This window comes from Vibrio mytili, assembly GCF_000830505.1.
Classification (GTDB): Bacteria; Pseudomonadota; Gammaproteobacteria; order Enterobacterales; family Vibrionaceae; genus Vibrio; species Vibrio mytili.
In genome coordinates this window covers 57,672-106,670 of record NZ_JXOK01000050.1, presented here as the reverse complement: position 1 = coordinate 106,670, position 48,999 = coordinate 57,672, and the positions used below count along the sequence as shown (strand labels likewise).

Here is a 48,999-nt window from a genome sequence, read left to right as displayed (position 1 = left end):
ACGCACCCTGATTTCTTTAGAAAAATTTTTGGATTTTTTCGAAAATAATTCGTTTTGAGGACAAATTGCACTGAAGTAAGTAAAAACACAAAAAAACGTTAATTTTTGCTAAAGCTTGTTTTCAATCTGTCGATACAAGCTGTTTTTTCCCTAATTTTGCAGCGGTAGTGGCAATAGGAATGATAGTGAAATTAACCTAACAAAGATAAAACAAGATTTGGGCTTTGTTTTGCTTGAGCTAAAATAGAGGTGCTGACTTGCTGCAAAATCTGCTGTTTCACCATTTGCGTGGTTTCTTTGGCGTAGTCGGTATCTTGGATACGGCTGTTTGAAGCCGCTAAATTTTCGTGGATATTATCGAGATTATTGATCGCGTGATTAAAACGGTTTTGATACGCACCTAACTCTGCACGACTGCTGTCTACGTACTTCATTGCCGTATCTAATACTGCAACCGCACGCTGAGCGCCACCAACGCTGGTGATATCGATATTATCGACCGCTTCATAACCTGATAACGCCAAGTCTAGCTCATTCGCCAAACCGCCAGAAAAGGACACCGTTCCCGATGTTTCTTCTCCAGCCATGAAAATCTGTAGCTGCCCTTTTTCATTCACCGAAGCTGATACTTTATCCGTTTGACCATTAATATAAGTGGCCAGCTCTTCTATATCATCACCAGCTTTGGCATTAATCTGAATTTCTTCACTATCACCGAACCGGTTGGTAAAAGTCATGTTTAAATCGCTGTCATCCGGTTTTACGCGCCACAACTCACTCGCTCTACCTTGTGAAACATAACTAAAGCCACCCATTTCGATACCATCCGTTCGCATCGACTTCAGTTCGATTTGCACCGCTTCTCCAGACGCGGCGCCGATTTGAAACGCGGACTGGCCAAAAGCGCCATTCAATAGCTTTCGTCCACCGAAAGATGTGGTTTCCGCGATGCGATTTAATTCGTCATTCAGTGCCGTCACTTCTTCTTGCAACGCAGTCCGTTCCGCTTTGCTGTTTGAGCCATTAGCCGACTGAAGCGACAAGTCACGCATACGTTGCATAATGTTGGTCACTTCATTCATCGCCCCTTCGGCGGTTTGCATTATTGAGATTCCATCGTTCGCGTTACGTACGGCCACGTCTAAACCTCGCATTTGAGCCTGCAACCGGTTGGAAATTTGCAAACCTGCAGCATCGTCTTTTGCGCTGTTAATACGCTTCCCTGAAGACAAACGCTCCATGGATTGATTCAACATATCGGTTGCACTGGTCAAATGACGTTGTGCGACAAGTGCTGCAACATTGGTATTAACGGTGATCGCCACGAATAAAGGGTCCTAAAATTAAGGCTCTGGACTGTTATCGACCATACGTGACAAAGGTTTAGTGATTTTTAAGCAGGCAAGATGAGAGGTAATAAGACTAAGCGGCAACAAAAATGGAAACAAAAAGCCCTCCAGTTGGAAGGCTTAGGGCATCGTATGCAAGACGATTATTTGATGGCCAATTCCGCTAACATTTCTTGTGAGGGAGCGAAGAAATAAGCGCCAGTTACTGCATTGGTAAAACGTAACAGTTGATCGGTTTTACCGTCAGTGACGCCATACATGCTCTCAAGCATGACTTTGATATTGTGTAACGTGTGGCAGTAACAAATGAACAGTAGACCATGGTCGCCCGTGGCAGTGCCATATGGCAAACTGTGGCGAACGATCTTCAAGCCTTTGCCTTCTTCTTTGATGTCCACGCGACCAACATGCGACGCTGCTGGAACATCTTCTAACTCAATGGAATCTGGCTTCGTTCGACCAATCACTTTTTCTTGTGCTTTTACATTCAAACGATCCCATGCTGGCAAATTGTGCTCAAACCGCTGCGCCATGACATAACTACCACCAGCATAGGGGCCATCTGCAACTAATGCGACTTCGGCGCGAGCCATCCCTTTGGGGTTCTCTGTTCCATCAATGAAGTCGGTCATATCACGAGCGTCTAGATAACGATAGCCGTAGGTTTCATCAACAACCGTGACATCGTCTGATGTCTCCATCAGGAATTTACGCAAAATAAAAAAGTGTAAATCGTGACGAGTAGAATGACAGTGAATTAGTACATCAACATCTGAAGCTGGCGCGACAATGTCACCTTCGCCTAACTGTGGGAAATCGATCAACTCTTCTGGTGCATCAATGTTTAGGTGCTGCCAGAATGACTTAGTAAATGCGATAGAGAGTGTCAGGTCAGCACCTGGCTGACTGATATTTAACTCTTTAACCAGATCGGGAAGTGCCTTAATTTTCGCCAGTACACTTTCACGATTTTGATTAACTTTCAATTGAGTAAACAGTGCAAATGGTCCGGCTTCTGGCACGATTGCCGTTTGAGCTTGTGACATGGAGGTTTCCTCTATACTTTTGCCCAGATGGGAAGTTCTTGTTTAATGCTTTGATGACTGCTTTTCATTCTGCTCGAAGTGTGGAACATTGAAGCAGTCCTTTACCCACCGTCCGTTGAGAAGGTAGATAATAAACCAAGTTAATAGTGTAATGGTCAGCGCATTCGCCCAGTTGAAAACACCGTGTTCTAGATAGACATGATACATGGTTTGGACGAGTTGGACTCCAGATAAGATCAAAGTCACTTCACGTCCGTACTTTGTAAGCGAATTAATCTTCGGTCGGTCTGGGTGGCGTAATCCCATAAACCACATCAATAACAAACTTGGAATACCCATCGACAACCCCAAATACAGGGTACTGGAATCGGGGTATGCGATCGCCAAAATTTTACTACCGCTATCACGACTGACGCCAGCCATGGCAAAAACCACCCAAGAGCGCGCAAGGAACATCCATCCTAACCACACCATCACCGGCGCTTTCAAAAATCCATGAGTGTCATATTGATCAAAGGAATAGCGCACAATATTGTCTTCTTTGTTTCTATAAAGCACTGACTTTACCTGATTCGCTCCGCCCTGAGAAGTCACGGTCTTGTCGTCATTTACTGATAACGTCGCACTCTGACAGTGGGAGGTTCATTTCAACGCGTTGGGCAGGTAGACTAGGCGCAGATAACCATCCATATTGAATACAACCATGAAGAAAAAAAGCACAACAGTTCCCTCTCAAGAAACCCAAACAGAAGCCATGAAGATAGCAAAAGCGACCCAGAAACCTGGACAAACCAAGGATCAAACCAAGCTGATCGCACAAGGCATAGAGAAAGGCATTGCGCTATATAAAAAGCAGCAGAAAGAAAAAAATCGCCAGGCAGACAAAGTAAGAAAAAAGCAACAGAGAGAAAAACAGCGTCAACCACAAGAATCAACCGAGAACGAAGCTCAAATGACTGTGGAGACAAAGTCAACGAGATCGAATATTCTGCCTTGGGGTTTACTTATCCTAAGTTGGATTGGTTTTGCAGCTGCTACTCTTATAGAACATTCTTTTTTGTAAGATAGGGTATGCGAAAACTCATTGCTTTAAGCGCGACGCTGTCGCTTTTGGGTTGTTCAGCGACACCACTGAAGCCCCATGATGAAACTCAACGGGTTACCGTACGTATTGATAGCCAATTTGATCCAGAGCACTGTGAATACTTAGGTGAAGTCACCGGCAGTGAAGGACATTGGTATAACTACTTGTTCTTTACTAACCCAGACATGATAAAAGGTGCTATCAACGATTTAAAGAATAATGCTTTGGACATCAACGCAGATACGGTTTTCATGGTTTCTCCACAGTATTTCGTCACTTCTTTCACGTTATTAGGAAGTGCGTACCGCTGTCAGTCGTCATTACGAAATATACCAAAATAACCTCAAGCGAGAATGATAAAAAAGCCAGCAATTGCTGGCTTATGCACGAAATCCAAGGCTGTTAGCGATGTCGGTTTCCCTCTCTAAGACCCATTGACTATCAAAAGGACCCCAGTCGGAAAGCTGATAGTAGCCGTCATTATGGCGACGACCATCCTGAACAAATATAAGCTCAATGCCGATCCCGGGTAGTGCCTTGAGTACATCTTGAATTGTACGACGAGGCCACCCCGTTTTTTCGATCAACTTTGGTACGTTTGGCCTTTCTAGATTCTCCACTAACAAGGCCAGATACAGCCGCCTTGCAAAAACAGGACTCAATTCCATTGACACCTCCTAAAATTGTGCTGACTCATTATTTCGTTTTTGCACAGCGAGATGTTGCGTTTGATCAATAACTCGACGTATCCAAGCGATTTAGGTGGTTCTTTAATCATATTTAAGAAAATAAAACGCAAGCTAGGCATGGAATGAAATTTATTCACACTCTGCCTCTTTATCAGCTTGATTGCTTCTTGGTAGGATGCTGGAATAGTCAGAGAAACCAAAACAAAAGCATATAGACTGCCTTTCTAAGATAAAAGGAACCATTATGACGATTACCATGTTCGGTATTCCAAACTGCGATACGATAAAAAAAGCCAAGAAATGGTTGGATGCAGAAAGCATCGCTTATGATTTTCATGATTACCGTAAACAAGGGGTTGACGCAGAGATGGTGACAGAGTTTTGTCACGCTCTAGGTTGGGAGCAAGTACTTAATAAACGTGGCACCACGTACCGCCAGTTAACTCAAGAACAAAAAGACGCCCTCAACGAAGAAAATGCGGTGACTCTACTGGTAGAAAATCCAGCGATGATTAAGCGCCCAATCCTCAAAGTGGATGGGCAACTTCATATCGGTTTCAAAGCAGACCAATACGCGACTATTTTTAACTCATAGATCTATTTTTTAACTCATAAATAAAGGAAAACTCAAGGATGACAGACAGTCCAGTATTAGCCCTTGCTAAAGACCTGATCAGCCGCCAGTCCGTAACTCCTGAAGATGCAGGTTGCCAAGACCTGATGATAGAGCGACTGAAAGCCCTAGGTTTTGAAGTGGAAGTGATGGTGTTTGAAGATACCACCAACTTCTGGGCGCGCCGTGGTACTGAAGCGCCACTGTTCGCTTTTGCTGGCCATACCGACGTTGTACCAGCGGGTAAGCTTGAGCAATGGGATACACCACCATTTGAGCCAACGATTAAAAATGGTTACCTTCACGGGCGCGGAGCAGCGGACATGAAAGGGTCGTTGGCCTGTATGGTCGTCGCCGTCGAACGTTTTATTGCTGAGAACCCTGATCACAAAGGCTCTATCGGCTTTTTGATCACTTCTGATGAAGAAGGCCCGTTCATCAACGGTACAGTAAGAGTAGTGGAAACATTGATGGAGCGTGGCGAGAACATTGATATGTGTATCGTCGGTGAACCATCAAGTACTGACATTGTCGGTGATGTGGTGAAAAACGGCCGCCGCGGTTCGATCACAGGTGATCTCACGGTTAAAGGTACCCAAGGTCACGTGGCATACCCTCATTTAGCCAACAACCCTGTTCACGCCTCTTTACTAGCCATTCACGAATTAGCGACAACAGAATGGGACAAAGGCAATGACTATTTCCCGCCAACCAGCTTCCAGATCCCCAATGTTTCTGCAGGAACCGGTGCATCCAATGTTATCCCTGGGGAGTTCAATGTCCAGTTTAACTTGCGTTTCAGTACCGAGTTGACCAACGAAACGATTGTTGAGCGTGTCACTGAGACACTGAACAAATACGATCTAAACTACGATATCGATTGGACATTTAACGGCGAACCGTTCCTTACCGATACTGGCGCGCTGTTGGATGCTGTTGTTGTAGCGGTCAGCGAAGTGAACAACACGAAGCCTGCTCTACTAACAACAGGTGGCACGTCTGATGGTCGCTTTATCGCCCGCATGGGAGGACAAGTCGTGGAGCTTGGTCCAGTCAATGCAACCATCCATAAAGTCAACGAGTGCGTGAAAGTAGACGATTTAGAAAAGCTAACGGACATGTACCAGAACACGCTGAATCACTTGCTCGCAAAATAGCGGTCTATCGCGCAACCAACGAGAAGAATATGACGCCATCGCAACTCACTGGAACCACCAACACTCATCTTCAATCAACGATGATTGGTCAGAAAGCGTTTCTTCTGCATTCAGAAGTCACCAACGACCTGCTCGCGATGATTGAGGCCGCGACGCTTGCCGGATTCAAAATGGAAATCGCCAGTGGTTTTCGTGATTTCAGCCGTCAGCGATCGATATGGAATGGAAAGTTTGCCGGTGAGTTGCCTGTTCTTGATTCAAACTCGGCGCCACTGAATAAAGAGGATTTGAGTGATGAAGAAAAACTCATGGCGATCTTACGTTGGTCTGCCCTACCAGGTGGCAGTCGACATCACTGGGGTTGCGATTTTGATGTCTACGCGCGAAATCTATTACCAGAAGATGTCCAATTAAAACTGGAACCATGGGAATATTTACAAGGGCATCAAAACGCGTTTTATCAATGGCTGACTGCGCATCTTGATGAGTTTGGCTTTTTCTTTCCCTATCAACATGACCTTGGCGGCGTTGCAGTCGAACCCTGGCATATCAGTCATAAAGTCATTGGCCAACAATGCTTGTCTCAGCTCACACCTGAGATTCTTAAAGGTGAATTGACACGACAAAATCAACTCGGTGCTATTGCCGGATTAGAAGTTATCCTAAATAATCTAGAAAAGATTATGTCGACGTATATTTGCAATATCACCCCACCACCGGAGGCACTATGATTGAACTGCTGACTAACCCGTGGGTTATTATCATTGTGGTGTTAAGTGTCGTTATCGGTAATATCGCGGCACTGAAATACACAGCCAATACGAAGCTTGGCCAAATGGATAAGACTCGTAAAAGCGACTTAGACAAACTGAATGAGCTTGATCAGCATCGTGACGATAATAAAAGCAAGGACAAAAGTACGCACTAACGCTCGCTAGCCAATGCCACATCCCCATAAAACAAAACGCACACCAAGAAACACACACTAAAAAGGGACCATAATGAGGTCCCTTTTCTGTTTAAGCACTTATTTACTGTGATTGGTATTACTGCTGTTCCACCACGGCAGACATCACAGGGACAAGCGAGTTCAAGAATTGCTCTTCAACAGGTTTACCAGAAGAATCGGTAATATTAACCGAAGTACGGTTACCCAAATCGCCGAATAGGAACGTATATTTACCCGCTTTCAGATCAACAGGCTGAACGCCGATGTCATTCCAAAACTCATCATCCGGAGATGCGTACGTCGCCACGACAGTACCTTGAGACTGAGTACGTTCGTCAATTTTAAAGCCCATTTTAGGCAGAATGGTTGGTAATCGCTGCCATAACACATTGTATTGTGCACGAGCAATAATAACAGGAAGACCACTACGGTCTTTACCCATCGTAATCGGGATTTGTTTTACTAACTCTTGCGCTTGACGTTGCGCTTCTGCGCGCTGATTTTGATCGTAGCGAGCGGTGACCAAGTTAGTCATGAACACATTGTAGCGTTCTCGATTGGTTGCGGAGACTTGCTTAACCTGATTACCTTCACGCCAGTCAATCAAGCTGACATTAAATCCATATCGACCACCTGAATCTGTACGCGTGATCTCATATCGGCTGCCAATTTCCATGTCTTCATCAGCAGCGTTCCAAGTCACCCAGCCAGTCTCTATACGACTGTCTGTTTGACTTTCTACTGGAATTTTCTTGGACTCGACCATGCCAAGTACAGTTTGCCAAACCTTGTCCAATTCATTTTCACGCAACAGCCATAGTGTCACTTCACCGTTGTTATTACGCTCAAGGCGTGCGCCTGGAATAAGCTCCAACACTTGCTGTGGTGGTCGAATATCAACGTCTTTACCGATGCCACCAGAAAAATTCCCTTGAGGAATTTGATAATTTGGATACATCTGAGGCTCTGAGCCTTGCGGAACCTTCCACGTGCCCAAACTCGGCGTATTTAAATACTCGAAATCGTCTTTAGCTTGACGACGCTGTGTAGCACCACCCGAACAGGCAGTTAATACGAAAACAGCTAATGAACTTAACACTAACTGGCTTGAAAGCTTCATTTATACTCCTAAAACACTGAGGGCTCGTAAGCCCTCAGCATGAACTTCAGTCCTAGGGCCTGTTGATCTTTCCCGGTTAAATTTTGTTCGAAAGGTCAACAGACCCTAGTGTTCAATCTTAATAAATACCGACGTCTTTCAACGCCTGTTCCACGATCGGCTGCGACTTTTCTGACAGTGTCGTTAGCGGCAAACGCAAATCACCAAATTCAATTAAACCAAGCTTGTGTGCCGCCCATTTTACTGGAATCGGGCTTGCTTCAATAAATAGATTTTTATGCAGCGTCATCAAACGCTGGTTAATGACTTCTGCTTCTTCGTACTGACCTTCACTTGCCAAATGGAACATGTCTGCCATGTCTTTGGCTGCAACATTGTTGGTTACCGAGATAACACCATCACCGCCAAGTTTAACAAAATCCAATCCTGTCGCATCATCACCACTGAGTAAGATAAAATCTTCGCCACAAAGTTCACGATGAATTGCAACTCTGTCTAAATCACCTGTCGCGTCTTTAAGACCGACAATGTTTTTCAGCTTTGATAAACGACCTACCGTCTCTGGCTGCATATCTACGGCAGTACGGCCCGGAACATTGTAAAGAATAACCGGTACGTCGCTCGCTTCAGAAATCGATTTATAGTGTAGGTACAAGCCTTCTTGCGTAGGTTTATTGTAATACGGTGTCACACTAAGGAAACCTGCAATACCTGAATCTGCCAGCAGTTTGCTGAATGTCACGGCTTCGTGAGTCGCATTCGCGCCCGTCCCCGCAATCACTGGGATACGACCGTTTGCAAATTCAACCGTTTTATTCACGACCTTCACATGCTCTTCAATGGTCAGTGTCGCTGACTCACCTGTCGTGCCTACTGCAACAATACCGTCTGAACCCGCTTCAACGTGATATTCCACCAGTTTCTGTAGACCGTCAAAGTCTACTTCACCATCCGCTTTGAATGGCGTGATCAGCGCTACGATACTTCCCGAAAACATGTTTATCTCCCTTATTTAACTCTTTCTGCATGGTACTGTAATGCCATTGACAAACACAAGAGTGTAAACTCGCTTATAAAGTGAATAATTATCAGTTGTTAGATGTCTAGCAACTAATTTACTGCGAACACACAACATTTTGACAATGTTATTCGTTTTTGGCCTGCTCTCTTAGATGAGACAGCGATTTGACTTGTCCCCGAGACAACCCTTTTTTGCTCTATTCCCCTGCCTTAAACAAGCTAAAAAACGCACTGAGTCGATATTTCTCGGCCGTATCTGTGCTAACATCTCTACTATTGAGAGAACGGACAAGAAGCTTATTTATGAAGCAACATCTGGTACTTACAGCAGTAGGAAAGGACCGTCCAGGCATTTGTAACCAAATAGTCAAGCTGGTTACTCAAGCTGGCTGCAACATTGTTGATAGTCGCATTGCGATCTTCGGTAATGAATTCACCCTGATCATGCTGCTTACGGGTAACGCCAACCATATTACTCGTGTCGAAACCCAACTGCCTTTACTTGGGCAAGAACATGACTTGATTACCATCATGAAACGTACCGCAGCACATGAACTGCTCGATAACAGTTATACGATGGAAGTCTTTATTGAATCTGAAGATAGACCAGGCCTAACTGAAAAATTCACTCAGTTTTTTGCTCAGCAACATATCGGTTTAGACTCACTCAGTGCGCAAACCATCAGTAAATCCAAAGTTCAATTAGACAACGACCAATTTCATATTGCTATTACAGCATCGGTTAGCGCTGACTGTAACCTCATGCAGTTACAAGAAGATTTTAATGAACTTTGCCAGTCGCTCAACGTACAAGGTTCACTGAATTTCATTAAAAACACAATATAATATCAATCACAGTAAAGGAAATAATGATGAATACGCTGACAGCAGGCTCGCCAGCACCCGCCTTCTCATTGCTCGATCAAGACGGTAATACCGTTTCTCTAAGTGATTTCAAAGGCAAAAAAGTCCTTTTCTATTTCTACCCCAAAGCGATGACTCCAGGCTGTACAACACAAGCCAAAGGTCTACGTGACATTAAAGCAGAACTCGATGCCCACAATGTCGTTGTTCTTGGTGTAAGCATCGATCCAGTAAAACGTCTGGGTAAGTTCATCGAACGTGATGAGCTAAATTTCACCCTACTTTCTGATGAAGATCATGCTGTTGCAGAACAGTTTGGTGTCTGGGGCGAGAAGAAGTTTATGGGAAAAATCTACGATGGCTTGCATCGTATTAGCTTCCTAATCAATGAAGACGGTGTGATTGAACATGTTTTCAATAAGTTTAAGACCAAAGATCACCATGAGGTAGTTCTGAACTACCTAAACGAAAACGCTTAATCGTTCGCTCGATAATGACTAAATAAGCGATGCTAACTAAGCAAAGAAAGCCCAACACTTGTTGGGCTTTCTTTGCTTCATGAACGTTCTTCTAATCAAAAGAAGTATTCTGCGCTTTGTTCTTCAATAGGAACGGCTACTCTTGAACGGGCTCGTTATCTTCAGGCTTGGTAGTGCATGCCAAACCGCTTTCACTAAGGTTGCCAGTGGAATGGCAAAAAAGACGCCCCAGAATCCCCACAGACCGCCAAACACCAACACAGCCACAATGATAGCAACCGGGTGAAGGTTCACCGCTTCAGAAAATAGGACTGGAACCAATATATTGCCATCCAAGGTTGAATGATGCCATACGCGAGCAATAGCCAGTAAAATTGTGGTGTCATCCCCCACTGGAACAAGCCGACAATCGCAACCGGTACCGTGACAGCAGCAGCGCCAATGTAAGGAATAAGCACAGACAACCCAACCGCAACCGCTAACAGCGCGGAATAACGCAAATCCAAAATAGCAAAGGTTACATAGCTGACGCTACCGACGATAAGGATCTCCAGCACTTTGCCGCGAATGTAATTGGAGATTTGCTCGTTCATCTCATGCCAGACTTTGTTCGCCAGTCTGCGGTTCTTCGGTAAAATGCCACTAGCCATACTGAGCATCTCTTCTTTATCTTTTAACAAAAAGAAAATCAGTAATGGCACTAAGATCAAGTACACCGCCAACGTTGCTATGCTGACTAAGGACGCTAATGACCCTTTTACAACACTTTCACCCAGTCCGAGTGCCTGATTTTTCGCGTTAGTCACAATCGTCTCTACGATTTCTAAGTTCGCCAGTTCTGGGTGACGTTCAGGCAATGTCACAATAAACTTCTGTAAGCCATTGTACATATTGGGGATATCGTTAATCAGGTTACCGACCTGTGTCCAAATTGTTGGCACTAAACCAAACAGAGCGATTAACATAATACCGACAAAAACCAGCAGAACGATAATCACCGATAGTGTTCGTGGCATACCTAAACGACTCATTTTTACCACTGGCCACTCAAGTAGATAAGCCAGTACGATGGCAACCAATAACGGAGCGATCAAATGCCCAAAGAAATAAATGGTGATAAACCCGAACAGCAAAATCGCGACAAGGCTGACGGCATGAGGGTCTGAGAATCGACGTTGATACCAACGACTTACCATTTCAAACATCTTATTCGGATTCCTTATTGAAAACGGTCAATATGTAGTGCTCTGCTGTAGATTGGCAATCTACTGTGTACCCTTGAGTACGTAGATAATTTACAATGTCTTGTTTAGAGCTACGATCCACCACTTGAATAACAAGCTGATGATTATGCTGCGTTTCTTCATTAAAGACTTGAGCAGCGTGACGCTTCGCAAGTAACAGTGCCATAGGACAGCGTTCCTCACGTAAATCAAGTAACATCGATTCCATTGTTTTGCTCTGCACTTATGATAGGGTTGTATTGTAACGGCTTTTTGAGCTGGAGCTAGCACTTCTGACACGATTTGACCCACACCTCAAAGTTGCTTGGGTATATAAATAATTTACGAAACCAATTCGTGCATCACAGGTCTTATAGTTAGCATATTCATACCCATAAGCAGCTGGAGGAAATACGCCTTCAACCGTATGCAGTAGGTATTTTTGGAGAACCTTTAAACCGTATGTTAAAACGCACTCGATCGCTAGTTTGCTTATGCCTTGCCGCCGCAATGAGTTCGCCTAGTTCTTATGCCAATAGTATTGATTTACCCGATATCGGAACCGCCGCAGGCAGCACACTTTCCATCGATCAGGAGTTGATTTATGGTGACGCATACATGCGTATGCTCCGAGCTAGCAAACCGATCATAGACGATCCGGTTATTAATCAATACATCGATACTCTTGGGCATCGCTTGGTCGCCAATGCCAATGACGTAAAAACACCTTTTAAGTTTTTTATGATAAGGGATCGCAACATCAATGCCTTCGCATTTTTTGGCGGTTACGTTGCGCTGCACTCTGGTCTTTTTTTACACGCGCACACAGAAAGTGAATTGGCCTCGGTTCTTGCTCATGAGATAGCACACGTCACACAGCGTCACTTAGCTCGTAGCATGGAAGAGCAAGCCAGACGCTCACCAGCGACAATGGCCGCCCTTGCAGGCGCTCTGCTACTTTCCATAGCCTCACCAGAAGCTGGTATGGCTGCGATTACCGCCGCGACGGCAGGAAACATGCAGAGTCAAATCAACTATACCCGCTCCAACGAGAAAGAGGCCGACCGTTTTGGTATTGCGACACTGGCTAAAGCAGGTTTCGACGCGAAAGCAATGCCACGTTTTTTTGGCCGCTTGGCTGATGAGTATCGCTACGCAAGTAAACTGCCGCCAATGTTACTCACCCACCCGCTTCCTGAAGATCGTGTGGCAGACAGTCGACAAAGAGCGGAAACTTATCCACCAATGCGCGTTGTTCCCTCGATTGATTATCATTTGGCGCGGGCACGTATCGTCGCTCGTTATGCAGGAATCGACGGGCAAGCGGCATTAAGTTGGTTTGAGCGTACTCAGAAAAAAGCCTCTGCGGATATTGTTCCATCGTTCGATTATGGAAGAGCGCTGGTTTATCTCGATACTAAGCGCCTAGACAAAGCGGAAACGCTGCTAAACAAGCTGACACGTCAGGACCCCAATAACCCGTTTTATCTTGATGCGATGTCTGATTTGTACATCGATAAAAATCAACCAGAGAAGGCAATTGATATGCTCAGCAAAGCACTTTCGCGGAACCCGCAAAATAAAGTGCTGACGATTAATTATGCCAACGCTTTGATAAAAGCGAACCAAAATGCTCAAGCGGTTCGCACGCTCCAGAGATACACTCATAATAACCCAGAAGACGCAAATGGATGGCAGCTCATCTCGCAAAGTTATCATGCTCTGGGTCGTAACGATGAAGAGCTGGCTGCACGAGCCGAAATTTTAGCGCTACGTGCAAACTGGAATAAAGCGATTCAATATTATAGTGAAGCAAGTAAAATGGCCAAACTGGGCAGTCTAGAACAGGCACGATATGATGCTCGAATAGACCAGCTCATGATCTTAAGAGATCGATTCATGGCATTACAATAACGAAACGGAGAAAACCATGTCAGTCGTGATTTATCACAATCCACGTTGCTCAAAGAGCCGTCAAACACTCGAATTATTAGAACAGAATGGCGTGACGCCGGAAGTCGTGAAATATTTAGACAACCCGCTAAGTGTCGATCAACTGAAAACACTTTATGCGCAACTCGGCTTTTCTTCAGTGCGAGAAATGATGCGCACCAAAGAAAGCGACTATAAAGATCTTGGCTTAGGGGACGCATCAGTCAGTGACGAGCAACTTTTTCAAGCCATGGAACAAAATCCAAAACTGTTTGAGCGTCCTGTTGTGGTTGCAAACGGCAAAGCGAAAATTGGTCGCCCACCAGAGCAAGTGCTGGATATTCTATAGATGGATTGCCAGATCCTGATTTTGTACTTCAGCCGTCATGGCTGCACAAGACAACTGGCAAGACAGATAGCAAGAGGAGTCGAGTCGACTCCTCAATGCGAAGCAATTTTGCGTACAGTTGAAGAATTGTCATTTCACTCACAGCCTCAGCCCGATCCAATTGTTACTCTAGAGGAACTGAAAAAATGCGATGGTCTCGCTTTCGGCAGCCCGGTTTGGTTTGGCAATATGGCTGCACCACTAAAGCACTTTTGGGATCAAACAACACCATTATGGGTAAGCGGTGATCTCATCGATAAGCCAGCTTGTGTTTTCACCTCATCGTCATCCATGCATGGCGGGCAGGAAACCACATTGCAAAGCATGATGACGCCCTTGCTGCATCACGGAATGGTGGTGCTGGGTATTCCTTATGCAGAACCTGAATTGCACTCGACGGAGTCTGGAGGGACACCCTATGGTGCAAGCAGTGTCGGCGAAGCATCGAGCCTTTCCGCCGAAGAAGCACGCCTCGCACAAGCATTGGGTAAAAGGCTGGCATCCGTAGCATTAAAGCTCAAGACCAGCGTAAATCAAGGATAGTTCAACGATGTCTGATCATTTAGACCAAACCCCCTTAGGTACACAGGCGAAAACGTATCGTTACCTCGCTTTGTTTGGCAATTTATCGCTGTTAGCTTGGGTCGCGATTTGGCAGCTTGTGCTATCCCCGCACCCACACCTAAGCAGCTCGACTCTGGCAATTGCATGGTGTATACCACTGTTGCTTCCTTTGCCTGGGATTTTGGCCGGAAAGCCTTATACACACGCTTGGGCGAACTTCGTATTAATGCTGTATTTTTTGCATGCGTTAACCATTTTGTATGTGGATAACGGAGAGCGCTGGTTAGCTGCGGTTGAATTACTACTCACGTCTGTGGGCTTCGCTGGCAACATTTTGTTTGCCCGAGCGAGAGGTAAGGAGCTGGGCCTAAAACTCAAACGTTTATCCCAAGTTGAAAAAGAAGAGCAAGACAAGTTTCTAAATTAGTCGGCTGAGTCATAAGTTTTTTGATAAAAAAGAGTCGCCATTGCGACTCTTTTTTATTGCTATTTAGCTTCGCGACGACTGCCACTCATAAACTAAATCATACTGTTCTTGTACTGGCTTTTTGCTCGGTTGAACAGGGGATGGGCTATCTTCTAAAGACGACTCAGTCACGTCGGCAATAGCAGGAAGCGACCCTTCTCCATCAGCAGACTCAGTAGAGGTCGCCCTCTTCTCTTTTTGTATCGTAGTTTCCCCTTTCATTTCGGTCGCAGGAGTAAGTTCAGCCACTGGTTCATCAATCATATGCAATCGAGAGATAGAAGCGGCTTGCTGCTGAAAAGAATCTTTGGACGCAAGCAAGTGAAGTTTTAACGTTAGCTCGTTCCCCTGAACTCGTTTGATCTCACTGCTCGCCACTGAGTTGAGCTGCTTCAATGTATTTTCTAGACGGAAAAAATCCGTTGCTGAATTAACGTTACGCACTTTCATTACCAAAACGTTGGATGGCTGCTCCGTAACAACCACTGCATTCTTTTTCGCATAATAATCAGCAAGCCCATTCACCATGGCTTTAATCGCCTGTTCACCCGTTGCAGAGCCACTACGCGGTGGCTTCGGAGAAGCAGAGACGGATGAAGGAGACTGGTCGTATAACGTCCACCGTATCGTATCCTTTTGCACACGTAAGATAAGCAAAGCATCTACTGGATACCGCTGACTCGCTTGGGCGATAGGCGTGATAAAATCGCCCCAAACATCAGAGACCTCTATTCCAGTCACATCATCAAAATCTCCAACAGGAATCGTAACCGGCAACCCGCGCGCCTCAGCAGCACGGCGCAATTTTTGAATGTTCGGAGAGTCAGAGTTTTCCCAAGCGATGGTGCGATCATAGCTTTCTTCTTCAACCATCCAAACAAGAATATTGGCGCGATTAGGTGACCAAGACGGCAACTGTGCCTGATTCAAGAGTGATTGTATCTGCGTACCATTGAACTGCATTTTTAAGCTCGCTTTACCATCCACTCGGCCGTAGCCCAACTGAGAAATGTAACGTGAGCTTGACTCCAGCGCCTTTTGAATAACTGGGTTTTGTAAGGAGGAATCCGACCCCGTCGCTCGGACGATGACATCTTTCATACCTTGTTGACGAGCCATAGATTCAGCACCGCTCAACTGACGGTCGATCACCGCTTCTGCATGATAAATATCCACTTGCGTCAGGGCATGTACGGGGAGAGCTAAACAACCTAAAAGTAACAGAGCAAAATAGCGCATAGTTTTCTTCATCCTTAAAACACAACGACAAATGATAAGCAACGCGCAGAGGTCGAGCAAGATAGTGACAGAGGAAATACCGCTAAATATGACACACTTAATATTAATTTTATCAATTTATCATACTGTGTCGCTTATATTTCCTGATAATCAGTTTTATGTCCCTATACGAACGAGCCACAATAATCACCTAATAGCATAAAACACACATACTCTAAATATTTGTAATAAGACAACTCGCAATTCATCCCTCTGTTTTGTAGAATTCACGCGAAATTTTGATCTAAACAGCATTGCAAACGTTTGCTACATGCTAATATCCGCCAAATTTTTTGAATAGGAAATGATTATGAAAAATGCGTTACAAGGCGCTCAAATGCTCTTTGTCGCTTTTGGTGCACTGGTTCTCGTGCCGCTTCTGACTGGTCTCGATCCCAATGTCGCTCTCTTCGGTGCTGGTGTCGGTACTCTTCTCTTCCAATTGATCACTAAACGTTCTGTCCCTATTTTCCTTGCTTCTTCCTTTGCGTTTATTGCTCCTATTATGTTTGGAATCCAAACGTGGGGAATCGCTGCAACCATGGGCGGTTTGATGGCTGCCGGCTTAGTTTATGTTGCGCTTGGTGCCATGATCAAAGTTCGCGGTGTCGGCTTTATTCACAAGATTTTACCTCCCGTGGTCGTAGGCCGGTGATCATGGTCATTGGTCTCGGCTTAGCACCTACTGCCGTCAATATGGCGATTGGTAAAACGGGTGACGGTGGCGCTCAACTGGTCAACGGTGATGCCGCAATCATTATCTCTTCTGTTTCATTATTAACAACGATTGTGCTCAGTGTCTTTACCAAAGGCTTCTTAAAGCTGGTTCCTATTCTTGGCGGTATTTTGGCTGGATACGCGGTGTCACTATTCTATGGCGTAATTGATTTTACCCCTGTGGCACAAGCGGCTTGGTTAGCGATGCCTAACTTCACTACGCCAGAGTTTAATATCAATGCGATTCTGTTCATGATTCCAGTTGCCATTGCTCCTGCCGTAGAACACGTGGGTGACATGCTCGCTATTTCGAACGTGACAGGTAAAGATTATCTGAAAAAACCAGGATTACACCGCACCATTACCGGCGACGGTATCGCTACGATTGCAGCATCTATGGTTGGTGCACCACCAAACACGACTTATAGCGAAGTAACGGGGGCCGTGATGCTGACTAAAGCGTTCAACCCTGTAATCATGACTTGGGCAGCGATTACCGCTATCGTTCTTGCGTTGGTTGGTAAGCTTGGTGCAATTCTTCAGACCATTCCAGTGCCTGTAATGGGCGGCATCATGATCCTGCTGTTTGGCTCTATCGCGACTGTGGGTCTTAATACCTTAATCAAAAACCATGTTGACCTGCATAAATCTCGTAACCTAGTGATTGTTGCAGTGACACTGGTTTTTGGTATCGGCGGCATGGCTTTCGGCGTTGGCGAGTTCAGTCTTCAGGGTGTCAGTTTGTGCGGCATAGTGGCAATCATTCTGAACTTAGTGCTACCTCATGACCTAGGTGAAAACCACGTCGTTGACAACGCTCAAATGGAAGAACAGAAGTAAACGGTTCACTTTTTCCAATCAAAAACAAATATAAAAAAGGCTTGGTTTTTAATCAAGCCTTTGTTTTTTAATTCAATTTATAAGAATCAAGGTTGCGCTTATTTAGTACCAAAGATCTTATCGCCCGCATCACCTAGGCCAGGGACAATGTAACCTTTGTCATTGAGTTTCTGGTCAATTGCTGCGGTGTAAAGTTCTACATCTGGGTGCGCTTTTTCTAATGCTTCAATCCCTTCTGGTGCTGCCACTAAAACAAGCACTTTGATTTGGTTACAACCTTGCTCTTTAAGTAAGTCAATGGTTGCAATCATCGAACCGCCAGTTGCAAGCATAGGGTCAACCACAAGAGCGATACGTTCTTCGATGTTTGAGGCCAGTTTGTTAAAGTACGGGACTGGCTCTAGTGTCTCTTCATCACGGTAAATACCGACCACACTGATACGCGCACTTGGTACGTGCTCAAGTACACCATCCATCATACCGAGACCTGCACGCAAGATTGGCACTACGGTTACTTTTTTACCTTTGATTTGGTCGACTTCAACTGGGCCATTCCAACCATCAATGGTCACTTTTTCTGTTTCAAAATCGGCTGTTGCTTCGTAAGTAAGTAGGCTACCGACTTCTGTCGCTAGCTCACGAAAACGTTTCGTGCTGATATCACCTTCTCTCATTAAACCAATTTTGTGTTTTACTAGAGGGTGTTTTACTTCAACAACTTTCATGTCCATCTCCGGCTATAGTTGGCAATATTTAAATAAACCTTCAGATTATACATAATTTTGACGAAGATAGCAGGCGATATCACTAAAGAAAAAAACCAGCGCAAACGTTTGCTATCTGTATTTAAGCACTGGTAGAATAGCGCCGTTTTCATATCCAACTTAAATACCGAGGACTTCCCTGTGAGTGGTAATAACTCTTCTCTTAGTTATAAAGATGCTGGTGTAGATATTGATGCAGGTAACGCGCTTGTCGATCGTATTAAGGGTGCCGTAAAACGTACTCGTCGCCCTGAAGTGATGGGTGGTATCGGTGGTTTTGGCGCACTGTGTGAGCTGCCAACTAAATACAAACAGCCAGTATTAGTGTCTGGTACTGACGGCGTAGGCACCAAACTTCGCCTCGCTCTGGATATGAACAAGCACGACACCATCGGCATTGACCTTGTAGCAATGTGCGTGAATGACCTTATCGTACAAGGGGCAGAGCCATTGTTCTTCCTAGACTACTACGCAACAGGCAAACTGGATGTCGACACTGCTGCAGATGTGGTGTCTGGCATTGCAGAGGGCTGTGTTCAAGCGGGTTGTGCTCTTATCGGTGGTGAAACGGCGGAAATGCCGGGCATGTACGAAGGCGAAGACTACGATGTCGCGGGTTTCTGTGTTGGCGTAGTCGAAAAAGAAGACGTCATTGATGGCTCAAAAGTCGCTGCAGGCGATGCTCTTATCGCGGTAGGTTCAAGCGGCCCCCACTCAAACGGCTACTCACTTATCCGTAAGATCCTTGAAGTGTCAGGTGCAGACAAAAACGAAGATTTAGCTGGTCGTACGATTGGTGAGCATCTTCTAGAACCGACTAAAATTTACATTAAGTCAGCGCTTAAGATGATTGAGAAGCATGACATCCATGCGATTTCTCACATCACAGGTGGTGGCTTCTGGGAAAACATCCCACGCGTTTTACCAGAAGGCACAAAAGCAGTGATCGATGGCAACAGCTGGGAATGGCCTGTTATCTTTAATTGGCTACAAGAAAAAGGGAACGTTACGACGCATGAAATGTACCGCACCTTTAACTGTGGGGTTGGTCTGATCGTCGCCCTACCAAAAGACCAAGCAGACGCAGCCGTTGCGCTTCTTAAAGAAGAAGGCGAAAACGCATGGGTCATTGGTGAAATCGCTCAAGCTGAAGCAAATGAAGAGCAAGTAGAGATCAACTAACTTATAATACCAATTCCAGCCATCTTCTCATCATTCTTGCTGGTTAAAATCGCTGATAGCTGCGTTATGATTTTTGTAATTAGAACCACTAGTTACCGCAAATTTTGCCTTGCTCTAAGCGATTTTTCCTACGCAATTTTATGACAATAAAATTACTGGCATTGGTATATTCAAGCTCAAAAAATGAAAAGAATGAGGATACTAGATGACTAGGTCCTCATTCTGCTATCTGGAACCTCGAAAACCATTTTGATAGTAGGTACTTTTAAAGGATCTACAATTTTAAGGCAGCCTCAACACATGAAAAATATAGTGGTCCTCATTTCTGGTAGCGGTAGTAACCTGCAAGCCATTCTAGAAGCCTGCGATGCCAGCATGCCCAACGCGCATGTTTCTGCTGTTTTCTCAAACAAAGCAGACGCATACGGATTGGAGCGAGCTAAGCAATTTAATGTGGACGGTCACTTTGTCGATCCTAAAGCATTTGACTCCCGTGACGCCTTTGATGCGGAACTCATGAAACAAATCGACCAGTATCAGCCAGATGTCGTTGTACTCGCCGGTTACATGCGCATTCTTAGCAGTGAATTTGTCCTGCATTACATGGGTAAGATGATTAATATCCACCTTCGCTACTGCCAAAATACCCGGGGCTACATACCCACCAGCGCGCAATTGACGCTAAGGACAAAGAACACGGTACCAGCGTTCATTTTGTCACTGAAGAACTCGACGGCGGTCCGGTAATACTGCAAGCCAAAGTGCCAGTCTTTGCTGACGATGATGCAGACACGCTTGCAGCCCGCGTTCAAACTCAAGAACACAGAATTTACCCAATGGTGACTAACTGGCTAGTCGAAGGTCGATTGTCGATGCAAAACGGGAAAGCTTGGTTGGACGGAAAAGAACTCGGCGAACACGGTTACGCTGCAGAGGACGAGTAATACACTCTCCACCTAGCACAAAATACCCTCCCTACCCCGAAAAAAAACAAAAGGCAGTCACACGACTGCCTTTTTCGTTGTTCTAGAGGTTATCTTTACTCTAACGGCTCAGCCGGTGCTTGATTCCCGGGTTTTGGTGCAGCAAATGGCACATCAGCAAGCTCATGCGCATTGTTTTTCACCAGTTCTCCAAAATGAAATAGCCCATATTCACCCGGCTTCATGCGTTGCCATTCTTCATTACCTGTTAACGGTTGAGTGGCGATAACGGACACAATGTCGTTTGGCGTGGTCTCTTCCTGAAAGTTGATTTCGACATCTTCATCAAGCAAAGCAGCTTTGCCAAATGGCGCTCTTCGCGTGATCCAATAAAGGTGGTTAGTGCAATACGTCATGACAAATTCGCCATTACTAAGCAGCATGTTGAACACACCTTTGTCTTTTAACTGATCGCAACATTTAGCCACATAAAGGAAGACGGATTCCATATCCTGAGGAGGCTCAGGGTAACGATCTTCCATCTGTTTCAGCAACCAACAAAAAGCGAGTTCACTATCGGTTTCTCCAACCGGTCGGTGCCCACCTGTATGCAAATCTTGGTAGTTAGATAACTGACCATTATGTGCAAACGTCCAATACTTGCCCCACAACTCACGTGTGAACGGATGGGTATTTTCGAGATTGACCCCGCCTCGGTTTGCTTGGCGAATATGACTCACCACTGCACAGCTTTTTATTGGGTAGTTTTGCACCAGTTCGGCGATCTTAGAGTCACAGCTTGGCTTAGGATCTTTGAAGGTTCGAAACCCCTTTCCTTCATAGAAAGTTATGCCCCAGCCATCGCGGTGTGGACCTGTTCGTCCCCCGCGCTGCATCAACCCCGTAAAACTAAAACAGATATCTGTAGGAACATTGGCGCTCATGCCGAGCAATTCACACATGGTTTAATGAACCTCTTGCCTAGAATTATTCCATTTCTTTTTCAATTAACTGAATGATGATATGGATGATTTTAATGTGTATTTCTTGAATACGATCCGCGTAACCAAAATGCGGAACACGAATTTCAATATCAGCCAAACCTGCCATTTTGCCACCATCTTTACCTGTCAGCGCGATGGTTTTCATGCCTTTCGCTTGTGCCGCTTCAATGGCTTTTAAAATGTTTGCCGAGTTCCCAGACGTCGACAAGCCAAACAGAATATCACCTTTGCGTCCCACCGCTTCGACATAACGTGAGAATACAAAGTCGTAGCCAAAGTCATTACTCACACAAGAAAGGTGGCTTGGATCTGAAATTGCAATGCCAGCGTAACCTGGGCGATTTTCACGATAACGACCAGTCAACTCTTCGGCAAAGTGCATCGAGTCACAATGAGATCCACCATTACCACATGACAATACTTTGCCATCGTGTTTAAAAGAATCGGCAATCATTTTCGCCGCGGCTTCAATTTGCGCAATGTTATGGTCATCGCTTAAAAATTTGTTGAGCACTTCAGCAGCTTCGTTCAGTTCGCTTCGAATCAGATCTTGGTACATAGGAGGTTCTCTTTTTTATTTCGGTCATCGGCATGCGGTTGCTTTGCCGGTGCAAATGGCTCTGATGCTGAGTCGTTCTCACAGACCCAAACATATTGAGAGTATCTGGGTATAGAGTTTACCCACAAACAAGAATTAGTGTCGATAGAGATCCAACAGATTTGAATTTTTGACACAAATAAACCCCATAACCTGGCTACAAACTCAGCACTGACAATATAAATTTAGAACATTAACTCTACTTGGATCACTTTTTGACCAAATCAGTATTTTACATTTCGTTAATAAATTGGTTACACTTGCAGTAACTGGTTAGACCTCTTACCTAATCGCAGACATACAACACATATAACGTCTGAAAAGGAAATACATATGGATATCTTGCTCTCAATCGTTGCACTGTCAATGACTCTTAGTGTCACGCTCTATCACCGAATGGCACTGGTAAAATCCGTCGCTTCACTGACCTTAGTAATGCTGGTTCTGTCACTCCTTGGCAGTGTAAACATTATCGGTTGGGGCATTTATGCACTGCTCGTAGCTGTCTTTGCCGTTCCTACCATACGTCAATCTCTCATCAGCCGAAAAGCTCTTGCCCTATTCAAAAAAGTCTTGCCTGCGATGTCTCAAACAGAAAAAGAGGCATTGGATGCAGGGACCGTTTGGTGGGAAGCAGAGCTGTTCAAAGGCAAACCGGAGTGGCAAAAGCTGCACGCAATTCAGGCACCGAAACTGAGTGCGGAAGAGCAAGCCTTTCTCGATGGTCCCGTCAATGAAGTATGTGCCATGGTAAATGACTTCCAAGTCACCCATGAAATGGCCGATTTGCCTCCAGAAGTATGGCAATACCTGAAAGATCACAAATTCTTTGCCATGATCATTAAGAAGAAATACGGTGGATTAGAATTTTCTGCTTATGCCCAATCTCTAGTTTTGCAAAAACTGACGGGCGTTTCAGGGGTGCTTTCTTCTACCGTTGGCGTACCTAACTCATTAGGTCCTGGCGAACTACTGCAACATTACGGAACCGAAGAGCAAAGAAATCACTACTTACCTCGCCTTGCCGAAGGGAAAGAAATCCCGTGTTTTGCCCTGACCAGTCCAGAAGCGGGCTCGGATGCGGGCTCGATTCCTGATTTTGGCGTGGTTTGTAAAGGTGAATGGGAAGGCAAAGAAGTTCTGGGCATGCGCCTTACATGGAATAAACGCTACATTACCCTTGCCCCTGTCGCGACTGTACTTGGCTTAGCCTTTAAACTGCGAGATCCAGAAGGTTTGTTGAGTGACAAAGAAGATCTCGGTATCACGTGCGCCCTGATTCCAACTAACGTAAAAGGGGTCGAAATTGGTAATCGTCACTTCCCGCTGAATGTGCCATTCCAAAATGGTCCAACGCGCGGCAAAGACATCTTTGTTCCTATCGACTTCATTATTGGTGGTCAGAAAATGGCTGGCCAAGGCTGGCGTATGCTAGTTGAGTGCTTGTCTGTAGGCCGTGGCATCACCCTACCGTCAAACTCAACGGGTGGAATCAAGACCGCCGCAATGGCGACTGGTGCATACTCACGAATTCGTCGTCAGTTCAAACAGCCAATTGGCCATATGGAAGGCATTGAAGAACCACTCGCTCGTTTAGGTGGTAACGCTTACGTGATGGATGCCGCGAGTAACCTTACTGTCGCGGGAATTGATTTAGGCGAAAAGCATCGGTTATTTCAGCGATAGTGAAATACCACTGTACCCACCGCGGTCAGCAGTCAATTATTGATGCGATGGACATCGTCGGTGGCAAGGGCATCTGCTTAGGCCCATCTAATTTCTTGGCGCGTGGTTATCAAGGGTCGCCAATTGCGGTAACGGTTGAAGGCGCAAACATTTTAACCCGTTCTATGATCATCTTCGGTCAGGGTGCGATTCGTTGTCATCCTTACGTACTGGCGGAAATGAACGCGGCGTACTCTAAGACAAATGATGCAGTAGAGCAATTCGATAAAGCGCTCGCCGGCCACGTCAGCTTTACTATGAGTAATCTAGTTCGCAGTATTTGGTTTGGTTTGAGCGATGGTCTGGGTTCCTCCGCGCCCACCAAAGACGCGACTAAACGTTATTACCAGCAATTGAACCGCTACAGCGCAAACTTAGCGTTGCTGTCTGATATTTCGATGGCGGTACTCGGCGGTTCACTAAAACGTAAAGAGCGTTTGTCTGCCCGTCTTGGTGATATATTGAGCCAATTGTACTTGAGCTCTGCGACACTCAAACGTTTTGAACAGGATGGCCGTCCGATAGAGGATTTGCCTCTAGTTCATTGGGGCTTACAAGACAGCTTAAAACAGGCAGAAACGGCAGTAGATGAGTTTTTAGCCAACTTCCCAAATAAAGTGATTGGCCGTGCACTGCGCGTTTTAATTATGCCATTTGGTCGCGTACGTAAAGCGCCAAGTGATAAACTAGACAGCAAGGTGGCACGTATTCTACAAACGCCAAGTGCGACGCGTTCTCGTATCGGACGTGGTCAATACTTAGAACCAACCGAACATAACCCTGCAGGTAAGATTGAGCTGGCACTGTCTGTGATCCTGCAAGCAGAACCAGTGTTCGATAAAGTCTGCAAAGCACAAGGCAAACGCCGTCCATTCTTACGCTTAGATATGGTCGCTCAAGAAGGTTTAGAGCAAGGTATAATCACCCAAGAGGAAGCCGCGCTTCTAAAAGACGCAGAACAACATCGTTTGGATACAATTAATGTCGATGACTTTGAGCCAGAGTTATTAGCCGCAAAGCCGCTTTACCCAAAGATGGAACATGTGGCGTAGAACGTCGCGACGTTAACACATCAATAAAATAGCTAAACGGGAGCATTCACTGGCTCCCGTTTTTTTGTTTGTGTTTTGCTTGTTTGTATAGAGGAGATTTACAAGGGGTCTACCGATGAAGGGGGCTTATTTCTGGACGAATCTATTCGCCTGCTCACCTAAATCCCACGCTCAGATAGCCACTACCCTGAAAATAAGAATCATTCATACATTCTAAAAATAAACTTAAGTTGTATTATTGGGGTTCCAGATTAACCAATGTCATAATATTGAGGTCCCATGATTGAGACAACCTCCCTAAACAAGGTATCTTACTGAATGTACCCCACGGCTTCAGAATTCAGAAGATTGAATTGTCTGCAAGGCAGGTAATTCCCGCTACACCAAGCATCTTTAGGCATTTGGGTTTTAAGGTATTTGGGTATATCGACAAATGGAATTGCCGAGGTTTTGTTGAGTTATGAATACCAATCAATCAGTTAAACTACAGTCATTGGTCTATCGCGATTTCCTACGTAGCTCTCTCATACCGCTATTGGTTATCGAGGTGTTATTACTCGCCTTGTATTTTGGTATCAACCTGTACATTTCCGATAAAAACCGTTCTGCGCTGATTTCTGAAGTAAAACAATCTCTCCGTGAAATCACAACCAATGAAGCACTGCGGGTCAATCAGCACCTCCAAGAAGTCACAAGACTTGCGAAGATAATGCAGTATGACCATGAATTATTTTTCAGTTCAACCCGCTGCTTTCTCCCGAATGGAAACCCAGAGTTTGCGACGCATGCAAACGGGGTTTATTACAAAGTAAACCCTGTTGGTGCGAGCGTCTATTACTCAAGCTCAACCCATATTGGTGAGAAAGAATCGCTAAAGGCTAAATGCAGCGAGTCTCTAGATCCTCTCCTTAAATCCATTGTAGATAACAATCCGTCGGTGACTCAGGCCTACCTGAATACCTGGGATAACATGAACCGGCTGTACCCATTCATGCCAGACGCTCCCGCTCAATACGGGCCTGTTCTTAACATGCAAGAATTTAACTTCTACTACGATGCGGACCAAGCGCATAATCCCAGCAGAGGAAACGTATGGACAGAGGTCTATCTAGACCCTGCAGGTCAGGGATGGATGCTTTCAAACCTAGTGCCTATCTATCGGGGGGACTTCCTAGAGGGAGTCAGTGGCCTCGATGTAACGGTAGAATCATTTGTTGAAAACATCTTAAATCACAAGTACCCATGGGATTCAGCTGCGCTAGTTATTGATGGGAAAGGCACCATCCTGACGATGCAACAAGAAGCCGAGCGTTTACTGGATCTTCAAGAAGTGAAACAACACACCTATGAAAGTAGTGTGACTGGTACCGTTAAAAAGCCTGATTACTTCAATCTGTCCCATGTTGTCTCGCTTTCAGAAGAGGAAATCCGAGCTCTGAGCAACACCAATGCTACGTTCGAGATCAAAATGAACGACATTAACTACATTGTCGACTCTCAATTAATCCCAGAAACAGGCTGGCGGGTCATCACTTTCGTGAATACCGAGTCTTTTCTTACGCCTATCACCAGCCTAAAGCAACTCTCTGACCATTTAGGTCACTTGGCTATTCTGGCGATGATCATCTTCTATGTCGTCTTTTTTATGTACCTTCATTGGAAATCCAAACGATTGGCCCAAGGCATCGCAACTCCCATTGAAGCCTTAACAGAAGCAACCAGTAAGCTGGGAAAAAACTGGAGCATGGAACGACTCGTTGAGTCACGAATCGATGAAATTCAACGGCTAAACCGAAACTTTCAAAGCCTATTTACAGAGTTAAAATCACGCACTGAAGAGTTAGTTGAATCGGCCACCAGCATCCGAGTTCAGAAAAGAGAAAAAGAACTATTAAAGAAACTTGCCCAAACAGATTCCCTGACAGGCATCCCGAATCGCCTCAAGTTAGATCAAGTTTTGCTAGAAAATCATAACAGAGCGACGAATGAGCAGTGCGCCTATGGCATATTGTTGCTGGATATTGATTACTTTAAGCAAGTGAATGATCGCTATGGGCATCACGCCGGAGATCAAGTACTTAAGGAAATATCGATAGTGCTCACTATAAAAGTTCGTGACTCTGATATCGTCGGTCGTTGGGGTGGAGAGGAGTTTTTAGTAATATGTCAGGATTCAGACATGACAACTTCGCTCGATTTGGCGGAAAGATTACGTCAGGCAATCGAAACTCACGTATTTCCTCAATGTCACTCTTTGACCATCAGTATTGGTGTCGCATCCTATCAACACGGTGATAATATTCGTAGCCTGCTCTCACGGGCAGACAAAGCGCTTTATCAAGCGAAAAGTGAAGGCCGCAATAGAACCTCTTGCTTAAATTTGGATACCTATCCACGCGATACTGATGCTTCTACACAGTTCGTAGCGCCATCACAACCACCACTTTAAAAATGGATTATACTTTACAGTAACTTACCCCTACCAATGGAAGATTGATTGGCTAGACGAATTTTTGCGCAGTGGTTTCCCGGATTAGTTCAGCTCAAGCAGTATGAAAAATCGTGGCTTGCTCACGACTTTAGAGCTGCACTTTCTGTTGTGGCGGTTGCTCTCCCCGTTGCTATCGCTTACGCACAATTAACTGGCGTGCCGGCTATCGTTGGCTTGTATTCCTGTGTATTGCCGATGCTACTTTACGCGTTGATGGGCACGTCAAGGCAACTCATTGTTGGTCCGGATGCGGCAACTTGTGCGGTCATTGCCGCTGTGGTTACGCCTCTAGCAGCGGGTGACCCAACTAAACACTGGCAGTTAGTAATGACCATGACCGCTATGACTGGTATTTGGTGTGTGCTAGCGAGCCGTTTTAAATTAGGGATTTTTGCTGACTTTCTCTCGCGCCCTATCCTACTAGGACTACTTAACGGCGTCGCGCTCACTATTATTGTCGGCCAATTCGCAAAAGTGGTCGGCTGGCGATACGAACAGCGCTATTTACTTGAACGATTATGGGAAGCGCCACAACGTTTAGCGGATGTTCATTGGCCCACGGTGTTACTGAGTATCACGACCGTTATGGTTTATTTGCTGACGAAGCGCTACCGTCCAGCTTGGCCTGCTGCCATGCTTGCAATTTTGGTGACGACCGCTTCGGTCTGGCTGTTTAACCTTGACAGTATGGACGTAGCGATAGTCGGTATCACTCAAGGCGGGTTCCCACAGTTTCAGGCACCGCAGTTTGAATTAGGAGAAGTGCGGGAACTGGTAATGCCTGCTCTAAACCTCGCCATCGTCAGCTTTGTGAGCATGATGCTTACCGCACGCAGCTTCGCTGCTAAGAATGGTTATGACATCGACGCTAATAAGGAATTTCAAGCACTAGGGTTCGCGAACATTGCCTCCGCGTTTTCACAAGGATTCGCTATAAGTGGTGCAGACTCCCGCACTGCAGTTAACGATGCCAATGGTGGGAAATCACAACTGGTATCAATCATTGCTGCGCTGACGATTGCGCTGATTGCGGTATTTGTCTACCAACCATTGCAGTTTATCCCTATCGCATCCTTGGGGGTGGTTTTAATCATCGCTTCTCTATCACTGCTTGACCTAAAGGCGATATGGAAATTAAGGCAGCGTGATAAAGACGCGTTTTACCTTGCGGTGATTACCTTCGTTTCAGTGTTACTCATCGGTGTGATTCCCGGCATTACTTTAGCCGTGCTGTTGGGGCTGTTTCAGTTTTTACGCATCGTCATGCGACCAAGCGACCAAATATTAGGGCTGGATGACAAAGGGACCATTCGCACCGTTGATGGCTCAGGAAAAGCATCTCCCATTCCAGGCATGATGATTTATCGCTTTAACTCACCACTGACTTATTTTAATGCGCCGTATTTTAAGCGTCGGTTATTAGAGAACGTAGAACACACACAAGACGTGGGTTGTGTCGTTGTGGACGCAGTATCGAGTTTCACACATCTTGATTTGAGTGTGATGGCAACACTCGCCGACATTCAAAGCATATTAAAAAAACGAGGAGTCCGCTTGGTCTTGGCAGGACGAAAACGACGCTTACGGAAATGGTGTGAACTGACGGGAATCAGCACGAGTGATGGCGGCATCTTGCTGCGCGCAGACATGTATTTGGCGATCAAACTGAGTGGCTGTTATCAAAACGCCGTCGACGAAGGACAAATTCCAACTCTGAGAAAAGAGCCCGATTTGGATCAAACTCCGAAACCGATACCAGAAGTTGCTTAAGTTTATACTACTTTAGTTAAGTTTAGACTCAATACGGAACGCTTTACAAATTCCAGCGTTGTGTAACTGCCTATGTTTGGTTATTATTCGAACAATATTTTTGGAATAAACATCACACCACTCATCCATTAGTTGTAGAACAGGCTTAGATGTAAACAGAACATATTAAATATGTATAACTGGGATGTGTAAATTATAAAAAGGAAAACCAGTGGCTAAAGAAGTTCATAGCTTTGTAGCAGACAGACTATCGGAAGTGGTTCATACCAAGCATCATCGCCAAAGAACGATGATATTTGCGTTGACAATGTTTGGTATTGTTTTTCTCGCTTCATTTTCAGTCTATTGCTTTTACGAAGGAAAGATATTGCTTGCATCGACCTTAGCAATATATACGGCCTTTTCGTTGCTTACCATATGGCTACTTAGAACATGGAGTACCATTGGTTTATTTTTTCTTACTGGCATCATCTATTCTTTAAGTTTGTATCTCATTTATAGTGGCGGATTCGAAGGCACTGGTCCATTGTGGGTTTATCCGTTAGCGGCAATCGGCATATTCATCAATAGCTTTAAGCATGGAATCATACTGTCGTTTCTTTTTGTTGTCGTAGTCTTCCTAACGTTTGCACTTCAGCTACCCGTTTATGAATACTCTTCTGTGACATGCATCCGCTTTGTTATTACCCTTATCGCCTTAAGCGGGATGTGTCACATTTTGATTTATTTTCAATCTCAAATGGATGACTATATTCTAAAAATGCACAAAGAAGGCGTGCACGAATTGGCGTATATTGACTCGCTCACTAAACTCGCTAACCGTTCAAGTTTCAATTCTATTTTGCATCACTCAAACCAGTTAACACATACTCATCGCAACGCGCTCATTTACATCGATCTAGATAATTTTAAGAGCATTAACGACAACTATGGGCATAGTTATGGTGACATCGTTTTGTCGGAGTTTGGCACTAAATTAAAGGAACTCATTCAGAGTCGGCTTGGGGATAACGTCGGCCCTTACGATGTCGCTCGCATCGGTGGTGATGAATTCGCTATTTATGTAAAGAAATACGTTGATAAGAAACATGTTGTAAGTCTCGCCGAAGAAATCATTGCATTGTTTGCCAGCACACAATTGAAGTCACTACAAGAAGTGGTTAATGATGTTAGTGCAAGCATCGGTATTGTATTTGCTGATACGAAGTCCTCAGACTTAGGAGAATGCTTAACGATAGCCGACAAAGCCATGTATCAAGCAAAGATGGCGGGTAAAGGCACAGTTAGGATAGCCAGTTAACGGCTAAACCAAACAACAAAACGGAGCCATTCGGCTCCGCTTTATGATGATGATGTTGTCTTTAACCAAGCAATCGTTACTTTTTCGGCATCGTCAGTTGCATTTCCGGTATTGCTTCTCGCTTTGCTTTAATCTTGCGCCATACAAACCAGACTAATAAACCAATCAACAATGCAATAAGATTCCCTACAGCAATAATGACAATATTGCGTTTACGTTCCGCTTCGCGCTCTGCAATGATACGCTTTTCTAACTCTATTCTGTGCTGCTCTGCTATCTCTGCTTCTTTGGCTAAACGTGCTTGCTCAATATTTACATCGTTGACGACACTGAATGTCTGTTCAGGTATCGGAAAAACAAGGGGACGCTGGGTTGCAAAGTCAGTCGCATAGATGTTGCCTTGCCATGAGTTCTTACCAAGCAATGCGTCATTACTGAGATCGAGCGTTAACGTCATCCCATCTTTTGATACCTGACCTTGGCTGTAGCTAACAAACCCATCAGGGGAGTCATGCTGAACATTCGCAGCAATTGACCCGGGTTGAATCATGCCTTGCTCGCCACTAATAATCAGTTGATGTGCTTTTTCAGGATCACGAGATTGCACAAAAGTACGGGAGATAGGACTAGGATAAACCAATACGATTTGCTCTTGAGCGCGCAAGAATACACCATTACCTGAGGTAATCCGTGCGCGGTACTTACCCGGCTCTACATCAATTGGCAGTTGAACAGTGAAGACACCATCACCCGCGTATTCATCTAAACCACGACCATCATCAGAAAATTCCCCCACTACTGTACTGAGTGGCCTCGCTTCTTTCACCAGTTCCTCTTCGTTTTCAACAAACTGAGTAAAGGTAACTCGTAGATTCACCCGGTCGAGGAAGTCTCGTAAAATGAGTGGCTTATCATTGGATGTCAGACGAGCAGTAAACTTGAGCGCCTCTCCATTGTATAACTGGCTTGGAAAGACGTCGCTGCTTAACTTTAAATGAGAAATTAAGCGGATATTGTTTTTTGGGGTGACTTTCCCTACCGCTTGCCATGGACCCGGCATTGGGGCGTCCACCGAAATAATATCGAGGGAAGGTTCCTGATACCATCGGACATTGTCATACGAACCCCACGCATAATATTTTTTACCATCCGGGCGGACTAAAACGACTGGCTGAGAACTCTTCTCACGATAAACCAAAAACGTAATTTGCTCGATAGTAGGATCGACGCGAAAACGGTTATCCAGTAAAGACATAGTCGACTCGTTCGATGCACTCACCAAACAAGTCCAAGTCGCCAATAACGTGACCAACAAAGCCCTCAGCATAGTTTCTCCTATTGACCCCAGAGGCAATCTTTCACCAGTTCCATTCTTTTCTGGTGCGCTTCTAGTTCATCGGCACTGGCACGCAAAACCTTTAGTCCTTTTCTTGTTTCGACGCGTCGGATGGTTTCCACCCCACCTTCTTGTTTGTTGGCATTAAACTCAAGACTTGTTTGCCCACCCGTCATGAACAAGTAGACGTCTGCGAGAATCTCCGCATCGAGCAAAGCCCCGTGCAATGTACGGTGAGAGTTATCAATACCGTACCTTTCACAGAGAATATCGAGGTTGTTACGCTTGCCAGGGAAGATTTTCTTCGCCATCGCGAGGGTATCGGTCACTTTACAGAAGTCGCTCGTTTTTCCGATATTTGGATCGAGCATCTCAAACTCATTGTCCATAAAGCCGGTATCGAAGGGGGCGTTATGGGCGACCAGTTCTGCGCCTTTGATGAAATCAAGAAACTCTTGATGAACACTGCGGTATTCTGGCTTATCCACCAAAAATTCATCGGTAATACCGTGTACTTCAACCGCTTCAGATTGAATTTCACGATCCGGCTTTAAGTAAACGTGGAAGTGACGTCCAGTCAGCTTCCGGTTAATGATCTCCACGGCACCGATTTCTATGATGCGATGCCCCATATAGTGTGGACCACCTTCTCGGTTCATACCCGTGGTTTCGGTATCAAGAACAACGATGCGGTTATATTCAGAATTGCTGCTGGTATTCATAAGGTTATGTATGTCAGACTATGCTTTAATAATGTTTAGGCTAATAGTACCAAAAAATATGACCAAACACGTTGAGATTTTCACTGACGGCTCCTGTTTAGGTAACCCGGGACCAGGTGGTTACGGCATCGTTTTACGCTATAAAGAGACGGAAAAAACGCTGTCAAAAGGTTTCACACTTACTACCAATAATCGCATGGAGATGTTAGCAGCGGTTGTCGCATTGAAAACCCTCAAGGAGCCATGCAAAGTCACACTGACAACTGACAGCCAATATGTTCGTCAGGGCATCACACAGTGGATTCATAACTGGAAAAAGCGTGGCTGGAAAACCGCCGATAAAAAGCCAGTTAAGAACGCGGATCTCTGGCAAGCGCTCGATCAAGAAACCGCTCGCCATCAAGTCGACTGGCACTGGGTAAAAGGTCATGCAGGACATAGAGAAAACGAAATCTGTGACGAGTTAGCCAGAACAGCCGCAGAGAACCCTACTGAAGAAGATACAGGCTATCAAGCGCCATAACTCCGAAATATAAAGGTTCTCCTATTAAGTACGACTTAAAATTAAGTGCGTCCGTGCCTTTGCTTTGACGCATTCCTGATCCCAGTCCCCTCTCGATTCATCACACCAAGTGGTGTCAACTTTTTCTTTAATCGCCAATGAGGTTTGATTGGTTTGAGAGGGTAAGTTCGCTTGCGAGCAACGATAAAGTATAAACTTCCCATCGGGGATGCCCACTCTCCTAAACTGTTTTCAAGCCAGGTCCATAGTGTTCGATACCGAGTCATTGGAAACAGAGCATAACGGTCACAATGAATCACCTGATAGTTCAATAAACCTAACCAATCTTTGACACGATTCGATGCAAACATTCGCCCACTCCATGGTAAATTATGCTTACGCCAAGGCAGTAAACTTGCCAGCCCGGTAAAACTGAATGGATTAAAACCGGTGAGAATCAAATAACCATCGTCCATCATCACCCTATCCACTTCTCGCAACAACCGGTGGGGGTCAATTGCATAATCAAGCTGATGCGCAAGTATTACGCAATCAAAACTTTTTTCAAAAAAGGGCAATTCATAACCATCTGCGATAACATTGTGCGATGGATTGTGGATATCTACGTTGACTTGGTGTTGAATATTACAATTAACGCTGGTTAGCTCACAGCTCAACCCGCCCAGTTTGAGTAAATGGTAGCCGAAAAGCCTTGGGCACCACTCATCCAGTCGGGTTTGAATCGACTCAAGAACCCAAGGTCCGTTGGTCATATCTGACCACGTTGACGGGTGTGGTATCGTTTTGTTGCTGAGTGCTGGTTTCATTAACCACCTGACTAATAATGGGTGACGGAGAACGAATCGTGTTAGAGATCAAAAGCATACCCGCATTTAATGATAATTACATCTGGCTAATACAAAATAGCGATAAGCGTTGTGCTGTTGTCGATCCGGCGACGCAAAACCCGTATTGGAGTATTTGCAAGCCAACGAGTTAACTTTAGAAGCTATCCTGATTACACACCACCACAACGATCACATTGGTGGTGTTTCAGACTTAGTTCGTGCTTTTCCGAAAGTAACAGTGGTTGGCCCGAAAGCCGAACCTATCCCAACCTTAACCACCCCAATGGAGGAAGGTGACAAGTTAGAACTATTTGGTGAAATATTTATGGTTCTCGGCTTACCAGGCCACACATTAGGTCATATCGGTTATGTAGGAGACAGCAAACTGTTTTGCGGTGACGTCCTTTTTTCAGCAGGCTGTGGACGTATTTTTGAAGGCACACCAGAACAGATGTTCGAATCGCTCAGCAAAATTGCCTCGTTACCAGAAGAGACTCAGGTATTTTGCGCTCACGAGTATACCGCCAGTAACGTTGCTTTTGCCCTTGCAGTAGAGCCTGACAATGAGCAACTACGCCAATACCGAGATGAAGTTAATCGGCTGCGCGCACGCAATATTCCTACCCTTCCCACCACTTTACGCAAAGAAAAATGGATCAACCCATTTTTGCGAACAACAAATTCAGAAGTCATCAAATCCGTTGCAAATCGTATTAAAAACAGCGACCCATGCTCAGTTTTTACCGCTTTACGTGCGTGGAAGAACGAATTTTAACCAATTTTTGCTTGTAAGTTTACAAGACCTCAGTATCATCTTGTCTGATTTTCGAGAAGCGCCACTGGCGCTTCTCTTACGTTTAGGGAGATGTAAATCTAGTTGAACTTCTCCCACTTGCATATTGTTCCGCTCAAAAGCCACAGCTTACCCAGTGTAACGGCTTACTTATGTATCAGCCGTTGCGGGTCGCGAACAGTATTTGATAGAGGTTCGCCTCTGTCGTTAATGTTTACAAGATGTCTATTATCTCACAACTGCCACGTAGCTCAGACTGCGCGACATGCAGGAGAAGATAACAAGGCCCTAACGAGGCTGATTTCATGCGTTTGAAGTACAGTTTGGCGTTGGTGTTATTGCTTTCTGGTTGTCAAGTGACCTCTCCAGAATCAACAACAGCAACCCCAGAAACCAACAAAGCGGAGCTTGCTGCAAAACAAGCAGCGAAAGCGGAAGCTAAAACGAAGCAAACGGTGACGAAGAAAAAAATCGTCAAGTTAACGCCAAAAGTGCTTTCTCCTCAGGATCAAGAAGATGTGTGGCAACGTATTGCAATGCAACTTGAAATGGATATTCCTGACAACAAAACCGTCAACTATTACCGTACGTGGTATTTAAAGCACCCAAACCACCTTAAGGTGGTTTCTGAGCGTGCCAAGCCGTTTCTTTATATGATCACAGAACGTATAGAGGAGCGAGGCCTTCCGATGGAATTAGCACTATTGCCTGTGGTTGAAAGCTCTTTCGATGCCTTTGCCTATTCGCACGGTAGCGCGGCTGGATTGTGGCAGTTTGTGCCTGGTACCGGAAAAATGATGGGATTGGAACAGAATTACTGGTATGACGGACGCCGTGACGTTGCCGCTTCTACAGATGCTGCTTTGGATTACTTAGAGCAATTGAACAAACGTTTTGACGGCAGTTGGGAGCACGCTATCGCTGCGTACAACAGTGGCGGTGGTCGCGTGTCACGAGCAATCCGTAAAAATCGCAAGCTTGGTAAACCCATCGACTTTTTCTCACTCGACTTACCGAAAGAGACCAGCAGTTACGTGCCAAAACTTTTAGCGCTTGCTGATGTCATTGCAAATCAAGATAAATACGGCCTTCACATCCCTACTATCGACAATCAGCCAGTATTAGCAAAGGTCGATCCACAAGAACAGTTGGATTTAGCGATCGCGGCGAAATACGCGGGTATTAGTGTTAAGGAACTGCAAAGCTATAACCCGGCTTACAACCAATGGTCTACCTCACCGAATGGCCCTCATGAATTACTTATTCCTATTGAGAAGAAACAAGCGTTTTTGGCTCAAGTGGAAGAGAACCGTGGGAAAGGCATGAAAGTGGCACGCTACAAAGTTAAATCCGGCGATTCACTTGGTGTACTGGCAAGAAAATACGGCACAACAGTCAATGTCATTCGTCGTGCAAATGGCCTTTCCGGAGACAATATCCGTATCGGTCAATACCTGATGATCCCGACCTCGACTAAAGATGACTCTCAATACGCGTTGTCTGCTGATAACCGCTTGAGCAAGATCCAATCAACCGTCCGTGGTCAGTTTAAACTCACCCACGTTGTTCAATCTGGTGAAAGTTTATGGTCCATTGCGCATGACAACCATGTGTCCTATAAGTCTCTCGCCAAATGGAATGGCATGGGCCCCAAAGACACACTTAAAAAAGGTCAAAAAATCGTTATTTGGAAACAAGCATCCAGCAAGAGCACGGTTCGCACTGTGTTCTATAGCGTTCGTTCGGGAGATACGATCAGCGCGATTGCGAGTAAGTTTAAAGTGAAGACTAACGACATCGTAAAATGGAACTCATTGCCAAAAGGTAAATACCTACAACCAGGGCAAAAGCTCAAATTGTATGTTGATGTAACCAAGGTAAGTGCATGAAACCATCAAACAACCCTCTCGTGATGTTGTTGGACATTTTTCGCTCTCCAACCTCTTGTTTTTTGGCGTTATACCAGCATGGGGGATGGGGATGGCAACCTTTCATCGTCTTGATGATCAGTCCATTCCTATTCTGGGGAGCGTACTTCTCAAATGTCGACTTTACTTGGTTAAGTAATCAGCTTGCGAATCAGTTTCAGCAAATTGACCCGCAACAAGTGGAATTGCTGGAACCCAATACCTTGATGGCGGGAGCGATCATCAATGATGTGGTAAATCGCTTTGCTTCACTCCTTTTGCTGGCGCTCTGGTTCTTTTTAGCCACCAAATCGAGCCAACAGCAATACGGATACTGGAAATGGTTTGCCGCCTCTTGTGCCATCCTATTTCCAGCGGTTTTGGGCGATATCGCTAGCTATGCCAGCTTGCTGCTTAAGTACGGCGAGGTCATGACATATGCAGCAGATCTTAACAGCTTAAACGGCCTGTTAAAGCTACCGTTGACCAATGAATGGTGTCACTTTGCCAGCTCGCTTCCTCTTTTACTGCCTTGGTACATTGTCTTGGGTTACGGTGTGGTGCTGACCTGGACGGAGTTTGAGCGCGGACAAGCGCTTGTCATCGCTAGCCTGCCATGGGTTGTATTTTATCTGGCATGGGCAGCCTACATCGTTGTCACTTAGTTACATAGTGGCTGCAGAGAAAAGCCGTATCTGGGTGTCATCTCACTGTTGCTGCAACGAAAATGACACCAACAATGGATTATGATCGGAAGCGTCGCTCTGCGGCGCTTTCGCGTTTTTAAGCACTAAGCCACGGTAAAAAACATGGTCTAAGGGCTGACCAGTAACGAACTGAGTACGATGATCTGGAACAAAGTTCGCCTCTTTTAATTCCGCTTCTTGCAATGCGAGCTTCATTGCGGCTATCCGCTCTTCACTCCAACTATTAAAGTCACCAGCAAACAGAACTGGCCCCTCGTGTTGGTTCAAAAGCACCTCTAATGTCGTAAGCTGCGACAAATACTCCTCGGTTCCTAGCGTAAAATTAATCGCATGGACATTGATGACGGCAAGTAAGTCGCCATTGCTCAAACGATATTGGCTATACAGCGCTGACTTTGGCAGCCTTAACCAAGGTTCTCTCGACGTATAAGCACACGCTTTGATAGGCAGAGCCTGAGCAATGCTGATCACACCAGCCCCACTTCCTAACGCTTTAAACGCGCTGACCTGATTGCTCATCCAATGACCATCCACTAACCACTGTTTAAACCTGTCAGTCATGCTGGCCTCTTGCAACAGCAATAGCTGTCTATCGGAAGACAGCGCGGTTAATGCACGTTGCCAGTTCTGTTTGTTCTGCTTATAAATATTCCAGATCAAAACATTTATCTCACCATTTTTATCTAGAAAGTGCGAATCATCAAATTCCATACACTGAATATTTTCAGTCACTTGACTCCCTTTCTGGGTAACAATCTGAGGATGTTCAGGTACAGTAAAGATTATTTGAAAACTTACAACAGCGGCGAACATAAGAAACGCTAACGCCAGAAAAAAACGCTTAAACATAATGCTACCTTGAAATATGTAACCTGAAACAAAAAGGGAGCCGCGGGCTCCCTTTTAGCTTAATCAATTTTTTATCTTAGCCTATAACATGACCATATAATGCTGATATTAAATCGCTTCTTCGTCTTCTTCACCAGTACGAATACGGATAACACGATCAATGTCTGTCACAAAGATTTTGCCATCGCCAATTTTACCTGTTTGCGCGGTTTGAATAATTGTCTCGACACATTTATCGGCAACGTCAGCCGTAACAACGATTTCCAGTTTTACCTTAGGTAGAAAATCGACCATGTACTCGGCACCACGGTACAACTCTGTATGCCCTTTCTGACGACCAAAACCTTTTACTTCAGAAACCGTCATCCCTGTGATACCAACATCAGCTAATGCTTCTCGAACATCATCCAATTTAAATGGCTTGATAATCGCTTCAATCTTTTTCATGTTCATCCCTTAAACTTCAGTCGTTTGCGCTTATTATCGTTTAGCGGCCCACAACATTCAATATTTCTCTCCATCAAGAACTAAATATACTCATTTTAGTAACATTTATTTGATCATTAGTCACAGAGCCTCTCGCAATTTAAAAAAATCAACAACGCCTGAGGGCTAGCTATCAAAGGCTCGAATAATACGCGGCCAAATTAGCCATATCACTCTCGGAGAGGATTGAAGCCTGGACTTGCATAACCGCAGCCATTCCACCTGCTCGCTGTTTGTTTTTGTACGCTTTCATTGCATTGAGTAGGTATTGCTCATTTTGCCCTTTGAGATTAGGATAACCGGGAATCACCGCAACACCATCAGCGCCGTGGCAAGCCACACACACCCCAGACTTAGCCTTTCCGGCTTCGACATCGCCGCTGGCAAATGCTTGACCACTGAGTAGAGCCAAAGCCACCAGACTGTTCACTACCCATTTATTCGCTATCCATTTGTTCATAATTTTCCTTAGCCATTCACGATTGCTCCTGTCGTATCAATATAATCTGAGAGACTTTACAAATACTTGCGCCAGATCAGTTCACCGTCTTGTCCACTAAACGCACGATCGACAAACAGCCCTGCTACGGCTACAACTTGATCCTGATACATGAGGATTGGTGTTTGACGACGCTGCCAGCTAGGTACCTCATACTCTTGAAAGAGTTTTTTCAGTTTACGGCTATGCACGCGTGTCGTTGGGTGTGCCGATAAGCCCTCGGGGTTAAAGGTCACTCTTAAGCGTTCGGGTTGAGGCGGAAATGCAATGTTTGGCTGAGTTGATGATGACGTTAACAGCAACTCTCCGAGATTATTTGGAAGCTTGAGTTCTGTATTAATTTGGATTGGACTTTGCCATCCGCTAACATCTCGACTTTCATCCACCCAATACAACTTGCCTTTGAATCGACGGACTTCCCCTGCTTTCAACTTAAGCTGTGGGTTGGCATCTTGCTGCGCTAATGCCACTTGTTGCCAAATCAACTGCAATTGAACTTGAGTAGGCATTTGAACACGCATCTTTGCGAACCACATGCGAATAAGACGCGCCCTTGCGAGCTCACTATGCGCTGTCAGCTCTGCGATATCCAGACTCATATCTGTTTGGAGGGTGCGAGCAAACGTTGCCTCAAGTAATTCATCCAGAAGAGACTCTTGTTGTGCACATAAAGTAGCACTTCGTTGAACGGCTTGATGGAGGCCTGGCCAACGTTTAGACAATTGAGGCACAATATGATGGCGCAAAAAATTACGGTCGAAACGCGTATCTTGATTACTCTCATCTTCAACCCAATCTAACTGAAGATTAGCGGCTGCAGACTCAATCTGCTCCCGTCGTATGCTCAGCAATGGGCGAACTAAAGTACCACCAGCATAAGGCATGCTTTCCGCCATAGAGGCAAGTCCTTTTGGGCCACTACCACGCTTAAGTGCCAGTAAAAATGTTTCCACTTGATCGTCGGCATGCTGACCCGTAAGCAGGAGATCGCCCTTGTGAACGTATGCAGCTAAGGCTTGATAACGTGCTTCACGGGCCTGGAGCTCGAGGCTTTCTCCAAGAGTGGTATCAATCTGCACATGCTCTACCGAACAGGCGATACCGGCTTGCTGAGCCCACAATAAGCACTTTTCGGCCCATTTATCGGCATTGTTACTTAAACCGTGATGCACATAAACCGCACGACAAGATACTGAGTGCTCATGTTGATAGCGACTTAAGAGGGCCAACAATAGGCGAGAGTCAACACCACCACTGAATGCCAATGTAATATTAGTATTCGGTTGATAATGTTGGCTTAAAACATGAACAAAGTGCTGGTAAAGCGATTCCATAATTCATCCAATCGATATAAAAAAGGGTTGGACATACATCCAACCCTTTCTATTCTAACTCGATTTCAGAAAAATTTATCCGTTATCTTGTCAGAGCTCAGCAGTAACCGTAGCTCATTAGGCGCTGGTAACGACGTTCACGCAGTGAGTCTTCATCCAACTGCTCGAGATCTTCTAGCTGGCGAAGCAAAGTGGCTTTCATGTTCTCAGCCATTTGAGCATGATCGCGGTGTGCACCGCCCAGTGGCTCCTCGATGATTTCGTCGATAAGCTCAAGCTCTTTAAGACGCGGAGCGGTCAAACCCATCGCATCTGCTGCTTGTGGTGCCTTATCTGAATCACGCCACAAGATAGATGCACAACCTTCAGGAGAAATCACCGAGTAGGTTGAGTACTGAAGCATGTTCACGTAATCACCGACACCGATCGCTAGTGCACCACCAGAACCGCCTTCACCAACCACATTACAAATGACCGGTACTTTTAACCCTGACATTACTTTCAAGTTTTTTGCGATAGCCTCAGACTGACCACGCTCTTCAGCACCCACACCAGGGTATGCGCCTGCCGTATCGATGAATGTAATGATAGGCATGTTGAAACGCTCAGCCATTTGCATTAAGCGCAGTGCTTTGCGGTAACCTTCCGGTTTTGGCATACCAAAATTACGTTTTACTTTTTCTTTAGTCTCGCGACCCTTTTGATGACCAATGATCATGACAGGACGGCCTTCTAAACGCGCCATCCCCCCCACAATCGCTTTGTCATCAGCAAATGCACGATCGCCCGCTAATTCATCAAACTCTTCGAATGCATAGCGAATGTAGTCCAACGTGTAAGGACGTAATGGGTGACGAGCCAATTGAGCAGTTTCCCATGCACCTAGGTTACTGAAGGTTTTCTTCTTCAGTTCTAGGCTTTTCTTCTCAAGCTGTTCGATTTCTTTATCTAGGTCAACCGCAGCATCACCGCCGTGGCGCGAAACGTCACGTAGGGCTTCGATTTTTGCTTCTAATTCTGCAATTGGCTTTTCAAATTCAAGAAAGTTTAGGCTCATCTATGAATCCTTGTTGACTCAGCGTCTAACACATTGCGCTGAATTTTAGTTAAATTCGAGTTCTACTTGGCTTTTACCAAGCAGCTGTTTTAAATCGTCGATTAGTGTATCACTTGGCGTTACTCGCCACTCGGTGCCCAATGTTAACCGCGCTCTGGCGTCGGCACGCTGGTAGTATACATTGACGGGTACGGTTCCGGCTTTGTGCGGCTCTAAAATACGACTGAACTGATCAAAAAATTGATCAGAGATCTGAGTTGCATCTATCGATACCGACAAGCCACGCGCGTACTTTTCACGCGCGCTGCCGAGATCCATAACTTCACGCGCCGACATTTTAAGCCCACCGTTGAAGTCATCAAAGCTGACCTGTCCAGAAATCACCAAAATTTTGTCTTTTTCTAGCAGTTCAGCATATCTATCAAGCGCATCAGAGAACAACATCACTTCCATACGTCCACTGCGGTCATCTAGTGTCATGAGACCGATGCGAGTTCCGCGCTTGGTTGTCATCACTCGAGCAGCGATCACTAACCCTGCAACCGTTACCGACTGGTCGCGACGTGTTGGGGTCGCATCTTTAAGTCGACAACTGGTGTATTTATTAAGTTCCTTTAAATAGGCGTTAATGGGATGTCCGGTCAAATATAGGCCTAGCGTATCACGCTCGCCTTCTAACCACACCTTTTCTGGCCACGCCGGAACTTGAGTGTATTTGTGCTCCACTTCATCAGGCGCATCGGTTAACACCCCAAACATATCAGTTTGGCCAAACGCCTCAGCTTGGTGGTGTTGGCTGGCCGCTTTCACCGCGTCGTTCAAAGATGCCATCATTGCCGCTCGGTGTGGACCGAGTCTATCTAATGCACCAGCGTAGATCAGCTTTTCAATCACGCGCTTGTTCACCCGCTTTAAGTCAACACGAGCACAGAAATCAAACAGGTCTTTAAAGTACCCGCCTTTGTTCCTTGCTTCTAATATCGCATCGATTGGACCTTCACCAACCCCTTTGATGGCACCGATACCGTAAACGATGGCACCGTCTTCATCAACATTAAACCGATACAAACCTGAATTGATGTCAGGCGGTAAGACTGTGAGCTTCATGCGGAAACATTCATCCACCAACCCGACAACCTTTTCGGTGTTGTCCATATCCGCGGTCATCACCGCTGCCATGAACTCAGCAGGATAATGCGTTTTCAGCCAGAGCGTTTGATAAGACACCAATGCATATGCGGCGGAGTGCGACTTGTTAAAGCCATAACCGGCAAACTTCTCTACCAAGTCGAAGATTTTCATCGCCAACTCGCCATCAACACCGTTTTTTATCGCGCCTTCTTCAAAGATAGCACGTTGCTTGGCCATTTCTTCGGGTTTTTTCTTACCCATAGCACGACGCAGCATATCCGCACCACCGAGCGTATAGCCCGCCAGAATCTGTGCGATCTGCATGACCTGCTCTTGATACAAAATGATGCCGTAAGTCGGATCGAGTGTTTCTTTAAGAGATTCGTGTTGCCAAGTTTCATCTGGTAGGAGATCGCTTCTCGACCATGCTTACGGTCAATGAAGTTATCTACCATGCCAGATTGCAAAGGCCCCGGGCGAAACAATGCCACCAGTGCGATGATGTCTTCAAAACAGTCAGGCTGAAGGCGCTTGATCAGTTCTTTCATACCCCGTGATTCCAGCTGGAATACCGCGGTCGTTTCTGAGTTTTGCAGCAAACGGAACGAGGCGGGATCTTCCAGAGGTATCGATTCGATACGAACGGGATCTTTGCCTTCACGTTCCAAACGCGGGTTGATCAGGCCAAGTGCCCAGTCAATGATGGTCAGTGTACGTAAGCCCAAGAAGTCAAACTTTACCAATCCCGCCGTTTCGACATCATTTTTATCAAACTGGGTGACTGGAAAGTGCCCTTCTGCATCGGCATAAATTGGTGCAAAGTCGGTAATAGTAGTGGGCGAAATAACCACACCACCCGCGTGCTTACCAGCATTTCGCGTACAACCTTCCAAAATATGGCACATGTCGATGAGTTCTTTGACCTCCTCATCGGCTTCATAAAGCTCTGGCAGCGCAGGTTCGGCCTTGAAGGCCTTATCCAGCGTCATGCCCGGATCGGGCGGAATCAACTTAGAAATACGGTCAACAAAGCCAAACGGATGCCCAAGCACACGACCTACGTCTCGTATAACCGCTTTTGCCGCCATGGTACCAAAGGTGATAATCTGTGATACCGCATCACGACCATACATCTCGGCAACGTGGTCAATCACTCGGTCACGTTTATCCATACAGAAATCGACGTCGAAGTCGGGCATGGAAACACGCTCAGGGTTCAAGAAACGTTCGAACAGCAAATCGTATTCAAGCGGATCGAGATCGGTGATTTTAAGCGCATAAGCCACCAACGAACCCGCACCCGAACCACGACCTGGACCAACCGGAATATCGTTATCTTTCGACCACTGGATAAACTCCATTACGATCAAGAAGTAGCCGGGAAACCCCATTTGGTTGATAACGTCCAGCTCGATTTGAAGACGTTCGTCATATTCTGGACGGCGCTGCTTACGCTCTTCTTCATTAGGGAACAAAAACTCTAAACGCTCTTCCAGCCTTCTCGCGATTTCATGACCAAAAATTCGGTCTCTTTCATCCCTTCGGTTGGGAAGGCTGGTAGGAAGTATTCGCCAAGGCGCACTGTGACATTACAGCGCTTAGCGATTTCGACACTATTTTCCAACGCTTCCGGTATATCCGCAAACAGCTCGCACATCTCCTCTTCGGTACGGAGATATTGCTGTGGACTGTAGTTTTTTGGCCTGCGTGGGTCTTCTAACGTGTAACCATCGTGGATTGCGACACGGATTTCATGCGCATCAAACAGATCGGCGCTAAGAAACACCACTTCGTTGGTCGCAACAACTGGCAGATCTTTTTGTTCAGCCAACTCGACTGCAAAATGGAGATAGGTTTCCTCATCTGGACGGCCAGTACGAGTCAATTCCAAATAGAATCGATCTGGAAAGTACTGCTGGTAAAAATCGACACAGTTTTCGACGATCTTGTTGTTGCCTTTGAGCAATCCACGTCCGATTTCACCGCTTTTGCCCCCAGACAAGACAATCAAGCCTTCGGACATTTCTCCTAACCATGATTTGTCAATCACAGGATGATGTTGGATATGACCGCGCAAATAGGCTTTCGAAATAAGTAACGTCAGGTTTTTATAACCGACATTATCTGCTGCTAGCAAAGTCAACTGCGTAAGTTCTTCACCGAACTCATCAGATTGCATTTTAAAATCGGCACCGATGATAGGCTTAACACCGCAACCATGTGCGTTGCCATAGAACTTGACCAAGCCACACAAGTTGGTGAAATCAGTCAACGCCATCGCTGGCATACCGAGCTCAGCGACTTTCTTAACTAACGGTGGAACTTTACTGATACCATCCACCATCGAGTAATCACTGTGAATACGAAGGTGGATGAACTTGGGATCTGACATTAACAGTACCGTTGTAACTCTACTTTGTTTGGAAGTTTAACCTACTAGGCCATGGTTGATAACTGCCATCGCCGCTATTTCTCTTATTCTATGCCAAGCGCTTTCTTTACTGGCTTAAAGCTCTTGCGATGTTCACTGATCACGCCATGCTGCTCTATCGCCTCAAAGTGCGCTTTGGTTGGGTAACCTTTGTGTTTAGCAAAACCAAATTGTGGGTATTGTTTGTCGAGCTCTTCCATCTCTTGGTCGCGCACCACTTTCGCGATGATTGACGCCGCGCTGATCTCCGCGACCCGTAAGTCCCCTTTGACGACAGCTTGTGCATCCATTTCAAGTACCGGACAACGATTGCCGTCAATCAATACTAAGTCAGGGGCAACATTCAAACCTGCGACTGCCCGCTGCATTGCGACCATCGTTGCCTGGAGAATGTTTAACTCATCAATTTCTTGCGGCGAACATCGGCCTACAGCCCACGCCAACGCTTTCTTCTTGATCTCAGGGAGCAATGCCATTCGCTTTTTCTCACTGAGTTTTTTAGAGTCGTTCAAGCCCTCGATGGGATTATTCGGATCAAGAATCACGGCTGCAGTGACGACATCGCCAACGAGCGGTCCACGCCCTACTTCATCGACACCTGCAATGCGCTGATAACCTTGCGGATATTCAAACAGCGGTAACTCAACTTTTGCTTTCGTGATCTTTGCGGCTTTTGATGCTTGGGTTTTCACAACCATGTGTCTCTATTTCTCTATCAGTGTTAATACGGCCTGAGCGGCTTGTTGATCGGCGTCTTTGCGAATCCAGTGATGCATTTCTGTAAACTTGCTTATCATCTCATGGTTATCACTTTCCAATAAACGCGAGACTTCACCAAATAAATTCTCTGGTGTGCAATCATCTTGTAAGTATTCTTTGACCAACGCTTCATCGGCAAGAATGTTCGGCAGCGACACGTATTTTGTCTTGAGCAAGCGTTTGGCTAAGAAGGCAGTCAAAGCGTTAACCCGATACCCCACGACCATTGGACGTTTAAGCAGCATACATTCCAATGCAACCGTACCAGAAGCTAACATCACAACATCCGAGGCGGTAATCACATTTCGGGCAGTATCATCAACCAGCTTAAAGTCGAGATCCGGGGCATACTCCTTCCAAGCTTGTTCAAATTGTTCACGCCGTTTTTGGTTAACCAGAGCCACAACAAAACCCAAATCAGGGTATTTTTGATGCAATAGCTTGCAGGTTTCAATAAACGGTTGCGAGAGCATTTTTAATTCACTCCCGCGACTGCCAGGAAGAACCGCTAACCATCTTTTATTCGGCGCTAAACCGAGTAATTCCCGGGCAGGAGCCTGCTCAGACAGCATGGGGATCGCATCTGCCAAAGTATGTCCGACAAACTCACAAGGCACATTAAATTTGTCATAAAATGCTTTTTCGAACGGAAGAAAAGCGAGAACCAAATTCGTCGCGGCTTCAATTTTAAAAATTCGCTTCTGACGCCAAGCCCAAACAGATGGACTTACGTAATGGACCGTTTTAATTCCGGCCTGTTTAAGATCAAGCTCAAGTCGTAAATTGAAATCCGGCGCATCAATACCGACAAACACATCGGGCGGGTTTTGAGTGAAGTATTTCACGAGTTCGGCTTTCACTTTCAATAGCCTTGGCAGCCTACCGAGCACTTCCACTAGTCCCATCACCGCGAGCTCTTCCATATCAAAGAGTGACTCACAACCCTGAGCTATCATTTTCGGCCCCCCAATGCCGACAAACTCCGCGTTAGGGTATTTCTCTTTTACCGCTTTGATGAAGCCTTCGCCAAGCGTATCTCCGGAGAGTTCTCCAGCAATAATGCCGATGCGTAATGGTTTATTCATTTGATTCGTCCTATCCATAAAACACAAAAAGATCGCAGCCCGGTAGAGGGCGCGATCTTTTCCACTTAATTGATCATCACTTGTATATTAACGAATGATGCCACGTTCCGTGGTTTCTAGAATATCAGTGAAGCGTTTTACAGCCGGCCACTCTTGCGCCATTTCAGCAAGAATTGGTTTCACTTCTTCTAACGTCTTACCAGAGCGGTAGATTTCTTTGTAGGCTTTTTGTAGCGCTCGAATCTCTGGTTTTTCAAAACCATTTCGTTTTAAACCAACAAGGTTCAAACCAAACGGTGTGGCATGGTTACCTTGTGCGAGCACATAAGCAGGCACATCCTGAACCACAGCAGAACAGCCACCGACGTACGCATATGCTCCAACGGTACAAAATGGATGGATAGCAGAAAGCGCCATCACACCGGCATGGTCATCAACGGTTACGTGACCACCAAGAATAGCGTTGTTACCGATATGAGTATGGTTACCAACAACGACGTCATGAGCTACGTGAGCATTCACACACAGTAAATTGTCATCACCAATAACCGTTGTCGCTTTGTCCTGAACCGTACCACGGTGTATTTGCACTGCTTCACGAATAACGTTTCGATCACCAATAACGACCGTTGTGTCTTCACCACCGTACTTTTTATCTTGGTTCTCTTCACCAATGACAGCATGTGGGAAAATACGGTTGTCTTTGCCGATCTTAGTATGGCCTTTAATCACAACGTGAGACATGACTTCAGTACCTTCACCAATTTCCACCGTAGAGGTGATATAGGTAAATGGTCCAACAGTCACATTAGCGCCAATTTTAGCGCCATCTTCAACCACCGCTGCCGGGTGGATTTGGGCGGTTTCATGTATCATATTAAAACTCTCGACGAGCACACTTCAACTCAGCTGAACATACAACTTCACCGTCAACTTTTGCTACACCACTAAATGCAGCAATCCCACGGCGCTCTTTTAGAAATTCCACTTCAATGACCATTTGATCACCAGGCACGACTGGTTTGCGGAATTTAGCACCGTCGACACTTGCAAAGTAATACAGTTCGTTCTCAGTTGGCGCACCAAATGATTTAAATGCTAGGAGGCCGGTTGCCTGTGCCATTGCTTCCAGAATCAAAACACCAGGGAAAACCGGTAATTGAGGAAAGTGACCAGTGAACTGAGGTTCGTTAACCGACACATTTTTAATGGCATGAAGGTACTTCTCTTCTTGGAAGTCAATCACTCGGTCGATCAATAAGAATGGGTAGCGATGAGGGAGTAGCTCTCGGATCTCAGAGATGTTCATCGTTTTCTTTTCAGTAGTCAAAGTCGTCTTCCTATATCAATACTTACAACCAAATAAGGTGACACCATATTAGCAAAGTATAACTAGCAAGGTGTATACCAACTTGGCAAAGAATATATTATTAGCTTGTCATTATAGAAGAAAAAGACCCGCATTTCGCGAGTCTTTATAAAAAACCTGAGATTGAGGAATTAAGATTCCTCTTTAGGTTCCAGTTGTTTCTCAACCGCTTTAAGGCGCTTATTCATCTCATCGATACGATGAACTCGAGTCGCGGTTTTACGCCACTCTCGGTTCGGTTGTAACGGTATGCCTGATGAATAAAGGCCTTTTTCTTCGACACTGCGCATCACCATACTCATGCCAGTGATCGCCACACCATCCGCGATGGTGATATGACCATTCAGTACCGAAGCGCCGCCGATCTGACAGTATTTACCAATTTTAGTACTGCCAGCGACAATAGTACCACCTGGCATCACTGTACCATATCCGATCTGCACGTTATGACCGATTTGTAACTGGTTATCTAAGATGACGTTGTCTTCGATGATGGTGTCTTCTAAAGCACCACGGTCAATCGTCGTACATGCACCAATCTCAACACGGTTCCCGATACGGACAGAGCCCAGTTGAGGAATTTTAACCCACTCACCG

General features: G+C 45.5%; 44 protein-coding genes and 7 pseudogenes (1 of these 51 cut by a window edge). 23 read left to right on the top strand and 28 right to left on the bottom strand.

All coding sequences use genetic code 11. From position 1 onward, the window contains the following. Positions 1-191: 191 nt before the first annotated feature. The 3 genes from SU60_RS14085 to SU60_RS14075 form a co-directional block, all read right to left on the bottom strand. The gene (locus tag SU60_RS14085; RefSeq protein ID WP_041156068.1) at positions 192-1,325 is read right to left on the bottom strand and encodes a flagellin; all 1,134 of its coding nucleotides are present in this window, start codon (positions 1,323-1,325) and stop codon (positions 192-194) included. Between the two features lie 167 nt (positions 1,326-1,492). Continuing rightward, complete coding sequence (locus SU60_RS14080) at positions 1,493-2,395, bottom strand: Dyp-type peroxidase (protein WP_041156067.1); 903 nt, start codon at positions 2,393-2,395, stop codon at positions 1,493-1,495. Positions 2,396-2,437: 42 nt separating this feature from the next. Further along, positions 2,438-2,923: a DUF2919 domain-containing protein gene (locus SU60_RS14075; protein ID WP_041156075.1), complete on the bottom strand. Its 486-nt coding sequence runs from the start codon at positions 2,921-2,923 to the stop codon at positions 2,438-2,440. Between the two features lie 175 nt (positions 2,924-3,098). On the opposite strand from SU60_RS14075, the gene SU60_RS14070 reads away from it, so the two are divergent. Together SU60_RS14070 and SU60_RS14065 are read left to right on the top strand one after the other, a co-directional pair. After that, on the top strand, positions 3,099-3,458 hold the full coding sequence (locus SU60_RS14070) for a DUF2956 domain-containing protein (protein WP_041156066.1): 360 nt from the start codon (positions 3,099-3,101) through the stop codon (positions 3,456-3,458). Between the two features lie 8 nt (positions 3,459-3,466). Further along, the gene (locus SU60_RS14065) at positions 3,467-3,820 is read left to right on the top strand and encodes a DUF4156 domain-containing protein (RefSeq protein WP_041156065.1); all 354 of its coding nucleotides are present in this window, start codon (positions 3,467-3,469) and stop codon (positions 3,818-3,820) included. Positions 3,821-3,859: 39 nt separating this feature from the next. Here the strand turns inward: SU60_RS14065 and SU60_RS14060 are convergent, their stop codons facing one another. After that, entirely contained in the window at positions 3,860-4,147 is a 288-nt protein-coding gene (locus SU60_RS14060) for a winged helix-turn-helix domain-containing protein (RefSeq protein ID WP_041156064.1), read from the bottom strand. A 265-nt stretch (positions 4,148-4,412) separates the two neighbouring features. Between SU60_RS14060 and SU60_RS14055 the strand changes: the two genes are divergently transcribed. From SU60_RS14055 to SU60_RS14040, 4 genes are read left to right on the top strand one after another with little or no spacing between them, the layout of a single operon-like run. Next, entirely contained in the window at positions 4,413-4,763 is a 351-nt protein-coding gene (locus SU60_RS14055; RefSeq protein ID WP_041156063.1) for an ArsC family reductase, read from the top strand. 38 nt (positions 4,764-4,801) lie between these two features. Then, positions 4,802-5,938: a succinyl-diaminopimelate desuccinylase gene (gene dapE / locus SU60_RS14050; RefSeq protein ID WP_041156062.1), complete on the top strand. Its 1,137-nt coding sequence runs from the start codon at positions 4,802-4,804 to the stop codon at positions 5,936-5,938. Positions 5,939-5,967: 29 nt separating this feature from the next. Further along, positions 5,968-6,669 carry a M15 family metallopeptidase gene (locus tag SU60_RS14045; RefSeq protein WP_041156061.1) on the top strand — a complete coding sequence of 234 codons (702 nt, stop codon included), beginning with the start codon at positions 5,968-5,970 and terminating at the stop codon, positions 6,667-6,669. Then, positions 6,666-6,866 carry a DUF2897 family protein gene (locus SU60_RS14040; protein ID WP_041156060.1) on the top strand — a complete coding sequence of 67 codons (201 nt, stop codon included), beginning with the start codon at positions 6,666-6,668 and terminating at the stop codon, positions 6,864-6,866. The genes SU60_RS14045 and SU60_RS14040 overlap by 4 nt, the downstream gene beginning before the upstream one ends. A 118-nt stretch (positions 6,867-6,984) precedes the next feature. Here SU60_RS14040 and bamC read toward each other — a convergent pair whose 3' ends face one another. After that, positions 6,985-8,007 (bottom strand): outer membrane protein assembly factor BamC, encoded by a 1,023-nt coding sequence (gene bamC / locus SU60_RS14035; protein WP_041156059.1) that lies wholly within the window; start codon positions 8,005-8,007, stop codon positions 6,985-6,987. 118 nt (positions 8,008-8,125) lie between these two features. After that, entirely contained in the window at positions 8,126-9,004 is an 879-nt protein-coding gene (dapA, locus tag SU60_RS14030) for a 4-hydroxy-tetrahydrodipicolinate synthase (RefSeq protein ID WP_041156058.1), read from the bottom strand. A 326-nt stretch (positions 9,005-9,330) separates the two neighbouring features. Here dapA and SU60_RS14025 point away from each other — a divergent pair, with 326 nt between their 5' ends. Together SU60_RS14025 and bcp are read left to right on the top strand one after the other, a co-directional pair. Beyond that, the gene (locus SU60_RS14025) at positions 9,331-9,873 is read left to right on the top strand and encodes a glycine cleavage system transcriptional repressor (protein WP_041156057.1); all 543 of its coding nucleotides are present in this window, start codon (positions 9,331-9,333) and stop codon (positions 9,871-9,873) included. Between the two features lie 26 nt (positions 9,874-9,899). Then, positions 9,900-10,370 carry a thioredoxin-dependent thiol peroxidase gene (bcp, locus tag SU60_RS14020; protein WP_041156056.1) on the top strand — a complete coding sequence of 157 codons (471 nt, stop codon included), beginning with the start codon at positions 9,900-9,902 and terminating at the stop codon, positions 10,368-10,370. A 136-nt stretch (positions 10,371-10,506) separates the two neighbouring features. Here bcp and SU60_RS14015 read toward each other — a convergent pair. Together SU60_RS14015 and SU60_RS14010 are read right to left on the bottom strand one after the other, a co-directional pair. Beyond that, positions 10,507-11,575 (bottom strand): annotated as a pseudogene (locus tag SU60_RS14015) (AI-2E family transporter). A 1-nt stretch (position 11,576) separates the two neighbouring features. Then, entirely contained in the window at positions 11,577-11,813 is a 237-nt protein-coding gene (locus tag SU60_RS14010; protein WP_041156055.1) for a sulfurtransferase TusA family protein, read from the bottom strand. 242 nt (positions 11,814-12,055) lie between these two features. Here SU60_RS14010 and bepA point away from each other — a divergent pair, with 242 nt between their 5' ends. The 4 genes from bepA to SU60_RS13990 are packed head-to-tail and all read left to right on the top strand — an operon-like array spanning position 12,056 to position 14,904. Then, entirely contained in the window at positions 12,056-13,507 is a 1,452-nt protein-coding gene (gene bepA, locus SU60_RS14005) for a beta-barrel assembly-enhancing protease (protein WP_041156054.1), read from the top strand. 16 nt (positions 13,508-13,523) lie between these two features. Beyond that, complete coding sequence (gene arsC, locus SU60_RS14000; protein WP_041156053.1) at positions 13,524-13,874, top strand: arsenate reductase (glutaredoxin); 351 nt, start codon at positions 13,524-13,526, stop codon at positions 13,872-13,874. Then, the gene (gene wrbA / locus SU60_RS13995) at positions 13,875-14,456 is read left to right on the top strand and encodes an NAD(P)H:quinone oxidoreductase (RefSeq protein ID WP_041156052.1); all 582 of its coding nucleotides are present in this window, start codon (positions 13,875-13,877) and stop codon (positions 14,454-14,456) included. Between the two features lie 7 nt (positions 14,457-14,463). Then, positions 14,464-14,904 carry a DUF2069 domain-containing protein gene (locus SU60_RS13990; protein WP_041156051.1) on the top strand — a complete coding sequence of 147 codons (441 nt, stop codon included), beginning with the start codon at positions 14,464-14,466 and terminating at the stop codon, positions 14,902-14,904. Positions 14,905-14,967: 63 nt separating this feature from the next. Here the strand turns inward: SU60_RS13990 and SU60_RS13985 are convergent, their stop codons facing one another. Further along, a complete protein-coding gene (locus tag SU60_RS13985; protein ID WP_041156050.1) occupies positions 14,968-16,182 on the bottom strand; it encodes a DUF2066 domain-containing protein in 1,215 nt (404 codons plus the stop codon). 349 nt (positions 16,183-16,531) lie between these two features. On the opposite strand from SU60_RS13985, the pseudogene SU60_RS13980 reads away from it, so the two are divergent. Next, a pseudogene (locus SU60_RS13980) lies at positions 16,532-17,778 on the top strand (uracil-xanthine permease family protein). A 98-nt stretch (positions 17,779-17,876) separates the two neighbouring features. On the opposite strand, the gene upp reads toward SU60_RS13980, so the two are convergent. After that, a complete protein-coding gene (upp, locus tag SU60_RS13975; protein WP_041156049.1) occupies positions 17,877-18,503 on the bottom strand; it encodes a uracil phosphoribosyltransferase in 627 nt (208 codons plus the stop codon). A 180-nt stretch (positions 18,504-18,683) separates the two neighbouring features. On the opposite strand from upp, the gene purM reads away from it, so the two are divergent. Continuing rightward, positions 18,684-19,724, top strand: coding sequence for a phosphoribosylformylglycinamidine cyclo-ligase (purM, locus tag SU60_RS13970; protein WP_041156048.1), 1,041 nt, complete (start codon positions 18,684-18,686; stop codon positions 19,722-19,724). Positions 19,725-20,024: 300 nt separating this feature from the next. Then, a pseudogene (gene purN / locus SU60_RS13965) lies at positions 20,025-20,668 on the top strand (phosphoribosylglycinamide formyltransferase). Positions 20,669-20,763: 95 nt separating this feature from the next. Here purN and SU60_RS13960 read toward each other — a convergent pair. Together SU60_RS13960 and lpcA are read right to left on the bottom strand one after the other, a co-directional pair. Then, positions 20,764-21,609 (bottom strand): class II glutamine amidotransferase, encoded by an 846-nt coding sequence (locus SU60_RS13960; RefSeq protein ID WP_041156047.1) that lies wholly within the window; start codon positions 21,607-21,609, stop codon positions 20,764-20,766. Positions 21,610-21,634: 25 nt separating this feature from the next. Beyond that, positions 21,635-22,210, bottom strand: coding sequence for a D-sedoheptulose 7-phosphate isomerase (gene lpcA / locus SU60_RS13955; protein WP_041156046.1), 576 nt, complete (start codon positions 22,208-22,210; stop codon positions 21,635-21,637). A gap of 372 nt (positions 22,211-22,582) precedes the next feature. Between lpcA and fadE the strand changes: the two are divergent. From fadE to SU60_RS13935, 4 genes and pseudogenes are all read left to right on the top strand, one after another. Next, positions 22,583-25,026, top strand: a pseudogene (fadE, locus tag SU60_RS13950) (acyl-CoA dehydrogenase FadE). 460 nt (positions 25,027-25,486) lie between these two features. Next, entirely contained in the window at positions 25,487-27,475 is a 1,989-nt protein-coding gene (locus SU60_RS13945; protein WP_052481543.1) for a sensor domain-containing diguanylate cyclase, read from the top strand. 48 nt (positions 27,476-27,523) lie between these two features. After that, complete coding sequence (locus tag SU60_RS13940; RefSeq protein WP_041156045.1) at positions 27,524-29,287, top strand: SulP family inorganic anion transporter; 1,764 nt, start codon at positions 27,524-27,526, stop codon at positions 29,285-29,287. 211 nt (positions 29,288-29,498) lie between these two features. Next, positions 29,499-30,587, top strand: a complete 1,089-nt coding sequence (locus tag SU60_RS13935) for a GGDEF domain-containing protein (protein ID WP_041156044.1) — start codon at positions 29,499-29,501, stop codon at positions 30,585-30,587. Positions 30,588-30,663: 76 nt separating this feature from the next. Here SU60_RS13935 and SU60_RS13930 read toward each other — a convergent pair whose 3' ends face one another. Both SU60_RS13930 and dnaQ read right to left on the bottom strand, forming a co-directional pair. After that, positions 30,664-31,914, bottom strand: coding sequence for a TIGR03503 family protein (locus SU60_RS13930; protein ID WP_041156043.1), 1,251 nt, complete (start codon positions 31,912-31,914; stop codon positions 30,664-30,666). Between the two features lie 8 nt (positions 31,915-31,922). Continuing rightward, positions 31,923-32,645 (bottom strand): DNA polymerase III subunit epsilon, encoded by a 723-nt coding sequence (gene dnaQ / locus SU60_RS13925; RefSeq protein WP_041156042.1) that lies wholly within the window; start codon positions 32,643-32,645, stop codon positions 31,923-31,925. Positions 32,646-32,703: 58 nt separating this feature from the next. Here dnaQ and rnhA point away from each other — a divergent pair, with 58 nt between their 5' ends. After that, entirely contained in the window at positions 32,704-33,168 is a 465-nt protein-coding gene (rnhA, locus tag SU60_RS13920; protein WP_041156041.1) for a ribonuclease HI, read from the top strand. A 41-nt stretch (positions 33,169-33,209) separates the two neighbouring features. Here rnhA and SU60_RS13915 read toward each other — a convergent pair whose 3' ends face one another. After that, on the bottom strand, positions 33,210-33,974 hold the full coding sequence (locus SU60_RS13915) for a class I SAM-dependent methyltransferase (RefSeq protein ID WP_041156040.1): 765 nt from the start codon (positions 33,972-33,974) through the stop codon (positions 33,210-33,212). A gap of 38 nt (positions 33,975-34,012) precedes the next feature. Here SU60_RS13915 and gloB point away from each other — a divergent pair. The 3 genes and pseudogenes from gloB to SU60_RS13900 all read left to right on the top strand — a co-directional run bounded on the left by gloB (position 34,013) and on the right by SU60_RS13900 (position 37,360). After that, positions 34,013-34,770 (top strand): annotated as a pseudogene (gloB, locus tag SU60_RS13910) (hydroxyacylglutathione hydrolase). 323 nt (positions 34,771-35,093) lie between these two features. Next, entirely contained in the window at positions 35,094-36,677 is a 1,584-nt protein-coding gene (locus SU60_RS13905; protein WP_041156039.1) for a lytic transglycosylase, read from the top strand. After that, positions 36,674-37,360, top strand: a complete 687-nt coding sequence (locus tag SU60_RS13900; RefSeq protein ID WP_041156038.1) for a YIP1 family protein — start codon at positions 36,674-36,676, stop codon at positions 37,358-37,360. The genes SU60_RS13905 and SU60_RS13900 overlap by 4 nt, the downstream gene beginning before the upstream one ends. Before the next feature lie 42 nt (positions 37,361-37,402). Here the strand turns inward: SU60_RS13900 and SU60_RS13895 are convergent, their stop codons facing one another. From SU60_RS13895 to lpxD, 13 genes and pseudogenes are all read right to left on the bottom strand, one after another. Then, complete coding sequence (locus tag SU60_RS13895) at positions 37,403-38,251, bottom strand: endonuclease/exonuclease/phosphatase family protein (protein WP_041156037.1); 849 nt, start codon at positions 38,249-38,251, stop codon at positions 37,403-37,405. A 108-nt stretch (positions 38,252-38,359) separates the two neighbouring features. Then, a complete protein-coding gene (gene glnB, locus SU60_RS13890; protein WP_041156036.1) occupies positions 38,360-38,698 on the bottom strand; it encodes a nitrogen regulatory protein P-II in 339 nt (112 codons plus the stop codon). Positions 38,699-38,870: 172 nt separating this feature from the next. Then, complete coding sequence (locus SU60_RS13885; RefSeq protein ID WP_052481542.1) at positions 38,871-39,197, bottom strand: c-type cytochrome; 327 nt, start codon at positions 39,195-39,197, stop codon at positions 38,871-38,873. A 56-nt stretch (positions 39,198-39,253) separates the two neighbouring features. Next, positions 39,254-40,570, bottom strand: a complete 1,317-nt coding sequence (gene tilS / locus SU60_RS13880; RefSeq protein ID WP_041156035.1) for a tRNA lysidine(34) synthetase TilS — start codon at positions 40,568-40,570, stop codon at positions 39,254-39,256. Positions 40,571-40,667: 97 nt separating this feature from the next. After that, on the bottom strand, positions 40,668-41,627 hold the full coding sequence (accA, locus tag SU60_RS13875; RefSeq protein ID WP_041156034.1) for an acetyl-CoA carboxylase carboxyl transferase subunit alpha: 960 nt from the start codon (positions 41,625-41,627) through the stop codon (positions 40,668-40,670). Positions 41,628-41,672: 45 nt separating this feature from the next. Beyond that, a complete protein-coding gene (gene dnaE, locus SU60_RS22660; RefSeq protein ID WP_280806722.1) occupies positions 41,673-43,100 on the bottom strand; it encodes a DNA polymerase III subunit alpha in 1,428 nt (475 codons plus the stop codon). 125 nt (positions 43,101-43,225) lie between these two features. After that, positions 43,226-44,266 (bottom strand): annotated as a pseudogene (gene dnaE / locus SU60_RS22655) (DNA polymerase III subunit alpha); the annotation flags it as partial. Next, positions 44,239-45,150, bottom strand: coding sequence for a PHP domain-containing protein (locus SU60_RS22410; protein ID WP_245228411.1), 912 nt, complete (start codon positions 45,148-45,150; stop codon positions 44,239-44,241). The gene SU60_RS22410 and the pseudogene dnaE (SU60_RS22655), both read right to left, overlap by 28 nt. Before the next feature lie 83 nt (positions 45,151-45,233). Further along, entirely contained in the window at positions 45,234-45,887 is a 654-nt protein-coding gene (rnhB, locus tag SU60_RS13865; RefSeq protein WP_052481541.1) for a ribonuclease HII, read from the bottom strand. A gap of 6 nt (positions 45,888-45,893) precedes the next feature. Beyond that, the gene (lpxB, locus tag SU60_RS13860; RefSeq protein WP_041156033.1) at positions 45,894-47,033 is read right to left on the bottom strand and encodes a lipid-A-disaccharide synthase; all 1,140 of its coding nucleotides are present in this window, start codon (positions 47,031-47,033) and stop codon (positions 45,894-45,896) included. Between the two features lie 87 nt (positions 47,034-47,120). Then, the gene (gene lpxA, locus SU60_RS13855) at positions 47,121-47,909 is read right to left on the bottom strand and encodes an acyl-ACP--UDP-N-acetylglucosamine O-acyltransferase (protein ID WP_041156032.1); all 789 of its coding nucleotides are present in this window, start codon (positions 47,907-47,909) and stop codon (positions 47,121-47,123) included. Position 47,910: 1 nt separating this feature from the next. Continuing rightward, positions 47,911-48,363 carry a 3-hydroxyacyl-ACP dehydratase FabZ gene (gene fabZ / locus SU60_RS13850; RefSeq protein ID WP_084735847.1) on the bottom strand — a complete coding sequence of 151 codons (453 nt, stop codon included), beginning with the start codon at positions 48,361-48,363 and terminating at the stop codon, positions 47,911-47,913. A gap of 170 nt (positions 48,364-48,533) precedes the next feature. Then, positions 48,534-48,999 (bottom strand): annotated as a pseudogene (lpxD, locus tag SU60_RS13845) (UDP-3-O-(3-hydroxymyristoyl)glucosamine N-acyltransferase); it runs 565 nt beyond the window's last position.

Bases quoted from the DNA above. Each gene is read 5' to 3' on its own strand.
- SU60_RS14080 (WP_041156067.1), bottom strand. From the start codon at position 2,395: ATGTCACAAGCTCAAACGGCAATCGTGCCAGAAGCCGGACCATTTGCA.
- SU60_RS14070 (WP_041156066.1), top strand. From the start codon at position 3,099: ATGAAGAAAAAAAGCACAACAGTTCCCTCTCAAGAAACCCAAACAGAA.
- SU60_RS14065 (WP_041156065.1), top strand. From the start codon at position 3,467: ATGCGAAAACTCATTGCTTTAAGCGCGACGCTGTCGCTTTTGGGTTGT.
- SU60_RS14060 (WP_041156064.1), bottom strand. From the start codon at position 4,147: ATGGAATTGAGTCCTGTTTTTGCAAGGCGGCTGTATCTGGCCTTGTTA.
- SU60_RS14055 (WP_041156063.1), top strand. From the start codon at position 4,413: ATGACGATTACCATGTTCGGTATTCCAAACTGCGATACGATAAAAAAA.
- dapE (WP_041156062.1), top strand. From the start codon at position 4,802: ATGACAGACAGTCCAGTATTAGCCCTTGCTAAAGACCTGATCAGCCGC.
- SU60_RS14045 (WP_041156061.1), top strand. From the start codon at position 5,968: ATGACGCCATCGCAACTCACTGGAACCACCAACACTCATCTTCAATCA.
- SU60_RS14040 (WP_041156060.1), top strand. From the start codon at position 6,666: ATGATTGAACTGCTGACTAACCCGTGGGTTATTATCATTGTGGTGTTA.
- bamC (WP_041156059.1), bottom strand. From the start codon at position 8,007: ATGAAGCTTTCAAGCCAGTTAGTGTTAAGTTCATTAGCTGTTTTCGTA.
- dapA (WP_041156058.1), bottom strand. From the start codon at position 9,004: ATGTTTTCGGGAAGTATCGTAGCGCTGATCACGCCATTCAAAGCGGAT.
- SU60_RS14025 (WP_041156057.1), top strand. From the start codon at position 9,331: ATGAAGCAACATCTGGTACTTACAGCAGTAGGAAAGGACCGTCCAGGC.
- bcp (WP_041156056.1), top strand. From the start codon at position 9,900: ATGAATACGCTGACAGCAGGCTCGCCAGCACCCGCCTTCTCATTGCTC.
- SU60_RS14010 (WP_041156055.1), bottom strand. From the start codon at position 11,813: ATGTTACTTGATTTACGTGAGGAACGCTGTCCTATGGCACTGTTACTT.
- bepA (WP_041156054.1), top strand. From the start codon at position 12,056: ATGTTAAAACGCACTCGATCGCTAGTTTGCTTATGCCTTGCCGCCGCA.
- arsC (WP_041156053.1), top strand. From the start codon at position 13,524: ATGTCAGTCGTGATTTATCACAATCCACGTTGCTCAAAGAGCCGTCAA.
- wrbA (WP_041156052.1), top strand. From the start codon at position 13,875: ATGGATTGCCAGATCCTGATTTTGTACTTCAGCCGTCATGGCTGCACA.
- SU60_RS13990 (WP_041156051.1), top strand. From the start codon at position 14,464: ATGTCTGATCATTTAGACCAAACCCCCTTAGGTACACAGGCGAAAACG.
- SU60_RS13985 (WP_041156050.1), bottom strand. From the start codon at position 16,182: ATGCGCTATTTTGCTCTGTTACTTTTAGGTTGTTTAGCTCTCCCCGTA.
- upp (WP_041156049.1), bottom strand. From the start codon at position 18,503: ATGAAAGTTGTTGAAGTAAAACACCCTCTAGTAAAACACAAAATTGGT.
- SU60_RS13960 (WP_041156047.1), bottom strand. From the start codon at position 21,609: ATGTGTGAATTGCTCGGCATGAGCGCCAATGTTCCTACAGATATCTGT.
- lpcA (WP_041156046.1), bottom strand. From the start codon at position 22,210: ATGTACCAAGATCTGATTCGAAGCGAACTGAACGAAGCTGCTGAAGTG.
- SU60_RS13945 (WP_052481543.1), top strand. From the start codon at position 25,487: ATGAATACCAATCAATCAGTTAAACTACAGTCATTGGTCTATCGCGAT.
- SU60_RS13930 (WP_041156043.1), bottom strand. From the start codon at position 31,914: ATGCTGAGGGCTTTGTTGGTCACGTTATTGGCGACTTGGACTTGTTTG.
- dnaQ (WP_041156042.1), bottom strand. From the start codon at position 32,645: ATGAATACCAGCAGCAATTCTGAATATAACCGCATCGTTGTTCTTGAT.
- rnhA (WP_041156041.1), top strand. From the start codon at position 32,704: ATGACCAAACACGTTGAGATTTTCACTGACGGCTCCTGTTTAGGTAAC.
- SU60_RS13915 (WP_041156040.1), bottom strand. From the start codon at position 33,974: ATGAAACCAGCACTCAGCAACAAAACGATACCACACCCGTCAACGTGG.
- SU60_RS13905 (WP_041156039.1), top strand. From the start codon at position 35,094: ATGCGTTTGAAGTACAGTTTGGCGTTGGTGTTATTGCTTTCTGGTTGT.
- SU60_RS13900 (WP_041156038.1), top strand. From the start codon at position 36,674: ATGAAACCATCAAACAACCCTCTCGTGATGTTGTTGGACATTTTTCGC.
- SU60_RS13895 (WP_041156037.1), bottom strand. From the start codon at position 38,251: ATGTTTAAGCGTTTTTTTCTGGCGTTAGCGTTTCTTATGTTCGCCGCT.
- glnB (WP_041156036.1), bottom strand. From the start codon at position 38,698: ATGAAAAAGATTGAAGCGATTATCAAGCCATTTAAATTGGATGATGTT.
- SU60_RS13885 (WP_052481542.1), bottom strand. From the start codon at position 39,197: ATGAACAAATGGATAGCGAATAAATGGGTAGTGAACAGTCTGGTGGCT.
- tilS (WP_041156035.1), bottom strand. From the start codon at position 40,570: ATGGAATCGCTTTACCAGCACTTTGTTCATGTTTTAAGCCAACATTAT.
- accA (WP_041156034.1), bottom strand. From the start codon at position 41,627: ATGAGCCTAAACTTTCTTGAATTTGAAAAGCCAATTGCAGAATTAGAA.
- SU60_RS22410 (WP_245228411.1), bottom strand. From the start codon at position 45,150: ATGTCAGATCCCAAGTTCATCCACCTTCGTATTCACAGTGATTACTCG.
- rnhB (WP_052481541.1), bottom strand. From the start codon at position 45,887: ATGGTTGTGAAAACCCAAGCATCAAAAGCCGCAAAGATCACGAAAGCA.
- lpxB (WP_041156033.1), bottom strand. From the start codon at position 47,033: ATGAATAAACCATTACGCATCGGCATTATTGCTGGAGAACTCTCCGGA.
- lpxA (WP_041156032.1), bottom strand. From the start codon at position 47,909: ATGATACATGAAACCGCCCAAATCCACCCGGCAGCGGTGGTTGAAGAT.